Source organism: Devosia sp. Root685 (assembly GCF_001427875.1).
In the GTDB taxonomy this organism is placed as follows: Bacteria; Pseudomonadota; Alphaproteobacteria; order Rhizobiales; family Devosiaceae; genus Devosia.
The window spans coordinates 743,035-800,705 of sequence record NZ_LMHK01000002.1; the positions used below are offsets into that span (position 1 = coordinate 743,035).

Consider the following 57,671-nt stretch of genomic DNA (forward strand, 5'->3'; position numbering starts at 1 on the left):
ACACGCAAGGCGCCATCCTGATTGACCGTACCGGCAAAGACCTGATCGTCCGGCCCCTTATGCCGCGGCACGGATTCACCCGTCACCGGCGCCTCGTCCACCGCCCCCTCGCCCGACAGCACCACGCCATCGGCGGGCATGCGATCGCCGGGGCGAACCAGCACAATATCGCCCACAACGAGCGCTGCCGCGTCGATCTCGCTAACCCGCCCCGCAACCTCACGCTGCGCCCGGCGCGGCACGAGATTGGCCAAAGCCTTGATGCTGGCGCGGGCGCGGCCAGTCGCGATGCCCTCCAACAATTCGCCGACAAGGAACAGCAGCACGACAATGGCGGCTTCCTCCGCCGCATCGATGAACACCGCGCCGACGGCGGCGACGGTCATCAATGTTTCGATGGAAAACGGGCTGCCATTCATCATCCCCATCCGCGCCCGGCGGAAAATGGGAAGAAGACCGACCAGCATGGCCAGAATGAACAGCTCATTGTGCCACTGCGGCAGGAACCGCTCGAGCCCAAAGGCAGCCGCAACGGCAATGCCACAAAAGATCGTCAGCTGCGCCTTGGCCGTCTTCCACCACGGCCCGTCCTCGGCCGCATGATCGTGCCCATGCATGCCGTCGAGCGCGTCGGGCTTCTTGTCGGCGTGATCATGGTCATGATCGCCATGGTCGCCGTGATCATGCGCCGTCTCCGCCGCCTTCGGCGCAGCACCTGTCAGCGGCGCCACACGATAGCCAAGCTCGGTCACCTTCTTCTGCACCTGAGTGAGATCGGCGCCCTTGTGTCCAACAGTCATCGTGCCAGCGACGACAGAAACCGAAACGTCCTCGACACCGGGCAGCCGCCGCACGGCAGTGTCGATCTTGCTGGCACAGCTGGCGCAGTCCATGCCTTCGACACGGAAGCGTGTGCTCGTCTCCTCTGCGCTCATCTTTCGGCTCCTTGATTTTATCTCGAACCGGCGTACATCCTCTAGTGACTAGAGGAGCAAGCGGAAAAATGCAGCAGGGCATCACCATCGGCAATGTGTCGCAGGCAAGCGGGGTGAAAGTGCCCACCATTCGCTATTACGAACAGATCGGCCTCCTCCCCTCCCCACCGCGGACCGAAGGCAATCGGCGCAGCTATGACCACGAAGACCTGGAGCGGCTGACCTTCATCCGCCACTCGCGCGAGCTGGGCTTTGAAATCAACGAGATCAGAACCCTGCTCTCGCTGCAGGATCAGCCCACGGTGTCCTGCGAAGACGCCGACGCCATCGCCAGCAAGCATCTTGCCGACGTAAAACTCAAGATCGCGAGCCTGACGGCTCTGCAACAGGAACTGGAACGGATGGTGGAAGGCTGCTCGCATGGGCATGTCGAAACCTGCAAGGTCATCGACATTCTGGCTGATCATGGGAAGTGCCGGTTCCACGGCGAATAGCCGCCATTATGCGCCCCCGCACTCCTTAGATATGGCGCACAAGGGACTTGCTTCAAGCCCCGTGCCCTGCACTATAACCGCACTCCCACTCAGCCAAGGGAGTTTTAGATGATCTATTGCCACGGCACCCGCGCCGATCTCAAAACCGGCGACCTGCTGTCGCCCGGTTACAATTCCAATTTCGGACGGCGCCAGCCCGCCTCCTGGATTTACTTTGCCGCTACCCTCGACGCCGCCATCTGGGGCGCCGAGCTGGCTGAGGGCACAGGCCGGCAGCGCATCTACATCGTCGAGCCGACCGGGGAGTTCGTCGATGACCCCAATCTCACCGACAAGAAATTTCCGGGCAATCCCACAAAATCCTATCGCAGCCAGCAACCGCTCCGGATTGTCGGCGAGGTGACCGGCTGGCAGGGCCACCCGGCAGAACAACTGCAGGCGATGAAAGATAGCGTGGAGCGAATGCGGCAGGCCGGAGTGGAGGCTATAGATTAAGCACCGACCTCCCTTCCCCCCTTGAGGGAGAAGGTGCCCCAACGGGGCGGATGAGGGTATTCTTTCTATGCGCCTAACCACCTCCTCTGCGGAGGATAGATACCCCTCACCCTGACCAATTTGCTGAACGCAAAGTTGGTCTGTCCCTCTCCCTCAAGGGGCGAGGGAAGATCGGTGGCTACCCAGCCATCTCCTGGCTTTCCACCCGCGCGGCCTTCCCGGTCGAATAGATAAACGCGCAGATGAAAACAATCGTCAGCAGCAACACGATCGTCGGGGCCGGCGCACTATCCATGAAGAACGACAGATAAACCCCAAGCAGCGACCCGACGAGCGCGATCCCCGTCGCCAGCATCAGCATGGTCGAAAACCGCCGTGTCAGCAGAAAAGCGATGGCCCCGGGCGCGATCAGCATGGCAATGGACAAAATAATCCCCACCGCCTGCAAGGCGCCGACAATGGTCAGCGAGATCATCGCCAAAAGCCCATAATGCAGCAGATTGACCCGCAGGCCCACCGCCCGCGCCTGCCCGGGGTCGAAGGCATGGAGCAAAAAGTCCTTCCACTTGACCCCGATGATCGCAGCGATCACCACGGCAATCACCAGCGCCTGAAGGATATCGCCCATACCGACGCCGAGCATGTCGCCAAACAGAATATGGTCGAGATGCACGTCGGACTGGATTTTCACATAAAGCACCAGCCCCAGCCCGAACATGCCGGAGAAAACGACGCCCATCACCGTATCCTGCTTGATGCGGCTATTGTCCTTCAAGAACCCCGTGGCGATGGCCGAGAACATGCCGGCAACGAACGCACCGACGGCCAGCGGAATGCCGATCATGTAGGCAATGACCACGCCCGGAAACACGGCATGGGAAATAGCGTCGCCCATCAGCGACCAGCCCTTGAGCACCAGAAAGCACGACAGCAGCGCCATCGGCACGGCAACGAGGCCCGCGATGACGAGCGCATTGTTCATGAATTCGAACTGGAAGGGGAGAACCAGAAAATCCCAGAGGTTCATTGACCGGCCTCCAGCGCTTCTGCCGCGCGGCGGCGAGCCGCGAGCAGCCCATGCTTGGGCGCAAAGAAGAAGGCGAGAAGGAAGATCGTCGTCTGCATCACGACAATGATGCCGCCCGTGGCCCCATCGAGGAAATAGCTGACATAAGCGCCGACGAAACTGGTGATCGTGCCGATGGCGACAGCAATAATCAGCAGCCGCGGAAAGCGGTCCGTAAGCAGATAGGCCGTCGCGCCGGGCGTGACGACGAGGCAGATCACGAGGAATGCCCCAACCGTCTGCATGGCCGCAACCGTCGAAGCCGAAAGTAGCACGAAGAACACAGCGCGCAGCACTGTCGGCTTCAAACCGATCGAACGCGCATGGTTCTCGTCAAAGAAAGTGACCATCAGGTCCTTCCACTTGGCCAGCAGAATGGCCAGCGAGACAAAACCGATGATGGCGAGTTGCAGCGTGTCCTCGGGCGTAATGGCGAGAATATTGCCCAGGACGATGGTCTGGATATTCACCGAGACCGGCGAGACCGACACCATGAACAGCCCGAGACCAAAAAAGGCCGAGAAGATCAGCCCGATAATGGCGTCTTCCTTGAGTTTGGTGCGCTGATTGAGAAACAGCATGGCCGCCGCGGCAAGGCCACCCGAGAAGAACGCGCCGAGCGCAAAAGGCAGGCCCAGCATATAGGCGCCGGCAACGCCGGGCACGATGGAATGGCTGAGCGCGTCGCCGATCAGCGACCAGCCCTTGAGCATCAGGTAGCAGGAGAGAAAGGCGCAGACCCCGCCGACAAGGGCCGAAACCCACATGGCATTGGTCATATAGCCATAGGAAAATGGCTCGAGCAGTAGCTCCATTTACTTCTGCTCCTCCGGATTTTCATCCGGCGAATGCCGCCGCGCCTTGCCGCCTTCGAACAGCAGCGGCCGCTCGTCATCGGTGAAAACCCGCACGCCGGAATTCTCCCCGCCATTGGGCGCGTGGTTGATCACGAAGTGCCTGAGCACCCCGCCAAAGGCCTTTTCGAGATTGTCCTGCGTAAACGTCTCCTCGGTCGGGCCATAGGCCAGCACCGTACCCTTGATCAGAATAGTGCGATCGCAAAATTCGGGAACTGAGCCGAGATTATGCGTCGAAACCAGCATCACCCGGCCCTCATCGCGCAGTTCGCGCAGCAAGGCGATGATCTGGTCCTCGGTCTTGACGTCGACACCGGTAAACGGCTCATCGAGCAGAATGACCCGCCCGTCCTGCGCCAGGGCCCGCGCCAGAAACACGCGTTTCTTCTGCCCGCCCGACAGTTCGCCGATCTGGCGCTTGCGGAACTCGGTCATGTTGACGCGACGAAGGGCGGCTTCCACCGCATCGTGGTCGGCTTTTTTGGGAATGCGCAGCATGCCCATATGGCCATAGCGCCCCATCATCACGACGTCTTCGACCAGCACCGGAAAATTCCAGTCGACCTCCTCGGATTGCGGCACATAGGCGACGAGGTTTTTCTTTAGCGCCTGTGCCACCGGCATGCCAAGCACGGTGATTTCACCGCGGGCGAGGCGCACAAAGCCCATAATGGCCTTGAACAGCGTCGATTTGCCCGAGCCATTGACCCCCACCAGCGCCGCAATGGTGCCGGTGGGGATAGCAAAACTGGCGTCGCGAATGGCCGTTAGGCCATTGCGATAGGTGACGGTAGCGCCGTTTACGGCAATGCCAGAGCCGGTTTCAACCTCGGCATGGCGCAGTGGGGCATTCATTCCGTAAGGCCTTTGGCGATGGTTTCAGAGGTAACGCGGAGAAGATCGATATAGGTGGGGACGGGGCCATCGGCCTCGGTGAGGGAGTCGACATAAAGTACCCCGCCATATTTGGCGCCGGTCTCGCGGGCGACCTGTTCGGCCGGCGCCGGAGAAATGGTGCTTTCCGAAAAGATGACGCCGATCTGATGCTCGCGCATGGCGTCGATCACCTTGCGCACCTGCTGCGGGGTGCCCTGCTGATCCGCATTGATCGGCCAGAGATAGAGCTCCTTCAGCCCGAAATCGCGGGCAAGATAGGAAAAGGCGCCTTCCGAGGTCACGAGCCAGCGCTTGTCTTCCGGCACGGCAGCGAGTTCGGCCTGGATCGGCGCAATCATGGCCGAAATCTTGGCCTTATACGCCTCGGCATTGGCTTTGTAGGTCTCGGCATTGGCCGGATCGTGCTCGACAAAGGCGTCGCGGATATTGTCGACATAGATCATGGCGATGCTGGGCGACATCCAGGCATGGGGATTGGGTTTGCCCTGATACGGCCCCTCGGCAATGCCCATCGGGTCGATGCCGTCGGAAACCACCACACTCGGCACATCGTGCAGATTGGCAAAGAAGCGCTCGAACCAGAGTTCGAGATTGAGCCCATTATAAAGCACGAGATCGGCGCCCTGGGCGCGCTGAATATCGCCAGGGGTCGGCTGGTAATTGTGAATCTCGGCGCCGGCCTTGGTGATGGATTCCACCACCGCAGCATCGCCCGCCACGTTCTGCGCGATATCGGCGATGACGGTAAAACTGGTGACGGCCTTGAACTTGTCCTGGGCGAAAGCCGGAACAGCAGGCAGCGCGACCGAGAGACCCAGAGCAAGCAGCGTTCCGAGGGCCTGGCGTCGTGTACCGAAAAGCATTGAGTGATCCTTGTTGCGAATGATTTGCATTTTCACTCAATGTAGCGGGACGCCGAAAAGTTGCAAGTGGGAATGGTTTGCAAAAAGATCGGAAACAGGCCTGGCAGCCCAGACACTACATCTAGTAGGCAGCCCGAAGTGCGCCGCTTCTGCTGCGCGGCCGAAAAAACGCGGTGGAGTTCTCTGTGTTTGACGGGGAAAAGGCGCCCCATCCCTCTATCCCCATATAGTTCAAGGGGGATTCCCGATGCCCTTGATGTGCCGATCCCCATGATTCCAGGAACGGCAAAAAGTGATCGCCTTTCCCAACACCGACGACGCACGACACAGGCCGAATCTGATGGGATCGCAAAGGGCCGGAAATCGGGACATTTTTCGAACAAAATTCGACCGCGCACGCATCACAAATCGCCTGTCAAGCATTGATGACAGAGCTGACACAAACCATATACGTTGCAGTAAGGATTGCAGGAGCATACTACATATAGCGTTCAGGGCCTCTTACGATTCGTGAGAACCGGCAAGGCCTGAAGCCCCTCAGAAGCTGGTGTTTTTCAGCCGACGATTGGTACGCGTTTGTAGTGATTTTGCAGCGTTGAACTCTCTCATCTCTAGACCACTTCCGTGAGGATCCGATGACTATCACCGTCTACTCCAAGCCTGCCTGCGTCCAGTGCACCGCGACCACGCGCGCGCTCGACCGAAAGGGTATTGATTACACGGTCGTGGACATCTCCGAAGACGCGGCCGCTTATGCGCGCGTTGAGGAAATGGGCTACCGCCAGGTACCAGTGGTAGTAGCCGGCGATCAGCACTGGGCCGGCTTCCGTCCCGACATGATCGGCGGCCTTGCCTGATTTTAGGATGCGCGCGGGTATCGCCCGCGCCGAACGGAGCCGGATTGCAGGACCATGGGCAGTATCGTCTATTATTCCAGCACTTCGGAAAACACCCATCGCTTCGTCGAGAAGCTCGGGGTGCAAAGCGTAAGGCTGCCGGTCGATGCCGGCAGCGAGCCGCCGCAGGTGGATGAACCCTTTGTTCTGGTGCTTCCCACCTATGGCGGCGGTGGCGGCAAGGGCTCAGTGCCCAAGCCGGTAATAAAATTTCTCAATAACCCGGCCAATCGCAGCCTCATCCGCGGCGTGATCGCGGCCGGGAACACAAATTTTGGCGCAGCCTATGGCGAAGCGGGCGATATCGTCAGCCAGAAATGCGCCGTGCCCCTCCTCTATCGGTTCGAGCTTCTCGGCACGAAAGAGGACGTAGAAAACGTCAAACAAGGACTCGAACGGTTTTGGACACGCTCACACTAGACCGCACGGAAGATCGCCCGGCCTCCAAAGGGCAGGTCCAGGACCAGAGCCTGGATTATCACGCGCTCAACGCGATGCTGAACCTCTATGACGAGGCCGGCAACATCCAGTTCGACAAGGACAAGCAGGCTGCACACCAGTACTTCCTGCAGCACGTCAACCAGAACACGGTCTTCTTCCATAACCTGCGCGAGAAGCTCGAATATCTCTCCGTCGAGGGCTATTACGAACGCAGCGTGCTCGATCAGTATTCGTTCAATTTCATCCGCGATCTCTACGATCACGCCTATGACAAGAAGTTCCGCTTCCCGACCTTCCTCGGCGCGTTCAAATATTACACCAGCTACACGCTGAAAACCTTCGACGGTAAGCGCTATCTCGAGCGCTACGAAGACCGCGTCTGCATGGTGGCTCTGGCCCTGGCCCGCGGCAATGAGACCCTCGCCCGCGATCTCGTCGACGAGATCATGGCCGGCCGTTTCCAGCCCGCGACCCCGACCTTCCTCAATGCCGGCAAGGCCCAGCGCGGCGAGCTCGTCTCGTGCTTCCTGCTGCGCATCGAAGACAATATGGAATCGATCGGCCGCTCCATTAACTCGGCGCTACAGCTCTCCAAGCGCGGCGGCGGCGTGGCCCTCAGCCTCACCAATCTTCGCGAAATGGGCGCGCCCATCAAGCATATCGAGAACCAGTCCTCGGGCGTCATCCCGGTGATGAAGCTTCTCGAAGACTCTTTCTCCTATGCCAACCAGCTCGGCGCGCGTCAGGGCGCGGGTGCGGTCTATCTCAACGCCCACCATCCCGACATCATGCGCTTCCTTGATACCAAGCGCGAAAATGCCGACGAAAAGGTGCGCATCAAGACCCTCTCGCTCGGCGTCGTGATCCCCGATATCACCTTCGAATTGGCCAAAAACAACGAGGACATGTACCTGTTCTCGCCCTATGACGTGCAGAACGTCTATGGCGTGCCGTTCAGCGAAATCTCGGTCACCGAAAAGTACCGCGAAATGGTCGAAGACGGCCGCATTCGCAAGCGCAAGATCAAGGCGCGCGAGTTCTTCCAGGTGATCGCGGAAATCCAGTTTGAATCCGGCTATCCCTACATCATGTTCGAAGACACGGTGAACAAGGCCAACCCGATCGACGGCCGCATCACCATGTCCAACCTCTGCTCGGAAATCCTGCAGGTCAGCGAAGCCAGCGAATTCTCCGAGGACCTCTCCTATACCAAGATGGGCAAGGATATTTCCTGCAATCTCGGTTCGCTCAACATCGCCAATGCGATGGACTCCAGCGATTTCGGCAAGACCATCGAAACGTCCATTCGCGCCCTGACCGCCGTGTCGGACATGAGCAATATCTCGTCCGTGCCCTCGATCGCCAAGGGCAATGACGACAGCCACGCCATCGGCCTCGGCGCGATGAACCTTCATGGCTATCTCGCCCGCGAACGCATCTTCTACGGCTCGGAAGAAGGCGTCGATTTCACCAACATGTATTTCTACACGGTGACCTATCACGCCATCCGCGCCTCGAACCTGATCGCCACCGAGCGCGGCGAAAGCTTCAAGGGCTTTGAAAAGTCGAAATACGCCAGCGGCGAATATTTCGACAAATACATCCAGGCCGAATGGAAGCCGGCGACCGAGAAGGTTCTTGGCCTCTTCGAAACGGCCGGCATCCACATCCCGACCCGCGAAGACTGGCTGGAACTGAAAGATCTGGTCATGGCTCACGGCATGTATAACCAGAACCTCCAGGCCGTGCCGCCCACCGGCTCGATCTCCTATATCAATCACTCGACCTCCTCGATCCATCCGATCGTCTCGAAAATCGAGATCCGCAAGGAAGGCAAGATCGGCCGCGTCTATTATCCGGCCGCCTTCATGACCAATGACAACCTGGAATATTACCAGGATGCCTATGAGATCGGTCCTGAAAAGATCATCGACACCTATGCGGCGGCCACCCAGCACGTCGATCAGGGCCTGTCGCTGACCCTGTTCTTCCGCGATACCGCAACCACGCGCGATATCAACAAGGCGCAGATCTACGCCTGGAAGAAGGGCATCAAGACCATCTATTACATTCGTCTTCGCCAGATGGCGCTCGAAGGTACGGAGGTACAAGGCTGTGTCTCCTGCGCACTCTGACAAGAAAGCTGCCAAACCGATGAATATGCAATTCCGGCCGCTCAACCGCGTGCGCGCCATCAACTGGAACCGCATTCAGGACGACAAGGACCTTGAGGTCTGGAACCGCCTGACCAGCAATTTCTGGCTGCCCGAAAAGGTGCCACTCAGCAATGACATCCCGTCCTGGGCGACCCTGACCCCGGTCGAGCAGAAGCTGACCATCCGCGTCTTCACCGGCCTGACGCTCCTCGACACCATCCAGAATGGCGTCGGTTCCATCCGCCTGATGGCCGATGTCGCAACGCCCCACGAAGAAGCGGTTCTCTCGAACATCTCCTTCATGGAAGCGGTGCATGCCCGCTCCTATTCCTCGATCTTTTCGACCCTGTGCTCGACGCCCGACGTCGACGACGCCTATCGCTGGAGCGAGGAAAACACCTTCCTCCAGCAGAAGGCGACGCTGATCATGCAGCAGTATGACAGCGGAGACTCGCTCAAGAAGAAGATCGCTTCGGTCTTCCTTGAAAGCTTCCTGTTCTATTCCGGCTTCTATCTGCCCATGTACTGGTCGAGTAGAGCAAAGCTCACCAATACGGCCGACCTCATCCGCCTCATCATCCGCGACGAGGCCGTGCACGGCTACTATATCGGCTACAAATTCCAGCGCGAAATCGAGCGCCTGCCCGAAGCCCGCAAGCAGGAAATCAAGGACTTTGCCTTCGATTTCCTCCTCGAACTCTACGACAACGAGTCGCGTTACACCGAGGACCTCTATGACGGCGTCGGCCTCGCCGAAGACGTCAAGAAATTCCTCCACTACAACGCCAACAAGGCGCTGATGAACCTCGGCTACGAAGCCCTCTTCCCCCCCGAAGCCTGCAAGGTCAACGCGGCCATTCTTTCCGCCTTGTCCCCCAACGCCGACGAAAACCACGACTTCTTCTCCGGCTCAGGCTCGAGCTATGTCATCGGCAAGGCAATTGCCACCGAAGACGAAGACTGGAATTTTTGATTTTTTTCGCTGAACTGCAAAGGGCGCCACAAGGCGCCCTTTTTGTTTGCACCACGTCCCAGTAAACGCCCGCGGCCCAGCAGCCCCAGTAACCCCACCCCCAGTAACCCGATCCCCCAGTAGTCCTCATGGTGAGGTGCGGAGCGAAGCGCAGCCTCGAACCACGAGGGCGTGGCACAATCCCCTTTCAGCCAACTCCCCCCACCCCCAGTAACCCTCATGGTGAGGTGCTTTGCAGAGCAAAGCCTCGAACCACGAGGGTGTGGCACAATCCCCTTCCGGCCAATTGCCCCCAGTAGCCCCTCATGTGGCACCACCGCCCACCCCCAGCAAATTTTCCTCCCACGCCCCTACACAAAGCAAAATTCATATAAAGACATCTTTATATCCTTATTGACTTATGTCTTGCTCTCCGCCATCCTGCACTCGTCCAAGGTCCCCGCAAGGGGGTAACAGGGAATCCGGTGCGGCCCTGGCTTAGTCCGGAGCTGCCCCCGCAACTGTCGGCGGAGACGGGTGTTCAAAAGTCCACTGACCTCAAGGGGTTGGGAAGGAGAACGCCCGGTTCGATCCGCAAGCCAGGAGACCTACCATGGACGTGAACATCCCGCTCACAACCGATCGGGCGGATCGGTCAGAGGACACGTTTATGAGCTTTTCGAACCCGTTCCGAATGCGACGCTGACCTAAGGTCAGCTCCCCCAAAACACATCCGCCCGCGCCAAGTCTGCCGGGCGCATTTCCTTTTCTCAGCGCCCAAACCGCGCCGTGCTTTCGCACGCGCCGGCCCGCGCCCCTGTCGCATTGGACAAAGACCATGACCCGTTCAGCCAATCTCGGTTTCCCCCGCGTCGGCCTCCACCGTGAATTGAAGAAGGCCCAGGAAAGCTACTGGAAGGGCGATATCGACGCCTCGGCGCTCCACGCCACCGCCAAAGACCTGCGCGCCCGTCACTGGAAGCTGCAGCAGGACGCCGGCATCGACGTCATCCCCTCGAACGATTTCGCCTATTACGACCATGTGCTCGACACCTCGGTGCTGGTCGGCGCCATCCCGCCGCGCTTTGTCGAAATCACCGACCCCGACCAGCTCTATTTCGCCATGGCGCGCGGTACCGCCGCAGCGCCGGCCATGGAGATGACCAAGTGGTTCGACACCAATTACCACTTCATCGTGCCCGAACTGCACACCGGCCAGACCTTTGCCCTCAACGCGGCAAAACCCCTCGCCCATTACCATGAAGCCAAGGCCCTCGGCGTCGAAACACGCCCGGTGATCGTCGGGCCCGTCACCTTCCTCAGCCTTGCCAAGGCCAAGGACGAAGGCCTCGACACGCTCGATCTCATCGACAAGCTGATCCCGGTCTATGCCGATCTCCTCACCCAGCTCAAAGCTGCTGGTGCAGAATGGGTGCAGATCGACGAGCCCGTTCTGGTGCTTGACCTCAATGACAAGCAGAAAGCCGCGCTCAAGACAGCCTATGAGGTCCTCGGCAAAGCCGGTCCAAAGGTTCTGCTCACCACCTATTTCGGCGCCCTGCTCGACAATACCGAACTCGCTGCCACCCTGCCGGTCGCCGGCCTTCATATCGATCTCGTCCGCGCCCCCGAACAGCTCGATGATGTCCTTGCGGTGCTGCCGGAGGACAAGCTGCTCTCCGTCGGCGTCGTCGATGGCCGCAATATCTGGCGCACCAATCTCGACCGCGCGCTGAGCTTTGTTGCCCGCGCCTGGGACAAGATCGGCCCGGATCGTCTCGAAATCGCGCCGTCCTGCTCGCTTCTCCATAGCCCGGTCGATCTCGATGGCGAAACCAATCTCGACGCCGAGCTGAAATCCTGGATGGCCTTTGCCAAGCAAAAGCTCGCCGAAGTCGCCGCCCTGACCCAGGCACAGAAGCATGGTCGCGCCGCCGCCAAGACGGCATTCGACGCCTCCGCCGCGGCCGCAGCCGCCCACCGCGCCTCCCCACGCATCCATAAGGACGTCGTCAAGGCCCGCTCGGCCGAAACCATCAATCTCGACCGCGCCTCGGGCTTCCCCGCCCGCCGCGACAAACAGCGCGCCAAGTACAAACTGCCCGCCTACCCCACCACCACCATCGGCTCCTTCCCCCAGACCAGGGAAGTGCGCGAAGCCCGCGCCGCCTATAAAAAGGGTCTCCTCGACGCCGCCGGCTATGACGCCTTCCTCGAAAAGGAAACGGAAAATACCATCCGTATCCAGGAAGAGATCGGTCTCGACGTGCTCGTCCACGGCGAGTTCGAGCGCAATGATATGGTCGAATACTTTGGCGAACAGCTCGACGGTTTTGCCTTCACCAAAAACGGCTGGGTCCAGTCCTATGGCTCGCGCTGCGTAAAGCCGCCGGTGATCTTTGGCGACGTCTCGCGTCCCTCCGCCATGACCGTGCGCTGGACCGCCTATGCTGCCTCGCTCACCGACAAGCCGATGAAGGGCATGCTCACCGGTCCGGTGACCATCCTCCAATGGAGCTTTGTGCGCGTTGACCAGCCGCGCTCGGAAACGTGCCGCCAGATCGGTCTCGCCATTCGCGATGAAGTGGTCGATCTCGAAAAATCAGGCATCGGCATCATCCAGATCGACGAGCCGGCGCTGCGCGAAGGCCTGCCGCTGCGCCAGCGCGATTGGGATGCCTATCTGCGCTGGGCCGTCGATTGCTTCCGCCTCTCCGCCTCGGGCGTCGAGGACGACACGCAGATCCACACCCACATGTGCTACGCCGAATTCAACGACATCATGCCCGCCATCGCCGAAATGGATGCCGACGTGATCTCCATCGAAACCTCGCGCTCGGCCATGGAACTGCTCGAAGCTTTTCGCGATTTCAAATACCCCAACGAGATCGGGCCTGGCGTCTGGGACATCCACTCGCCGCGCGTGCCTGATCAGGCCGACATGCTCGCCCTGATGCACAAGGCCGCCGAAGGCATTCCGGCCGACCAGCTCTGGGTCAACCCCGACTGCGGCCTCAAAACCCGCAACTGGCCCGAGGTGAAAGCCTCCCTCACCAACCTCGTCAACGCCGCCAAGGCCCTCCGCGCCTAAGCGTCGAACGATCCCAAACGAAGAGGCGGCCCCCGGCCGCCTCTTTTGCTTTAGATCACCCCGTAGGCCTCATGGTGAGGGTTTCGCGAAGTAACCCAAACAATCCAGCAAGCCGCCATCTCCACTTTTCTGTCGACACATTGGCACCACTTAAGGCAATGTCGGCCGCATAACGACGACAAGACAAGCAATCTGTTGACAAAAAAGCGCCGGGAGAGCTGTGCATGGCCGAATTCAAGCCCAAGAAATCCGTAGCCCTGTCGGGCGTCGTCGCAGGCAATACGGCGCTTTGCACCGTCGGACGCAGCGGCAATGACCTCCACTATCGCGGCTACGATATCCTGGACCTGGCCCGGAACTGCGAATTCGAAGAAGTCGCCCATCTCCTCGTTCACGGCACGCTGCCCACCCGCCCCGAACTCACCGCTTACAAGACCAAGCTCAAATCCCTCCGCGGCCTGCCGTCCATCGTGCGCCAGTCGCTCGAACTCCTCCCCGCCGCAACCCATCCCATGGACGTGCTGCGCACTGGCGTTTCCGCCCTCGGCTGCGTCCTTCCCGAAAGCCACGACCACAGCCATTCCGGCGCCCGCGACATTGCCGACCGGCTGATCGCCAGCCAGGGTTCCATGCTGCTCTACTGGTATCATTTCACCCAGAATGGCCGCCGCATCGAGGTCGAAACTTCTGACGATTCCGTCGGCGGCCACTTCCTCCACCTGCTCCATGGCAAGGCCCCGAGCCCGAGCCATGTCAAAGCCATGCACGTCTCGCTGATCCTTTACGCCGAGCACGAATTCAACGCCTCGACCTTCACCGCCCGCACCATTGCCGGCACCGGCTCTGACATGTTCTCGTGCCTTGCCGGCGCCATCGGCGCGCTGCGCGGTCCAAAACATGGCGGCGCCAATGAAGTCGCCTTCGATATCCAGAAGCGCTATGCGACGGCAGACGAAGCCGAGGCCGATATCCGCCAGCGCGTCGAAAACAAGGAAGTCATCATCGGCTTCGGCCACCCAGTCTATACGGTTTCCGACCCGCGCAACGAGGTGATAAGAACCGTCTCCGAAGAGCTGTCCAGGGAAGCCGGCTCGACCAAAATGTACGACATCGCCGCGCGCATCGAAAAGACGATGATGGACGCGAAAAAGATGTTCCCCAATCTCGATTGGTTCAGCGCCGTCTCCTACCACATCATGGGCATACCGACCGCGATGTTCACCCCCCTCTTCGTCATTGCGCGCACCTCGGGGTGGTCAGCCCATGTCATCGAACAGCGCCAGGACAACAAGATCATCCGCCCTTCGGCCAATTACACCGGCCCCGACGATCTGGCCTTCGTGCCGATCGACCAGCGCTAAATCAAGGAACCCGCCATGCCCTATCTTCTCTCCTCGGACCTCCCGACCGAACCCGCTGGCCTGCGCTTCCGCGCGCTGATCGAACGCGGCGGCATTTTGCGCCTGCCCGGCAGCCACAATGGCATGGCCGCGCTCCAGGCCAAGGCCGCCGGCTTTGAAGCGCTCTATCTCTCGGGCGCCGCCATGACTGCCTCGATGGGCCTGCCCGATCTTGGCATCATCACCGTCGATGAAGTCTCCTTCTTCATCAAGCAGGTTGCCCGCGCCTCGGGCTTGCCTGTCCTCGTCGATGGCGATACCGGCTATGGCGAAGCGCTCAATGTCATGCACATGGTCCGCGCCTTTGAGGAAGCCGGCGCCGGTGCCGTGCACCTCGAAGACCAGCTCCTCCCCAAGAAGTGCGGTCACCTTAACGACAAAAAACTCGCCAGCGCCCACGACATGGCGGCCAAGGTCAACGCCGCCGCCAAAGCCCGCAGAAACCTCTATATCGTCGCCCGCACCGATGCCGCCGCCAGCGAAGGCATGGACGGTGCCGTCGCCCGCGCCAAAATGTATATGGAAGCCGGCGCCGATGCGATTTTCCCCGAGGCGCTGAACACCGCCGAAATGTTCCGCGAATTCGCTTCCCGCATGCCCGGCGTGCCCCTCCTCGCCAATATGACCGAATTCGGCAAAACCCCCTTCTTCACCGCCGCCGAATTCGAAGCCATGGGCTACCGCATGGTCATCTGGCCGGTTTCTTCGCTGCGCGTCGCCAACAAGGCCCAGGAAAAGCTCTACGCCACCATCGCCGCCGACGGCTCGACCAAAGCCATGGTCCCCGAAATGCAAACCCGCGCCGAACTCTACGCCACCATCGGCCTCGCCGACTACGAAGCGCTGGATGCCTCCATCGTCGCCACGATCGTTCCCGAGCCGGTCTGAGCGACGCACCGCCCCAGTAGCCTTCAGGTCCAATAGCCTCCAGGCCCAGTAGCCCTCAGCCCCAGTAGCCCTCATGGTGAGGTGCTTTGCGCAAGCAAAGCCTCGAACCACGAGGGCGTGGCACCCAGGCATAAGGGCACGCTCTCGAAAAACTGGAAATCCCACCCAGCTTTTGCTATGCACCCGCTCATGAGCGAAGAATTCCAACGTCCCGTCCTGACGCCCCCCACTGGCGAGAAGAAAGTGCTGCTCCATTCGTGCTGCGCCCCCTGTTCGGGCGAAGTGATGGAGGCCATGCTCGCCTCGGGCGTCGAATATACGATCTTCTTTTACAATCCGAACATTCACCCCAAGCGCGAATACCTGCTGCGCAAGGACGAGAATGTCCGTTTTGCCGAGAAGCACAACGTGCCGTTCATCGACGCGGACTATGACCGCGACAACTGGTTCGCCCGCGCCAAAGGCATGGAGCACGAGCCCGAACGCGGCATCCGCTGCACCATGTGCTTCGACATGCGTTTCGAGCGCACCGCGCTTTATGCCCACGAGCATGGCTTTCCGGTGATGACGAGTTCGCTCGGCATTTCGCGCTGGAAAAACATGGCCCAGATCAACGAGAGCGGCAAACGCGCCGTCGCGCCCTATGATGGCCTCTCCTACTGGGATTACAATTGGCGCAAGGGCGGCGGCTCGGCCCGCATGATCGAAATTTCCAAGCGCGAAGAATTTTATCAGCAGGAATATTGCGGCTGCGTCTATTCCCTGCGCGACACCAACGACCACCGCGTCGAAATGGGCCGCGAACGCATCGTCCTGGGCGAAAAATACTACGGCAAGGACACGACCTCGGAATAAGCCTCGCCGCCGCGACCGCCTGCGGTCAAGCCCGAGGGAAGCCCTGCGTTTCGGAAAGCGTCAACGCCACCAGAACACTCGATGCGACACCTCCCCCTTGATGGGCTCCGATCCGTCCCAAAGGGCAAATCGCTCCAGTGGAGCGATTTGAGGCGAGGAGGTTGGGAGGGGGTGAGTGAGCCACGAAAGCCCGAAGTAAACACTCCCCACCCAACGTCATTGCCGGGCCTGTCCCGGCAATCCATCTCGCCTCCCCACCGCACCACCCGCGGCGAATGAAGGACACAACCTACCCCGCCGCCAGCAACTTCCGCAGTTTGGCGATCGCCGTGGCGCTATCCTCGCGATAGGCGATGGTCCCCTCAAAATTCCCCTCCTTGTTGAGAAGGAAAACCGAGGCCGTGTGGTCCATCGTATAATCCCCGTCCTCGAGCGGTACCTTCTGGTAGTAGATCGCCCAGGCTTTAGCCGCCTTTTCAATCTCCTCAGGCGTCCCGGTGATCCCGGTGACATGCCCGGTCCAGGAAACATAGTCGCCGATGATCTCGGCCGTATCGCGCTCCGGATCGACCGTCACGAAATAGGCCTTCAGGTCCTTGGCCTCATCCCCCAGCGCCTCGTACCACGAGGTCATTTCCGCCAGCGATGTCGGGCACACTTCCGGGCAATGGGTAAAGCCGAAGAACAGCATCGAGGGCGCGCCATCAAAGCTCTGCCGGTTGAACGCCTCCCCGCTCGCCGTCGTCAACTGATAGTCGCCATCGCCAAGGTTCTGCGCCACGCTCGGGCGCGTGGCCGAATAGGTGTAGAGCCCGGCAGCGCCGAGCCCCGCCACCGCCACCAAAACCCAGAGAACGGCACGCAAACGTCCAAGATTACTCATGGCTCTTGCCGCCGTGCGCCGGTGCATCGGCCGCCGTCGCGCCGGCGACGAGATCGACGGTCACCGTCCCCGCCTTTTCAAAGGTCAGCGTCACCGGAACCGCGTCGCCTTCCTTGATCGCGCCGTTAAGGCCCATGAACATCAGATGGAGGCCACCGGGCTCGAGTTTGATGGTTTCCCCGGCCGGCAGGTCTATCCCATCCTTGAGCTGCCGCATCTTCATGACATCGCCTTCCATGGCCATTTCATGAATCTGCGCTTCCTTGGCAATATCGGTTTTAACCGACACCAGCCGGTCAGCCTCGGCGCCCTTATTGGTGATGGTCATGAAACCGCCGCCCACCGGCGCATTGGGCAATGTCGCGCGGCTGAAGGCGCCGGTGATTTCGATCGAGCCCAAGACGACCATTTCGGCCTGATGGCTGGCATGGGCATCCTGCGCGAAACTCGGCAGGACGGGGGCAAAAAGCGCCGTAAAGGCAAGAGCGATGGCGGAAAGACGAAGCGTCATTTCGTGTCCTCGAAAAGCAAATGGAAATGGGCGCCGCAAGGCGGCAAAAAAAGCAGCGAAAGCCGTGGGTCAGGCGGCGCGAGGCGGCCCGCGCGGCTGTCCCGGATGCTCCATCGGCCTCACGGGACCGGAATAAGCATGCGCTTCAAAATGGATCGTGTCGGCGTTCCGCACTAGCGGCGGCTGAGGCACAGGCGGCAGCACCGCCACAAATTGGGATTTTGCAACGCCCGTCAGCGGGCACTTTGCCGCCGTCGGCGTCTGATTGTCGCCCCGCCCGGGATCAACCACGGACGTACAGACCGACCAGGAAACATCGGATTCAAAACCGAGCCGCGCCAATTCGCGCTGCAGCCCCGCCCCCTGATGCAGCGGCGCCAGCAGCACGAGCATATAGAGCGCCAGAACCGCAATGGCGGCGCCCATTTCCCGTCCGATATGGCGCATGCTTTTGGGCATGACGTCTCCTCGATATGGGATGTCAGCTACCCCTTGCGCAGGCGAGAAGCAAGGCGCGCAGTGTCGCAGCGGAGAAAAGCTAGGCCGTGCGGGCCAGCTCAGCCTGATTGACATGGAACAGCGCCGCCACCACGTCCGACTGCGTCACCATGCCGGCAAGTACCCCGGCCATATCGACCACCGGCACATGATGGTGCCCGGTCTCGGCCATCACCTGCACCACCCGCGCAATCGGCGTCGTCACCGGCACCGAGCGCACATCGCTCGTCATCACGTCCCGCACCTTGCCCCGCAGCGGCCGGTCCGAATTGCCGATGGCGCGCAATCGCCAGCCCAGCCCCGATCCCGTGGCCGATGGCCCCCAGTCAGCCTTGTCGAGTAAATCGGTCTGCGTGACGATGCCCACCACGCGCCGCTCTGCATCCACCACCGGCAGCGCCTTGACGCCATTGGCGCGCAGCAATTTGAGCGCAATGCGCAGCGACGTCCCCGGCATCACGCTCGCCACGTTCTGCGACATCACCGCCGAGGCGATCACCCCGCCCGAACGGCGATTGAACGCCAGCACCTCGGCCCGCTGCAAAACTTCCTCGAGGTCCTCGGGATCGACCGGCACCACTTCATCACGCTCGCGAATGGCCGTCGTCAGATCGTCGACCGTCACCCCGAGCCCACCCGTCTTCCCCGCTGAAACGACCGGCGCATGCATCTGCACCCGATGCGGATAGACCTTGCCGGTCAGCCGATTATAGCCAATCGCCGCCACCAGCAGCGCCAATGATCCTGCCAGCACCGGCCAGAGCACATAGAAAAATCCCAGATCGTGAATGGCCGGACCACCGAGAACCGCCGTCAGCGCCACCGCCCCGCTCGGCGGATGCAGGCACTTGAACGTCAGCAGCAACCCGATGCTCACCCCCAGCGCCAGCGCCGCCGCGACGCTTTGGTCCGGCACCAGCATGGCGAACGCCACGCCCACCACCGCCGCAATCCCATTGCCCCCGATGATCGACCACGGTTGCGCCAGGGGACTGGCCGGCACCGCAAACAGCAGCACCGCCGAAGCGCCCAATGGCGCAATCAGTAGCGGCGCGGCCGAAGCCGGCAAAGCCAGCCGCCCGATGATCCCAACCACTAAAATGCCGAGACATGCCCCCGCCGCCGCCCGCAGGCGCTCGACCGGACTGACGGCAACAAGATGGGGCACGAGGCGGGAGAGGAAGGCTGGAATTTTCATGGCTCCGCTTCCTAGGACGAGAGCCCGCCCCCGCCAAGGCATGCTCAACCAAATGCGTCCACAAAACTAAAACGGCCTTCCCAAATCCGCGCGTCTGCGCCGCTTTCACCAATTGCGCCCCAAAGCGACGCTCAGTGCTAACAGTCTGCTAACCAATAACCGACCGAAGTACCCGTTAAACTGGCACTTGCATCAGCCGGGAATGACTCGATCGGATAAACCAATTCGTCACTTCGCTGGCGCATATCTCAATCAATCAGAGGCAGCACCATGACGCTTTCGCCTTCTACCGGGGGCCATTCCGTTTCTGCACAAATCGTCTGGGCCGCTGCGGTTCTGGCGGTCTGCCTCGCTGTCGTCGTCGTGGTTTCCGTCTCCTGGGCCATGGAGCGCATTGATGATCGCGCCCTTGCCGAGCAAAGACAAACCATCACGGCCTCGCTCTTTGAGGCAAGAGCCCGCATGGCCGCCGACCAGGCCGCCACCATGGTTTCCATCGGCGAAATAACCTCAGAAACGGACGAACTCGACCGCCGGCTGACGACGGCGCTTGGTCATGATCGCGCCTATATTCTGACGCCCGAAGGCAAGGTGCTGCGTGCCTCGGTCGAGGGCCGTTTTGCCGGTAAGGTCTTCACCCTGGCGGATTCTTTCGTCTTGCAGCCGATCATCGACCGCTTGCGCCTGCGGATTGCCCGTGCGGCCTTCGATGACCCGAGCCTGCGGTTCAACGATGCCGCAGGTCTTCTGGCACTCAGAACAGTAGGCTTCGCCGATAGCGGCCAGGGCTTTGTCAGCATACGCCCAATCGGCGGCACCGCCAGCAAGCTATCCGATGAGCACCTGCTCATCTCGATCAAATTGATCGACCAGACAATGCTGCACGACATCGGCAAGCAATTCGGCATAGCCAACTTACGCCGCGTCTCCCATCCCACCTCCGCCGGCTGGGTCCCGGTCACGAACCATGACGGCGATATACTGACCTATCTGGTTTGGACTCCATCCAAACCGGCACAGGCATTGCTGGGCGAGGTCGCTCCGGCGCTCGCAGTCATGCTCTTGATGGTGGGCCTCGCCATGGCCGCGCTGCTGCTGTGGTTGCGCCGAACGTCGCTGACCATGGAAGCCAGCCGCGCCCACGCGACTTACTTTGCCCTCCACGATCCCCTGACCGGATTGGCCAACCGGGCGCTTTTTGAGACGCGCCTCAAGCAGGCAAAGGACTACGAATTCCTAGCCGAAACCAAGGTGCTACTGATTTCGGTAGATATCGACCGCTTCAAGGAAATCAACGACTCCTGGGGGCACGCCGCAGGCGACCAGTTACTGCGCGAAATCGCCAAGCGGCTGATGATCGAAATGCCGGAAGAAGCCACCGTCGCCCGCCTCGGCGGCGATGAATTCGCCATTATTCATCCCGGCATTCTGAGCGAGGGCCAGGCGCGCTGGATCTGCCAGCGGCTCATTCAATATGTCAGACCGCCCCTGACCATCGGCAGCGAGCGGATCGATGTGACGCTGAGCCTCGGCGCCGCACTCGTAAAGGGAAACGAGGTGACGCCCGAGGAAATCCTGCGGCGCGCCGACGTTGCTCTCTATTGCGCCAAGCTGGCCGGGCGCGATGGATTTGCGCTCTATGATCCGGAAATGGACCGCGAAAAGCGCGAGCGGCGGACGCTCGAAATCGAACTCCGCAATGCCCTCCTGACCGGGGAAGGCCTGCACCTCGTTTACCAGCCCATCTATGGCAGCCTGAGCGGCAAGATTGCTGGAGCCGAAGCGCTCATCCGCTGGATGCACCCCGCCCGCGGTCTGCTCTCCCCCGACTATTTCATCGCCCTAGCCGAAGAATGCGACATCATCGATCCCCTCGGCGAATGGGTTTTGCGCGAGGCATGCCAGTTCGCCGTCTCGTCAAACCTGCCTCGGATCGCGGTGAACGTTTCGCCGGTCCAGTTTCAAAATGCCCGCCTCGCCGAGCGTATCCTGACGATCCTCACCGAAACGGGGCTGGCGCCGGATCGGCTCGAAGTGGAAATTACCGAAGGCGTACTGCTCCAGAACTCGCCGCAGATGCAGGAAACGCTCCGCACCCTCCGGCAGGCGGGCGTCAGCATAGCGCTCGATGACTTTGGCACAGGTTACGCATCGATCAGCTATCTGCGCAGTTACGCCGTCGACAAGCTCAAGATCGACAAGTCCTATTCCCAACTGGTCGGCGCCGATCCTGCGGTCGGCCACATCGTGCGCCTGATGATCGAAACGGCCCGCGCTCTGGGTATGCGCGTGACCGCCGAAGGCGTCGAGAACGAGGACCAGCGCCGCAAATTGACGGATATGGGCTGCACCTATCTTCAGGGCTATCTCTTCGCCCGCCCACTTGCGCCCGAGGACCTGCGCGACGCTCTCTCCCGGGATTTAAGCCAGAAACTCGCCTAACCCGCTGCAGGCTTCACGCAGAGGTCACGCGCAGCGCATAAGCACTTTCGTCTGGAACACCGGAGCGCTGAGCTTGGGTTTCCTTCGCATGTGTATGGCGTATAAAACGCAGGCAGGGGTCGGGGAGCATTCCTATGCGCATCACCATGATAGGCAGCGGCTATGTTGGCCTCGTCAGCGGCGCCTGCTTTGCCGATTTCGGCCACGATGTCATTTGTGTTGACCTCAACGAGCAGAAAATCGCGGCGCTCAAGACGGGAAAAATCCCGATCTTCGAACCTGGCCTCGAAGTGCTGGTCGCTGACAATGCTGGGGCGGGGCGACTGACCTTCACCACCGACCTCGCTCCGGCTGTTGCCAATTCGGACGTGGTGTTCATTGCCGTTGGCACCCCATCGCGTCGCGGCGATGGACATGCCGATCTCTCCTACGTCTATGCCGCCGCCGCCGACATTGCCCGGGCCGTCACGGGCTTCACCGTCGTCGTGACCAAATCCACGGCGCCGGTGGGGACTGGCGACGAGGTCGAGCGCATCATCCGGCAAACCAATCCCGCGGCCGATGTTGTCGTCGTGACCAATCCCGAATTCTTGCGCGAAGGATCGGCCATCGAGGATTTCAAGCGGCCGGACCGCATCGTCATCGGCCTTGAGGACGAACGTGCCCGCGAGGTGATGACGGACGTCTATCGCCCGCTCTATCTCAATCAAGCGCCGCTGATGTTCACCGGGCGCCGCACTGCCGAACTGATCAAATATGCCGGCAATGCCTTTCTCGCCATGAAGATCACCTTCATCAACGAGATCGCCGATCTCTGCGAACGCACGGGCGCCAATGTGCAGGACGTTGCCCGCGGCATCGGCATGGACAACCGCATCGGCGGCAAATTCCTCAATGCAGGGCCGGGTTACGGGGGCTCCTGCTTCCCCAAGGACACGCTGGCGCTGGTCAAGACGGGCCAGGACTATGAAACGCCTTTGCGCCTCGTCGAAACCACGATCGAGGTCAACGATCGCCGGAAGCGCGCCATGGGTAGCAAGGTGATCGCGGCCATGGGTGGCAATGTCAGGGGAAAGACGATCGGCATATTGGGCCTGACCTTCAAGCCCAATACAGACGATATGCGCGACGCGCCATCGATCGCTATTATCGAGGCGCTGCAGGACGCCGGTGCACACATTCGCGCCTATGACCCCGAAGGCATGGATGCTGCCAAGGCGTTCCTAAACGGCGTCGAATACGCTGCGGACACCTACGACGCTGCCTCGAATGCCGATGCGCTGGTCCTGATCACCGAATGGAACTCCTTCCGCTCGCTCGACCTCGTGCGCATCGAGCAGGCCATGACCGGCAAGGTGTTCATCGACCTCCGCAACGTCTACCGTCGCAAGGAAGTCGAGACAGCCGGCCTCACCTATGTCAGCATCGGCCGCCCAGAAGGCGCCGCAGACACGGCAGCGCAGGCGGGAGAGTAGGCTACAAATTACCGCATTTCATAAACTGTGGGGGCAGTATGAATTCGGGCAAGGTTGCTCTGATCACCGGCATTACCGGACAGGACGGATCCTATCTCGCAGAATTTTTGCTCGAGAAGGGATATCAGGTACACGGCGTGAGGCGCCGATCTTCGCTCGCCAACGGCCAACGTATTGACCATCTGACCGGCGGTGGTGACGCCTCTGCATCCGGAGTTACGCTCCACTACGGCGACCTCTCCGACGGCTCGGGATTGACGCGACTGGTGCAAAACATCGCACCTGATGAAATCTACAATCTCGGAGCCCAGTCCGACGTCAGAGTATCGTTTGACGCACCCGAATATACCGCGGAGGTGGACGGCCTCGGCACTTTGCGGCTTCTCGAAGCCATTCGCCTGCTTGGGCTCGAAAATAAGACCCGCTTCTACCAGGCTTCGACGTCGGAACTCTATGGTCTCGCACAGGAGACACCGCAGCGGGAGACGACACCCTTTTATCCCCGCTCGCCCTATGCGGTCGCAAAGCTCTTCGCCCATTGCACGACGATCAACTATCGCGAGGCTTATGGCATCTACGCGTGCAACGGCATTCTCTTCAATCATGAGAGCCCGCGCCGCGGCGAGACCTTCGCGACGCGCAAGATCACCCAAGGCCTGTGCAATATCGCGCTGGGGCTAGAGCACTGCCTTTACATGGGAAACATCGACGCCCTGCGAGACTGGGGCCACGCCAGGGACTATGTCCGCATGCAGTGGCTGATGCTGCAACAGGAGATACCCGAGGATTTTGTGATTGCCACAGGCACCCAGTATTCGGTGCGTGATTTCATCCGCTGGGCGGCCGCTGATCTGGGCATCACGCTGGAATTTTCCGGATCGGGAATAAACGAAATCGGGACCGTCGTCCGCCTCGAAGGCGACGGCGCCCCCCATCTGGCAGTGGGCGATGTCATTCTCCGCATCGATCCAAAATACTTCCGCCCCACCGAGGCGGACGCCCTTCTCGGCGACCCAACCAAAGCAAGAGAGAAACTTGGTTGGGTCCCGGAGATCAGCGCCCGCGACATGTGCCGAGAGATGGTCGAGGCCGATTACAAAGCCGCGCGACGACAGGTCTTCTTTAGGCAAGGCGAACCGACGTTTTAGGCCTTCAGCCTGTCGCCTGCGGCACCAGCAGTTCGAACAAGGCCGAATGGTCTTTGTCGCCGAGGCCCTCGGCAAGCGCATTCTGCATTATTCCGTGCAGGCTCGAAGCATGCGGCAGGGCGAGGTCGAGCGTTTTGGCCGCGTCCGTCGCCAGACCTATGTCCTTGAGATGAAGGCGAATGCGGAAGCCGGGGTCGAAGGTGCCCTTGATCATGCGTTCGCCGTGGACTTCGAGGATGCGCGAGGAGGCAAAGCCGCCCATCAGGGCACTGCGGACCTTGGCGGGATCGGCACCGGCCGCCTGAGCAAAGGCGAGGCCTTCGGCAACGGCTTCGATGGTCAGGCCGACGATGATCTGATTGGCGACCTTGGCGGTCTGCCCATCACCCACTTCGCCGATGCGGTTGATATTCTTGCCCATCAGTTCAAAGAGCGGCTTGGCGCGGGCGAAGTCGGCTTCCGAACCGCCGACCATGATGGTGAGAGTTGCAGCCTTGGCCCCGACCTCGCCGCCAGAGACAGGAGCGTCGAGATAACAGGCGCTTTTTTCGGCGATGCGCCTGGCGAAGTCCCGCGTTGCGACGGGGGAGATCGAACTCATGTCGATGATGAGTTTGCCGGCGGAGATGCCGTCTGCCACGCCATCCGCGCCAAAGAGCACCTTTTCGACGTCAGGCGTGTCCGGCACCATCAGAATGGTGATGTCGGCCGCTTCGGCCACGGCCTTGGCGCTATCCAGCGCCTTACCGCCGGCTTCGACCAGATGCTGCGACGCCTCCTTGACCCGGTGCAGAAAGACCTCGTGACCGGCGGCAATGAGATGGCCCGCCATGGGGCGACCCATGACGCCCAATCCGATAAAACCGATCTTCATGCCTTGGCCCTCCAGGGTTCAAACCAGCCGAGCCCGGCGGTGGTACCGGCCTTCGGCTTATACTCGGCGCCGACCCAGCCGGTGTAGCCCGCTTCGTCCAGAGCCTTGAAAATATTGGGATAGTTGACCTCGCCACTGCCCGGTTCATTGCGGCCGGGATTGTCGGCGATCTGCACATGGGCAATGCGGGACTGCAGGCGCAGGAAGGTCGGGATCAGGTCACCCTGCACCACCTGCATGTGGTAGAAATCGTATTGCAGATAGAGGTTGTCGTGCTTCACGGCCGACGCGATGCGCTCGTAGTGATCGGTGGAATTGATCAGGAAGCCGGGAATGTCTCTGACATTGATCGGCTCGAGCAATAGCTTGATACCAGCCTCGGCAAAGCGCGGCGCGGCGTAGCGCAGATTGTCGATCAGCACCAATTCGAGGGCCGAACGGTCATAGCCTTCGGGCGCAATGCCCGCGAGGCAATTGACCTGATTGCAGCCGGTCGCCTTTGCATATTCTATCGCTTTTCCAACGCCTTGCCGGAATTCCGCGATACGGTCCGGATGGCAGGTGATGCCGCGCTCGCCCGCCGCCCAATTGCCGGCGGGGAGGTTGAACAAAGCCTGGACGAGGCCATGTTGGTCGAGCAGCGCTTTGAGCGCGGCGGGGTCCTGATCATAAGCGCCGACATATTCGACGGCTTTGAAACCATCAGCGGCAGCAGCCCCGAACCGCTCCATGAAGGCCAGTTCGGGGTAGAGCATTGAAATGTTTGCGGAAAAGCGCGGCATTTTATGCTCCCTTGAGCGGGCCGGGATAGACGATGTGATCGCCGCCGCGGGCCGCTTTGAGGTAATTGAGGGCGTGGACCTGGCCAACCATTTCCAGCTCTTCGCGATAGACTGGATCGTGCCAGCCTTCGATATCGATAGAACCGGACCAGCCGGCGAGGCGGAGTTCGGAGATGACGTCGTTCCAGTTGGTATCGCCGAAACCGGGGGTGCGCATCCAGACGGCTTTCTCCTTGCCGCCATAACCCTGGGACTTGATGACATCCCAGCGGATGGTCGCGTCCTTGCCGTGGACGTGGAAGAACTTGTGCGCCCATTTGCGAATTTGGGGAATGGGATCAATGAGATAGACCATCTGGTGGCAGGGTTCCCATTCGAGCCCGAGATTGTCTTCCGGCACCTCGTTGAACATCATTTCCCAGGCGTCGGGATTGTGCGCGATGTTCCAGTCGCCGGTTTCCCAATTGCCGCGCATAGAGCAGTTTTCGAAGGCGATCTTTACGCCCTTGTCGGCGGCGCGCTTTGAAAGCTCGCTCCAGACCTTCTTGAACTGCGGCAGGCTTTCGGGCAGCGGGCGATTGCGGATGCGGCCGGTGAAACCGGCAACGCAGGTGGCGCCAAAATGGTGGGCATTGTCGATCAGCGCTTCCCAGCCGCGCAGGGTCTCGATGTCTTTTGGTTGTTCTTCCAATGGGTTACCGAACATGCCGAGCGTGGACATGGTGACATCGCGGTCGCCGATAACGTCCTTGAGGCGCTTGGCGAGTTCGGGGAGGTCCTTGTTCACCGTCTGCCAGAAATAGGGCTCGATGCTCTCAAAGCCGTGGGGCAGGATTTTTTCGAGATAACCGACCGGATCGGGCTCGTGGCCGCGGATCATGGTGCCGATGCGAATGGCTTTTGGGTCTAATGCCATGAAATATCTCCTAAATTACAATTTCGACGCGACGGCCGGCTTTGGAGCTGTCGATCGCTCCGAGGACCATGGCGAGGCTTTTGATGTTTTCGCGCCCGACTGTTTCAGGCATCGGCCCACCGCGGGTGGCGGCGATGAAATCGCTGATGACGCCGAGATGGCCGCCAATGCGGTCGGTGGGATCGAGTGCTGGAATTTCAATGACTTGGGTATCGGGAAGGAGTTTCCCGGTGACATGGGGGAGCGTGCGTTCGGCGCGGATATCGTCGGCGCCATCCCAGAGAATGGAGCCTTTTGTGCCGGTGATGCGCCAGGTGCTTTCCCAGGAGGTGCGGAAGCCGGGCGCAGCCCAGGAGCCGCGGTAAGTCATTACGGCGCCTTGCGAAAATCGAAAGCTGGCAAAGGCCGAGGCGTCGCGTTCGTACCAGGAGCCGGCGGGGTTCCACTCTTCGGCATAGACCGAGGTGGCCGCGTCATCGATGACGAAGCGGGCGGCGTCGAAAGTGTGGACGGCCATGTCCAAAAGGAGGACGTGCGGCATCTGTTCGCGAAAACCGCCGAAGTGCGGATCGAGGAAGAAATCGCAGTGAACGCCGGTGATTTCGCCGATGGCGCCGGAGGCGACGAGGCGGCGGATGCGGCGGAGTTGGGCGAGGTAACGGCGGTTCTGGATGACCACATGCAGACGGCCGGCCGCCTCGGCGCGGGCGATCAAATCCCTAGCTTGATCAAGGGTTTCGGCCATGGGCTTTTCGGACAGCACATGGGCGCCGGCGGCCAAAGCGGTCGAGACGATGCCGTGGCGGACGGCGGGGATGGCGACGTCGAAGACGATCTCCGGCGTCAGTTTGTCGAGCATGGATTTGAGATCGGTGCCGATCTCGGGATTGATACCTTGCTCGGCGGCGCGGGCTTCGGCATTGGCGGGATTGATGTCGACAATGCCGACAATTTCGACGCCGCCGACGGTTTTTACGGCTTCGAGCCATTTGCGGCTCATTGCGCCGGCGCCGGTTAACACGGCACGCTGATTGGTGGTCATTGGTTAGCAGACTGTTGACGTTGAGAGGGACGCAAGGCGGGTTCGGTGCAACATGCGTTTATTTCGGGGATCGGGATTGGGAACGGCCGAAATCAGGGCGCGGGTATAGTCCTCGTCCGGGGTGGTGCAGATCTTTTCGGCGGGGCCGATTTCGACCAGTTTGCCGCGATGCATGACGGCGACGCGATCGCAGAAATAGCGGACGACGGAGATGTCGTGGGAGATGAAGATGAAGGAGAGATCGAGGTGGCTCTGAATCTCCAAAAGCAGGTCGAGGATCTGGCTGCGGATGGAAACGTCGAGCGCTGAGGTCGCTTCATCGGCGATGATGATGCGCGGATCCAGCGCCAGGGCGCGGGCGATGCCGATGCGCTGGCGCTGACCGCCGGAAAAGGCGTGGGGATAGCGCTCCATCACATCGGGCGAGAGACCGACGAGCCGGAGGAGTTCGGCGGTCTTTTCTTCGATCTGCCTTGCCGAGAGTTTGCCTTCGACCACCAGCGGGTCGCCGATGATCTGACGGATGGTCATGCGCGGATTGAGCGAGGCGAAGGGGTCCTGGAAAATCAGGCGGACATCGGCGTGGAATTTGCGCAGTTCGGATTTTGAGAGCGCGGTGACGTCGATCTCCTTGCCGTCTTTTTGCCGGTAGAGCACCTGCCCCTCGGTTGGCTCGACGATGCGGAGGATGAGGCGGCCAAGGGTGGTCTTGCCAGAGCCGCTCTCGCCCACGACGCCGAGATTTTCGCCGGCATGGAGGACGAGGCTAACATCGTCGACGGCTTTCAAGGCGAACTTCTTGGTGCCCAGAAAGCCCTTGGCGCCGCCATAGACTTTGGTGAGGCCTTTTACCGTGAGGAGGGGTTGGGGCGTGATGACGGCTTCGGCGCGGGCGTCGGCGGGTTGTTCGAGTTTGAGCGTCGATGCCAGGAGGCGCTGGGTGTAGGCGTGCTTGGGGGCATGGAAGATTTCGTCGACCGTACCGGTTTCGACGATGCGGCCAAAGCGCATCACTGCGACATCGTCGGCGACTTCGGCGACGACGCCCATGTCGTGGGTGATGAGCAGCATGGCCATGCCGCGTTCAGTTTGCAGGCGCTTGATGAGGTCGAGGATTTCGGCCTGTGTCGTTACGTCGAGCGCCGTAGTCGGTTCGTCGGCAATCAGGATGTCAGGATTGACCGCGAGCGCCATGGCAATCATGGCGCGCTGGCGCATGCCGCCGGAGAATTCGAAGGTGTAGCGGTCGGCCATTTCGGCGGGGTCGGGAATTTCGACCTGACCGAGCAGCTCGACCGTGCGGGCGCGGGCGGCGCGTTTGTCAATCTTTGAGTGGAGGCGCACGACTTCGTCGATCTGGCTGCCGATGGTGTGGACAGGCGAGAGCGAGGACATCGGCTCCTGGAAGATCAGGCCGATGCGGGCGCCACGGACGGCGCGGACTTCGGGGCTGTTGGAGGCGAGTTGAGCGAGATCGACCTCGCGACCTTGGGTGCGGAGGATGATCCGACCACCGACCATGACCCCGGGCTTGTCGACGATGCGCATGAGCGAGCGGGCGGTGACGGATTTACCGGAGCCGCTTTCGCCGACGAGTGCGAGGGTGCGGCCGCGATGAAGATCGAAACTGACATCGCGGACGGCGTGGAGAATGTGGGTGCGGAGGTGAAAATCGAGATTGAGATTTTCGACGCTGAGGACGGGTTTTTCCATTGTTATCGGCTCCTCAGGTTTCGTAGGGGTCGGCGGCATCGCGGAGGCCATCGCCGAAGAAGTTGAAGGAGAGGACGGCGATCACCACCGCGAGGCTGGGCCAGATGAGGAGCCAGGGCGCGGTCGAGATCGAACGAATGTTCTGCGCGTCCTGCAGCAGCACGCCCCAGGAGACGACGGGCGCCTTGAGGCCGACGCCGAGGAAGGAGAGCGAGGTTTCGGCGATGATCATCGAAGGTACGGCGAGGGTGGTCACCGCGAGGATATGGCTCGTGAGCGAGGGCAGGATGTGGCGGAAGATGACACGACGTTCTGAAGAGCCGTCGAGCTTGGCGGCGGTCACAAAATCCTCGTTGCGGAGGGAGAAGAAGCGGCCGCGTACTTCGCGGGCGAGGCCGGTCCAGCCGAGCAGCGAGACGATGATGGTGATAACGAAATAAACGTGGATGGGTGACCAGGTCAGCGGAATGGCGGCGGCAAGGCCGAGCCAGAGCGGAATGGTCGGCATGGCGCTGACGACTTCGATGACACGCTGGATGACGGTATCGATCCAACCACCGAAATAGCCGGAGATGGAGCCGAGGACGACACCAAGGAACAGCGACATGCAGACGCCGATGAGGCCGATCGACATGGAAATACGGGTGCCATAGATCAGCCGGCTGAGGAGATCACGGCCGAGACGATCGGCGCCGAGGAGGTACATGGTTTGTGTGGGATCGAGCGGCCCGATCAGGTGGCGATTGGCTTCGAACATGCCCCAGAATTTGTAGGTGGGGCCTTCGACGAAAAGGCCGACTGGGACGATGATGTTTTCATCGACGACGAAGGTGCGGCGGAGCGCAGCCTTGTCGATGGCAACGGTGTAGCCTTTGACGTGCAGCTGAAACTGGCCATCGGGCGTGAAGAGGCCAATGCTTTGCGGCGGCGCGTAAGTGTATTGCGCGCGGCTCGTATCCGGCAGGCCCGGGGCGAGGAATTCTGCAAAGGCGCCGATGAGATAAAGAACCAAAATCACGCCGCCGCAGAAGAGGGCGACTTTCTGGTTGAGGAACTTGCGCCAGATGAGGGTCCATTGGCCGGCGGCGGCATCGGAAATCGGGTCCATGCCGGGTTTAAGGCCGGAAATGGCGGGGCCGTCTTCGGCGAGCTTGGCATCGAGAGCGGGCGTAAGGGTCATCGCATCACCTCAATTATAGCGGATGCGCGGATCGAGCAGCGCGAGCAGGATGTCGGAAACGAGCATCCCGATAAGGGTCAGCACGCTCAAAAGCAGGATGAAACTGCCGGCGAGATACATGTCCTGCGCGACAAGGGCCCGCAGAAGCAGCGGGCCGGCCGTGGGCAGGTTGAGGACGATGGCGGTGATGGTGACGCCGGAGACCAGTTCGGGCAGCACCCAGCCAATGGCCGAGACGAAGGGATTGAGCGCAATCCGCACCGGGTATTTCACGATGACCTTATATTCCGGCAGGCCTTTTGCACGCGCGGTCGTCACATAGGGCTTTGACAGCTCGTCGGTGAGATTGGCGCGCAGAATGCGGATCATCGAGGCGGTGCCCGACATGCCGATGACGAGGATGGGAATCCAGAGGTGGAGAATGAGGTCCCAGAGCTTTGCGGGGCTCCAAGGCGCGTCGACATATTCGGGCGAGAAGAGGCCGCCGACCGACTGGCCGAAGACGCGGAAGGAAACGTACATCAGCGTCAAGGCCAGGATGAAGTTTGGCACGGCGAGGCCGATGAAGCCGAAGAAGGTGAAGACGTGGTCGCCGATGGAATTGCGGCGCACGGCGGAATAGATGCCGATGGGGAGCGACACGGCCCAGACGAGGAGCAGGGCGGCAAACGAGATCGCCAGCGTGGACCCCATGCGCGACCAGATGACTTCGGAAACCGGCTGGTTCCACTCGAAGGAAAAACCGAAATCGCCGCGCGTAAGGATGCCCAGCATCCACTTGCCATATTGAATCCAGACGGGCTGATCGAGCCCATATTGGGAGCGCAGGCGCTCGACCGTCGCCGGATCGATCGGCGACCCGCCGTCGGCGAGCGTCGAGAGCAGCGAGGTCAGATAATCGCCCGGCGGCAGCTGGATGATGGCGAACGAAATGATCGACATGCCGATCAGGGTCGGGATCATGTAGACCAGTCGCTTCAAGATATAGTTCAGCATTGCCGCTCCTCTTTCGGCTTTGCGGGGTGGTCCGGCGGGTGAGCGTCGGGCCGGTGGTTTGGGGGGAGCTTTGGGGCTCCCGTCACCCCCCTCCCGTCCTCCCCCATCAAGGGGGAGGTGAAGGGACGGTGGTTTTGGCTAGATCGAGCAACAAACTCGATCGGCACCTCCCCCTTGATGGGGGAGGATGGGAGGGGGTGTCTCCTCCCTCACGCCCAGCTCAGATGGACCACCTCCATGGTCTCGATCTCCTGGATGTCAACCGTTGCACGGCCATCCGAGATTCGGAATGGCACGTCTTTACCCGCCACCAAGAGACTGGCCGATTTCACCTTTTTGTCCCTGGGGATTTCCAGCGAGACGGTGAGCGGGCCGACCGGCCAGGTGTCGCGCAGGGGGCCCTTCATCATCATCGGATTGGTGAGATTGAGGAGGCAGAGCGCCCTGCCCTTTTCGTCTTCATGAAGGCCCACGTCGAAGACGCCGCGGCCGGTAACTTCAATTTCGGGCTCCTTGCCGAGCGCCCATTTGACGGCGTTGGCGATGAGGCGCCCCTGGTCTTCGGCCATATAGGTCCAGAAAACCTCGCCGATATTCCACGGGATGTAGACGACGCGACCGCCTGCCGACGTGGTGCGGGCCGAGACGCCGACGCCCTGGGGCGGCAGGCGGGGATAGACTTCTTCCATCGGCAGGTCGGGGAAATCCGGGACCTTCAGGAAGGGGGTTTCGAGCGTCGTCGTTGACTCGACGCCCACGTCTTCGGTGCCGCCGATGATGCGCTCGGCGCTGCCGAAACCGGTGCTTATGGGGTGGCTGCCATTGATCGAGACGTAGGAATTGCGGACGCCGGTCCGCGGCGGCGATGTCATCTTCACCCCAAACACATCGGCGAGACCGAAGTCGGTGCGGGCAGCGCCCTTTTCGTCGTAGAGCGAGGTCTGGTGCGCGGCGACGACAGAACCGCCTTCGGCGACGAAATCGCGCAGCGCCTGGCACTGGGCGTCGGAGAGATAGGTGGCGTTGGCGAGGATGACGAGCTTGTAGCGGCACAGTTCTTCGACCGTCATGATCTGGTCGGAGAGGAATTCGAAGGGGAGCCGGGCTTCGACAAGGGCATGGTAGAAACCCATATCGTTGAGTTCGGCGAGGTGGCGCTTGTCGGGGTCCCAATGGCGAAGAGTCGTCGCCGGATCGATGATGGCGATTTCGGCCTTGGGCAGCATGGAGCCGATGATGGGCTCGACCTTGGCGTGGAGATTGAACGCATTGGCCGTGGGCTGGACCCAGCGGTCATCGGGGATGCAGGCGTTGAACTTGGTGAACCAGGGGAAGAGTCCCTGGGTGATGCCGGCGTGGATCCACTGTTCGATCTCGGGGCCGGTCTGCACGGAGTCCTTCCAGCGCGGGATTTCCTCGGGGCCGATGGAGGTGATGAGCCCAACCGGGCGATCGCGGAACGTGGCGCGGATGCGCTTGCCATTGCGGCCGGCGGACCAGGCGGGCTCGACATTGCGGCGGCCCTGATGGTCGACGAAGAGAATGGGGCAGTGCTTCTTGATGACCGAGAGGTCGAATTCCATGAGCGAGGAGCCGCTCATATTGGGAATGAAAGAGGCGTGCGGTTTGACCTTTTTGACCTCGGTGTCCCAATGGGCGACGAGTTTGGTCAGGGTGGTGCGGCGCCAGGCGGCCCAGGCCTGCCAGACGGGATCGGAGGCGCTGCTGGTTTCGGGGAGTTCGAAGCCGCTAGCGGTGCGGAAATTGTCTTCGCAGGCTTTGCAGTAGCAGACGCCATGGCCCTGCCAGCGATTACCGAAGAGCGCGTCGATGTCGTATTTTTCGGCGATCTCGACGATGACCTTGGTCATGAAGTCGAAATTGTAGCTTGAATAGGCGCAGGTGACGAAAATGCCGGGCATGGCCCAGTGTTCGCGCGGCTGGCGATCGACGGTGAGCGAGACCCATTCGGGGTGCGCTTCGGCGGCATCGGCGTGGATGGCGTGGGGATCGACGCGGGCCATGACATGCATGTCGAGTTTGCGCGCTTCAGCGACGAGCGTGCCGAAGGGGTCGGTGTCGCCGATGAATTTCGAGACATAGTGAAGCGGGATTTCGCTCGGATAGTAGGCTATGTAGCCGCCGGCCGAGAGGCAGATGGCGTTGGATTTGGTGCGCTTGAACACGTCCACCCAGAAGGCGGGGTCATAGCGCTGCGGGTCGTCCTCGACGAAAGTGAGCTGGGTCCAGCGCGTAGCGGTTTTGTACCAGTCGGGCGTGCGGAGGGTGGACGCAGCTGGGCTGTCTTCGATTTTAAGCATCGGACGATCCGGTCTTTTGGGCTTTAGGAGGAGTGCACCGGCGGCGGGACAACCGCCGGCGCCAAGCTGACGTTGGGAGGTGTCAGCTGATGTAATATTGCTCGGGATTGGTCGGCGCAGGGGTCGGATAGCCCCAGGAATTGGGCATGCTCGGCTGCACGTTCTTGAGGCGATTGGCGATGATGCCATAGCCATCGAGCGGCAGGGTGATGCCGAAGACGTAGAACTCGTCGGCGGCGATCTGGAGGATTTCCGCCATCAGCTCGTTCTGCTTGGCCGGGTCGCTCGACTGGCGCAGCTCGTTATAGGCCTCGAACTGGCGCTTGGTGGCTTCCGGCGGCTCGACCGCATCGACGGAATTCTTGTCGTTGTACCAGATCTGCCAACCCTTGGCGTACATGGCCTCGGTGGTGTTGGGGAAGAAGTAGCGCGGATCGAGAATGGCGACGATGCCGCCATTGCCGCCGAATTTGTGCACCGTGGCGTCATATTCGCCGCCCTGGCGCACGCGAACTTCCCAGAGTGAGCGGTCCATGGTGCGCATCTGGGCGTCGATGCCGACGGCGCGGAGCATGGGGAGGACGAGCTGGAACGAATCCACGAAGGTTTGGCGGACCTGATCGATCTCAAAAATGATGGTGACACGATTGCCGTTTTCGTCGAGCCGCATGCCTTCGCCGTCCTTGTTGGGGACGATGGTGTCGAGCAGTTCATTGGCCTTGGCGGTGTCGTAGGCGGTGAACTGGGTGGCGAGCTGCTCATTGTAGAGCGGGTCTTCGGGACGGACCGAGGGCTGCGCCGGGGCGCCCTGGCCGATGAAGATGGTGTCGATGACGGCCTGGCGGTCGATCGAGTGGCTGAGCGCGGCGCGGAAGTCCTTGTTCTGGTAAAGGGCGCGCTTGGCCGGGTCGGGATGGGTCAGATTGAGCTGGAACACCATCTCGTTCGGCTCGGTCGAGGTGGTGGTGTAGAACCCGTACTGGCCGGTTTCCTGTCCATCATAGAGCACGGCGCGATTGGCCGGGGTGCAGATCCACTGGTCGAGGAGATCGATCTCGCCTTGGAGGGCCTTCAAAAGCAGCACTTCATTGTCGGCGGCAACGGCATAGGTGATGCGATCGATATAGGGCAGTTGGTTGCCCTCGGTATCGACCTTGAAATAGTAGGGATTGCGCTGGGAGATCGAGAACTCGGCGGATTCGCCGATGGGCTGGGTGACGGTCCAGCCGAACAGCGTCGGCATGTCCTTGTTCTTGAAGATTTCGCCATCGACGGCGATGCCGCTCTTGATCTGGAAGAGCTGCACCCAGCCGGTCAGGCCCTGATCGGTCGCGAGCTTGTCCGCATCGGGATTGTACTTGATGTGGAACTGCTCGAGATAGTGACGCGGGGTGCGGGTCGTGCGGTCGTCATTGGCCCAGGCGAGGCGCAGCGGCAGGAGGCCATTGGGCTGGGCAAAAACGATGCGGAAGGTCAGCGCGTCGATCTTCTCGAACTTGGCGGTGCTGCCATCGGTCGAGCGCAGCGGGGTCGGCGGGGACTGGGCCAGTTCTTCGTTGAGGAGAATGTCTTCGTAGAAGAACATTACGTCGTCGCTGGTGAAGGGCGTGCCGTCGGACCACTTGTGGCCTTCGCGCAGCTTGAACGTATAGGCCGTGGTGTCTTCGTTGGCTTCAAAGCTTTCGGCGACATTGGGGATGACGCCGCCAAAATCGGGGGTGTAGCGCACAAGCGGCTCATAGCCCTGATAGCGATGCATCATGTTGAGCGAGCCGCCACCGACAAGCGCGGCGCGGAGATCGCCGCCATATTTGCCGACGCTTTCGAAGGGCTGCACCACCATGGGGTTGAGCGGCAGGCGCTCGGCCAGCGGCGGAATGGTACCGGCGGCAACGGCTTCGGCGAGCGCCGGCGCTTCCTTGAGCGGGGCCTGCGCGAATGCCGGGATGGCCGGCAGCACGAGAGCGGCGCCGGTCGCAGCCAGGAATGTTCTCCGAGAAATATTGGTCATCGATTCCTCCTCAGCCCGGGGAACCTAAAATGTCCCTCTTCGAGCTAACACAAGCCAATCAATACCTAATTGTTAGGTCAATAGACATAGTGAAATCGTTACAGAGAAAATTAAAATTGGCGCATGCCTTTGGTTTTTATGCACTAAATCGACCATAACAGACAAAACTTGCGCATAAAAACAGACGTGATAGAACCTAACAAAACGCAAAGGTGAGCGATTGAAGAAAGTCACGCTGCAAGAGATTGCCGACCAGTTGGGGGTTTCCAAGTTCGCCGTATCGCGCGCACTCGCCGGTAAGGATGGCGTCAGCGAAGAGACGCGCGAGCGGGTGACGGCCAAGGCACTCGAACTGGGCTATCTGCGCGCGGCCGATGGGGCGGCGATCAGGCCGGCAATTCACATCATCTTCAACGATCATGACCCCGTGAACAGCGAACTGTGGATGCAGATGCAAAACGGCATTCAGCGCGAGGCGGATAGTTCTGGATACCAGGTGCAAATCCACTGGACGGCCGAGCCGGAGCGGGTCGAGACCATCGCGCGGGCGAGTGCGGGCGTGGTGTTGGTGGGCCAGCATGATGTGAAGACGCTTGGGATATTGAAGGCCGTGGGCCGGCCGGTGGTGCGGCTCGGCTGGGTGCTGCCGCTCGAACAAGTGGATCAGGTGACCGGTGCCGACCACGAGGCGGGCAATGCCATCGGGCAGTACCTGATCGCGCGCGGGCACAGGCGGATCGGCTTCGTGCATGGCAGCCGGGTGTTACGCGGGCGCATGGAGCGTCTGTTTGGCCTGCGCGAAGCGCTGCTGACCTCGGATCAGGCCAGCGTCGTCGAGGTGCAATTTGGCGAGGAGGGGTTTGCCAATGCGTTCCTCTCGCTCAAGACCGAGGGGGAGCTGCCGACGGCGCTATTTTGCGCGCATGACAGCCTTGGCGTGCATGTCGTTTCTGAATTGCACCGCATGGGACTGCGCGTGCCCGACGACATTTCGGTGGTCGGCTATGGCGATTTTGCCGCCGCAACGCAAATCTCGCCGCCGCTGACGACGGTACGCCTGCCCGGCGCCGATATGGGCATTGCCGCTTTTCGGCTGCTGCTGGAGCGGATGAACAGCAACCGCCATCCCCTGCCGCCGCAGCGGTTGATGCTGGTACCGAACCTGGTGGAACGGGGATCGGTCCGATCGCTGGATTAGGGCGCTTCACCAAGGACGTGGCACAGGGCCTCCACTCTCTCGCCCTCGTGGTTCGAGGCTCCACTGCGTTCCGCACCTCACCATGAGGACTATGGGGTCGTGGCGCTTGGCTATCCAAAGAAAAGGCCGGCGGGACATTTCTGTCGCGCCGGCCCTTTGGCGCCTGGAAATGCCTATTCTTCCGTTTGGCCGGTGAGGCTGAGGAGGAGCTGGAAGATGTTGACAAAACTCAGATAGAGCGACAGGGCGCCCATGACGGCGAGCTTCTGGTTGGCTTCGGCGCCATTGTTTTCGGCAAACTGCTCTTTGATGGTCTGGGTGTCCCAGGCGGTGAGGCCGAGGAAGACGAGGATGCCGATCACCGAAACGGCGAATTGCAGCATGCTCGAACCGAGGAAGATGTTGACGATCGAGGCGATGACGACGCCGACGAGACCCATGATCAGGAACGAGCCGAATTTGGTCAGGTCGGTCTTGGTCGTATAGCCATAAAGGCTCATGGCGCCGAACATGGCGGCCGAGATGAAGAAGGTGCGGGCAATGCTGGCACCGGTAAAGACCAGGAAGATCGAGGCCATGGAAAGACCCATGACGGCGCAGAAGGCCCAGAACATGGTCTGTGCGGCGCCGGCCGAGATCGAATTGACCTTGAACGAGAAGAACATCACGAAGGCGAGCGGGGCGAACATCACCACCCATTTGAGCGGTGACGAGAAGATCGGCACATAAAGCGCCGGGGTCGAGCCGACGAAGAAGGCCACGAGGCCGGTGATGACCAGTCCAAGGCCCATATAATTATAGACCCGCAGCATGTGTTGCCGGAGGCCCTCGTCAAAGGCGGCACCGGCCATGGTGGATGCCGGATTGCTCCAGCGCGATTGTGGCTGCAAGGCCATGGTAGTCTCCGTCAGTAGAGGGAATCGAAAAGGGAGCCGGCGGCGCGGGACACCTCGCCGGGCGGAGCGCTCGCAACGAGCGCATAGGCGATGTCGCCGAACTGCCAATAGGCCGTCGTCGTATCATCGACATGGCGCGTCGAGGGACGCTCGACGATGAACTGGCCGGGGCGCGCGGCAAAGAGCGAGACGGCCCCGAGAGCGCCGGCATTGACGGCAAGCTCGACGCTGGGGCCGAAATGGGAGGGATAGACCTGCACGTCGGTCACCGCCCAGCCTTGCGGCAGTTTCGGCATGCGAATGGCGGTCTCGGTGAGCAGTTCGGCCGGATCGTAATCGGTGACGCGCGGCTGTGAATCCATGCCGGCGCGGAGGGCCGTGATGTGGTGGGCCTCGACGGCGGCGGTAACATATTCGGGGACGCTGCTGGAGGCCTGGGCGGGAAGTGTACCGAGCTGGCTATGGGCAATCCAGCCGGCGCTGAGAAGGAAGGACGCGGCCGCAAGCGGACGCAGGCGGCGGAAGAACTGACCGCGATGGAGGCGCCCTTCGAGGCGCCGCGCCATGTCGCTCGTTGCCGGCATGGGGGGCACTTCGTCGCCGGCAAGGGCCAGGCGCAATTCGTCGCGCATGCGAAGGTCGGTCATGACCTGGGCCGCAATATCGGGGTGCTGGGAGAGCCAATGCTCGATCTCGATACGGCGCGAGACGTCGAGCTGATCGTCGACATAGGCCGCCAGTTCCAGGGGGTCGACTGTTTCAATGTTCCGCATCATTCGCCTCCTTTGATCAGTCTCAGGGCCGGGCCGCTTTCCCAGCGCCGCAGGGCTTCACGCCCGCGCGAGATGCGCGACATGACGGTGCCTGCAGGGACACCCAGCACGGTGGCCGCCTCCTCGTAGCTGAGGCCTTCGATGGTCACCAGATGCATGGCCTCGCGCTGCTCGTCGGGCAGCGTATCGAAGGCGCGGCGCACCTGATTGAGGCGGACGCTATCGAGCTGGTTGGGCGCCAGCGTATCGGCGGTTTGCGCGGCAAAATCCCGATCGCGGGCCGCCGCGCTTTTGCCGGAACGGACGCGGTCGATGTGCAGGTTATGCACAATCGACATCAACCAACCGCGGAGGTTCCCCGCGGGATTGTAGGTGACGCTGCGCTCCATGGCGCGCACCAGAGCATCGTGCACGAGATCTTCGGCATCGCTCGGACGTCGCGTCAGGCTCAGCGCATAGCGGCGCAGAGCCGGAAGCTCGCTCATGACCTCGGATTTGTGGGGCTTGCGCGGGACCATTGCCTATATACGGACAAAAGGGTGCGGCTCTTCCATAGCGGGGAAGAAAAACTTAGGCCGAGGCCAGTTGGGCTTCGGGTGCGGGTTCGCAGACGCCGGGTTCGAAGAGATCGAGGAGTTGGCCGGCATAGAGATCGAGATCGATGGTCGCGTCATGCGCCCATTGGAGGAGCCCGCTTTCGAGCGCGCCTGATATGGCGGTGGCAACGACGCCGGCATCGAAGGATTTGAAGGCGCCACGATCTTGTCCGGCAGTCAGCGTGCCGACGAGCCAATCTTTCTGCTCGCGCCAGACGGCGAGGTGGTCGGAAACTTCCGAGCCCCCTGCCCTTGTGGATGCGAGGTGGCGGAGGGCCAAAACTTCGGCGCGGTGCTTTTTGACGTAGCTCAGATGGCCGGTGACGAAGGCGGAGACGCGTTGCCATTCATCGTCGAGCGCTTCGGCGTCCTCGACGACAGCTTCTGCCATCCGCTCGTGGACGCCGGCAAGGACGGCATCGAAAAGACCGTCCTTGCTGCCGAAATAGTAGCAGATGATGCCCTTGGCGACTTTCGCTTCGGACGCCACGCGGGAGAGCGAAGTTCCGGCGACGCCATCGCGCACGAGGACGGCGATCGTGCAATCGATGATGTGCCTGCGTCGCTTTGCTTCGAGGGACTTCATCTCATGCACGCCCCGCTCAGGCGACTTTGGAGATGTCGGGAACGGCGTCCAGAAGCATTCTCGTATAGTCGGCCTGCGGACTATCGAAGATCGCGTCGGTCGGTCCGCGTTCGACCAGCACGCCATTGTGAAGCACGCCGACGGAGGTCGACATCTGCCGCACGACGGCGAGATTGTGGCTGATGAGGAGATAGGTGAGCCCGAATTCGGACTGCAACTCGCTCATCAGGTCCAGCACCTGCGCCTGCACCGAAACGTCGAGGGCCGAGGTCGGCTCGTCGCAGACGATGAACTCGGGTTGGCTCGACAGGGCCCTTGCAATGGCGATGCGCTGGCGCTGGCCGCCGGAAAATTCATGCGGGAACTTTCGCATGACGGAGGGATCGAGGCGCACCTTGTCGAGGAGCGCGGCAACGCGGTGCTCGACTTCGGTTTTGTTGCGGGCAAGGCCCAGGGTCCGCATGGGTTCGGCGATGATATCCCTAACCCGCCAGCGCGGATTGAGGCTGGCATAGGGGTCCTGGAAAATCATCTGCACGCGCTTGCGGCGTTCCTGATGTCCGGCGCCACCGGCCCAGATATCGTGGCCATCGACGGTGATGTGACCCGCGGACGGACGCACGAGGCCGACGATCATCTTGGCGCAGGTGGATTTGCCCGAGCCGCTTTCGCCCACGAGACCAAAAGTTCTGCCCTTGGGGATCGAGAAGCTCACATCATCGACCGCCCGGAACATTTCGACCTTGCCGGGGAGGAGTTTGGTAAAGCTGCCGCGGCCGAGTTCGAAATCGCGGACGAGGTTTTTGACCTGTACATAGGCGCTGTCGTCATTGGCGGGTGCTGCCGAAGCGATATGGCCTTCCCTACGCTCGATCGTCGGGATCGAGTCGATCAGCTTGACCGTATAGGGCTCGCGCGGGCGGCGGATGATGTCGCCCACTGTGCCGGTTTCGACCACCTTGCCATGGTGCATGACCACTAGCCGGTCGGCGGTCTGGGCGATGACGCCCATATCGTGGGTGATGAGCATCACCGCGGCGCCGTGATTGGTGCAGAGCTTTTTCAGCACCTTGATGATCTGGGCCTGCACCGAAACATCGAGGGCAGAGGTCGGTTCGTCGGCAATGATCAGTTCGGGCTCTGCGGCGATGGCAAGGGCGATGACGACGCGCTGGCGCATGCCGCCCGAGAACTGGTGCGGATAGCTATCGATACGTTCGGCGGCCTTGGGAATGCCGGCTTCGGTCAGAAGATCGATGGCCTTTTGCCGGGCTTCACTTTCGTTGAGCGGCAGGTGGGCGCGGATGGTTTCGGTCAACTGCCGGCCTACCGTATAGAGCGGGTTGAGGCTCGTCAGCGGGTCCTGAAATACCATGCCGATGCGCTTGCCGCGCAGCTTGGCTTTTTCGGGCTCGCCGAGATTGTCGATGCGCTCGCCCTTGAGGCGGATTTCGCCGCTCGAAATGCGACCGGGGCGCTCGATAAGGCCGATAACGGCGGAGCCGGTCATCGACTTGCCGGCGCCGGATTCACCGACAACGCCGACGACTTCGCCGGGCATGATGTCGAAGGAGACACCGTCCACCGCGCGGAAAACCTCGTCATGGAAAGGGAAGTCGACGACGAGATTTTTTATGGAAAGAACAGGTGTGGTCATCAGCGCAACTTCGGATTGAGGGCGTCGCGCAGCCAGTCACCCAGAAGGTTGACCGAGAGCGCCAAGAGCACCAGCGTGATGGCGGGGAAGAGCAGGATCCACCACTCTCCGGAGAACAGGAACTGCTGGCCGATACGGATCAGCGTTCCCAATGAAGGCTGGGTCGGGGGCACGCCGACGCCGAGATAGGAGAGAGTCGCTTCCTCGATGATGGCGAGCGCGAGGCCAATGGTGCCGATGACGAGGACGGGGCCGACGACATTGGGCAGCACATGGCGGAGAAGGATGATGAACGGATTGACGCCGAGAATGCGGGCGGCCGCCACATAATCCTTCTGCCGCTCGACCATGGTGGCGCCGCGCACGGCGCGGGCGAACTGCGCCCAATTGGCGAGACCAATGGCAAGAATAAGCACCCAGATGGCGGCGCCTTCCTGCTGGTTGGGCGGAATGATGCCGCGCGCCACGCCGAAAATGAGAAGGGCGATGAGAATGGCGGGGAAGGAGAGCTGCACGTCGGCGACGCGCATGATCACGGCATCCCAGATGCCGCCGACATAGCCGGCGACGAGGCCGAGGCCGACGCCCATGACCATGGCAAAGAGCGTCGCCATGGCGCCGACGAAAAGCGAGACGCGCGAGCCGTACATGATGGTCGAGAGCACGTCGCGACCCTGACTATCGGTACCGAGAGCGAAGTAGCGGCCGCCCATCGAATTGGAATTGGGCGGGGTAAAACCGTCCATGAGATTGAGGGTCGCGGGATTGAACGGGTTGTAGGGGGCCAAGAGGGGCGCGAACACCGCCATGGAAACCAGGAGGAACGCCACGATGGAGGCGACCACCGTCACCGGGGAACGGCGATAGGACCAGACGATGTCCGAGCGCCAAAAGGTTTTCCAGCGCGAGGTTTTGGCAGCAGGAACCGGCTGCTCGGGGGAATGGGGCAGATCGGTCAAGATGCTACCTCCCGGATTTGGCGCCGTCGCGCAGACGCGGATCGACGATGAAATAGAGGATGTCGACGATGAGGTTGATGATCACAAAAATCAGCGCGACGAAGACGAGGTAGGCGGCCATCACGGGCACATCGACCGCGGCCACCGAATTGACGAACAGGGAGCCGACGCCGGGCCACTGGAACACCGTTTCGGTGATGATGGCGAAGGCGATGACCGAGCCCAATTGCAGGCCGGTAATGGTGATCACCGGCACCATGGTGTTTTTGAGCGCATGGCCGAAATTGATCGCCCGCTGGGAGAGACCGCGCGCTCTTGCGAAGCGGATATAGTCGGTGCGCAGCACTTCCATCATTTCCGCACGCACGAGGCGCATGATGAGGGTCAACTGGAACAGCGACAGGGTGATGGCGGGGAGGATGAGTGAGCGCAGGCCCGATTGGGTAAGCAGACCTGTGCGCCACCAGCCGATCTGGATGACTTCGCCGCGCCCGAAGGACGGCAGCCACTTCAATTCGACGGCGAAGATGTAGATGAGCCCAATGCCGATAAGAAAGGTCGGCAGGGAAACGCCGACCAGCGACAGTGTCATGATAACACCGGTCGAAAAAGCGCGCTGCTTGAGAGCGGTGTAGACCCCGAGAAAGACGCCGAAGACCAGCGCAATGATCGAGGAGGCGACGGCCAACTCGATGGTGGCCGGCAGGCGCTCGAAGATCAACTGGCTAACCGGCTGTTGCAGCCGATAGGACACGCCGAACTGGCCCTGGAGCGCGTTGACCACGAAGTGGAAGAACTGGATGTAGAAGGGCTGGTTGAGCCCGAGGCGTTCGCGCGCCTCCTCATAGTCGGCCATGGTCGCATCCTGGCTAAGCAGGTTTGCCAAGGGATCACCGACATATCGGAAGACGAGGAAGGCGATAAACGCCACGACAAGCATGACGATGACGGACTGCAGCAGCCGCCGGGCGATGAAGGCGAGCATGGGCGCCCCTTACAGCGTGTCTCCTGAAAGTGGTTCCGGTTTCAGGACAAAGACACGCGCCAGAAAAAGGCTAAAGCGCAACCGGCCGATCCCTTGGGATCGGAACGCGCTTTAGGCGGCGGACCGCCGCGAGAGGAAAACTCTACGCGGCGGCCCGGGATTTCAGCGCTTTACTCGAAAGTGACCGTGGTCATGTTCGGCTGGTTTTCCGGCTGAACCGGCAGCGTCACACCCGAACGCATGGCATAGGCCAGCACCTGATTGTGCACCGGCAGCAGCACGCGGTCAGCCTTCACGGTGGCCCAGATGTCGGCGACGGTCGCGTCGCGCTTGGCCTGGTCGCTCTCGGTGCCGAGCGAGATGATCTTCGCGTCGAGTTCGGGATTGACGTAGAGGCCGACATTATAGGTGCCGTGCGTGTCGGTCTTGGTGTGCACCAGATCGTTGAACACATAGGCGCTATCGAAGGTCGGGACACCCCAGCCGAGGAGATAGAAATCGGACTCGTTGGCAAGGATGATCGGGGAATGTTCGGCGACCGGGCGCGAGGCCAGGGTCACCTGGATGCCGATCTGGCCGAGCATGCCGACATAGGCGGTCGAGATCGCCTCGTCGTTGACATAGCGGTTGTTCGGCGTGTCGAGGGTGACGGAGAAGCCATCGGCATAGCCGGCTTCAGCCATCAGTTCCTTGGCACGTTCCACGTTCGGCGCCGGATAGGCGTCAAGTTCTTCGGTCCAGCCAGCAACGAAGGGCGGGTTGGGGATGCCGGTCGGGATGGACTGGCCGCGCATCACCACCTTCTGGATGGCGTCGCGATCGAGCGCCAGTTCCATGGCTTCGCGCACCAGCGGATTGTTGAAGGGGTTGCTATCGGTGATGTTGGACGACTTCAGCGGTTCTTCGCCGAACTTGTAGCCGAAATAGATGAAGCGATTTTCCGGACCCGTTTCGACCTTGAAGCCTTCGGTCGAGGATAGACGCTCGATATCCTGCGGCGGCACGTCCTGGACGATGTCGACTTCGCCCGAAAGCAGCGCCGAGATGCGGGTCTGCGCGTCGGCAATGACCAGGTATTCGACGCCGGTCACCGCCGGAGCCTCGCCCCACCATTCCGGGTTCGACGCGAGGACAGTTTTCACATCGACTTCACGCGACACCAGCGTATAGGGGCCGGTGCCATTGGTGTTGAGAACGGAGTGGTTGGAGGCGCCGCTGGCAAAATCCTGAACCGTGGCGAGATCGTTCTCGTCGGCCCAGGTCTTGTCCATGATGAAGGTGTTGGTGAGGTTGTTGGGGTAGATGAGCGAAGGGCCGGCCATCTGGAATTCGACGGTATAATCGTCGACCGCAGTCACACCTTCCACGACGGAATGGAGCTGCTTCATGTTCGAGAATTCGCTCTTGGCGCGGGTGATCGAATAGACCACGTCCTCGGCGGTGAAGTCGGCGCCATTATGGAATTTGACGCCTTCGCGCAGCTTGAACACCCAGACGGTGTCGTCGCCTTCCTTCAGTGCCCATTCGGTAGCGAGGCGCGGCGTCAGCGTGCCATCGTTGTCGCGGCCAACCAGCGTCTCATAGATGTGATGGGCCAGGGTGTGCGTATTGCCCTGGTTTTGCGAATGCGGGTCCAAGGTGAGTGCGTCCGATGAGCGGGCCCAGCGGATGGTCTCGGCATTGGCCACACCGGCGAGCATGGTCGTAGCGGCAAGCGCTGCGGCAATGCGAGTCAGTGAAGTGTGCATTAGCGTTCTCTCCGTTCCTGAATAAGCGCCTTCTCGAAATAGATGAGCGGAAGGCTTGGGCCACACGAAAGCCCAATTTTATCTGGAGTGCAATTGAACAAACCGGAGCGCAATAGTCACAACCCCACCACAAAGCTGTTACAAACACCGAACCGAACGGATTTTATCAAATCAGTACGGCGATCAATTTGCAGAATTACTGATCAATACATGACGTGCGGTTTCGCACGTCATGTATACGGAGGGAAGTTGGGATTTCTTCCATGGTCCCACAAAAATTCCCGCAAAGCCTACGGCTCTCGCTGGCAGAGAGCGCCCAAAACCACGACGCATCGCGCTGTTGGGTCTGGCTTTTCTCCCGGTCTTCCCGCTACCTTCGCGGGGCCGAAGCAACGACTTTGGCGAGACCGCCCGGAAAGCCTTGAACAAGGTCCGGCGGCCGAGGAGAGAATGGAATGAATCAGATCGACCTCAACGGCCAGGTTGCCGTCATCACCGGCGGCGCGCAGGGCCTGGGATTTGCGATGGCCAAACGCATGCTCGATTCCGGTGCCAAGGTCAGCCTTTGGGACCGCGACGAGGAGACGCTGGCCAAGGCGGTCGGCGCGCTGGGCGCAGGTGCTTCGAGCCAGGTGGTGGATATCACCGACCTCGATGGGCTCGTTGAGGCGCATGCGCGGGTCGAGGCGAAGGTTGGCGGGGTATCGATCCTTGTCAATTCAGCCGGCGTTGCGGGCAGCAATGCGAGCCTTGACCAGTATGATCCGGACGAGTGGCGGCGCGTTGTGGAAATCAATCTCAACGGCACGTTCTACGTCAACAAAGTCGTCGTGCCGGCGATGAAGGCGCGCAATTACGGACGCATCGTCAATATTTCCTCGGTGGCCGGCAAGGAGGGAAACCCCAACCTTTCGGCCTATTCGGCGGCCAAGGCGGGCGTGATCGGCCTGACCAAATCGCTTGGCAAGGAGCTGGCGGGCTTTGATATCGCGGTCAATGCCATCACCCCGGCCACGGCCAAGACGCGCATTCTCGACACGCTGACCGACGAATTCATCCAATACATGCTGACCCGGATTCCGCGGGGAAGATTTCTGGAGGTCGATGAAGCGGCGGCAATGGTGGCTTGGCTCGTCTCCAAGGAGAACAGTTTTACCACTGCCTCGGTGTTCGACCTTTCGGGCGGACGCTGCACCTATTGATCTGACACCGGCGGGAATCGGAACAGCTCGGCACATCGGGCGTTGAGTCGGCGCAACACCGAACATCAGGGTTCCGCCATGCCTGCTTCGCGCCCGATCTGGAAAGGCCAGCTCCGTCTCTCGCTGGTTGCCATTCCCGTCGAATTGTTCAGCGCCGCCCGCCCCAGCGCCAAGCCGAGTTTTCGGCAAATCCACGAACCGACGGGCAAGCCCATTCACTACGAAAAGGTGGTGACCGGCGTGGGTCCGGTGGACAAGGACGAGATCATCAAGGGGTTCGAATACGAAAAGGGCGACTATGTCCTGATGACGGATGACGAAATCGATGCGGTGAGGCTCGAAACGCGCAAGACGCTGGAACTGACCCAGTTTGTCGGCGCTTGCGAGATCGACCCGATCTTTTACGACAAATCCTATTTCGTCGTGCCCACCGATGAACTGGCCGAAGACGCCTTCCGGGTCATCCGCGATGCCCTGCGCAAAACCGAGAAGGTCGGGCTGGGGCAGCTTTCCATGCGCGGCAAGGAATATCTGGCAGCGATCAAACCGAGCGGCACCGGACTGATGCTCGAAACCCTGCATTACGAGGAAGAGCTGCGAAAGGCCGATCCGTTCTTTTCGCAGATTTCGGCCAAGAAAGCCGAACCGGACCTGTTGGAAGTCGCGACGGCGCTGATCGAGAAAAAGACCGCGCCATTCGATGCCGGGGCCTTCAAGGACCACTATCAGGCAGCCCTGCACGACCTGATCAAGCGCAAGATGAAGGCCAAGGGCCGCAAGATTACGGCGACGGAAGAAGCAACGCCCGAACGGCCGAGCGGCAAGAATGTCGTCGATCTGATGTCGGCGCTCAAGGAAAGCCTCGAAGGCGGCGGGCGGAAAAAACCGGCATCGACCGGCAAAGCCGCGCCGCGCAAGAAGGCAAGCTGACCATGGCCAGCAAGGCGCAGGATCTGCTGAAGGACTACAAGGCCAAGCGCAACTTCGCGAGGACGCAGGAACCAGCGGGCGCTGAGCCGGGCAAGGGCAAGGTCGAGCGCGGCTCGTTCGTCGTGCAAAAGCACGATGCGACCCGGCTGCACTATGATTTCCGCATCGAACTCGACGGCGTGCTGAAAAGCTGGGCCGTCACGAAAGGGCCCTCGAACAATCCCGGCGACAAGCGCCTCGCGGTGCGCGTGGAGGACCATCCGCTCGAATATGGCGGTTTTGAAGGCACCATTCCGGCGGAGGAATATGGCGGCGGCACGGTCATGCTTTGGGACCGGGGGACGTGGGAGCCGATCGGGGATCCGCATGAGGGCCTTGAGAGTGGCGACCTGAAAATTCGTCTCTTCGGGGAGCGCATGAAGGGCGAATATGTGCTGGTGCACATGAAGGGGCGCGACAACAAGCTGCGCTCCGGCGCGGTGCGGGAGAACTGGCTGCTGATAAAGCACCGGGATTCCTATGCGCGCGACAAGGACACGCTGACGACGCGCTTTACGCGCTCGGTCGCGACGGGGCGCGATTTCAAGGAAATCATCGGCGGCGCCGAGCCCAAGAAGGCGACGAATGTCGAGGCCGATGCTGTCTGGCACTCCGACCCCGAAGAGGCGGAAAAGGCCGACCAGAAAACCCGGAGCATCGGCAAGGCCAAAACCGGTAAGACGCCTGCCTTTCGGCCCGTACAATTGGCAATACTCGTAGACAGCGTGCCTGAGGGCGAGGATTGGCTCTTCGAGATGAAATATGACGGCTATCGCTGTCTGGCCGCTGTGGCCGGGGACAGCGTGCGGCTCTATACGCGCAGTGGGCTCGACTGGACCGAACAATTTGGCGCGCTGGTCGAACCCCTCCAAAAGCTGAAAATCGGATCGGCTGTGATCGATGGCGAAGTCTGCGCTTTCGATGGCAAGGGCAAGACGGATTTTACGACGCTCAAGAATGTGCTGTCCGACGGGGGGCGGCTCGAATACTTTGCTTTCGACCTGCTCGAAGCCGATGGCAAGGATTTGACCAGGCGCCCGCTGATCGAGCGCAAGGCGGCGCTCGAAAAACTGCTCGCCAAATCGGCGAAAACGGGACCCATCCAGTATTCATCGCATGTGGCGGGGCACGGCCAGAAAGTGCTCGATGCGCTTTGCCGGGACGGGTACGAGGGCGTTATCGCCAAGCTGGCGGACGCGCCCTATCGTGGCGAGCGCAGCCGCAACTGGCTCAAGATCAAGTGCCTCAAACGGCAGGAATTCGTCATTGGCGGCTGGTCGCCATCGACCAAGCGGCACGGCTTCGCCTCGCTGCTGCTGGGCACGATCGAGAAGGGAAAACTTCTCTATCGCGGCCGCGTCGGCACTGGGTTTACCGAGGATAGTCTGGCTGAACTCGGCGGGCGGCTGAAACAACTGGAGCGCAAGACCAGCCCCTTTGTCGCGGTGCCCAAGGAACGGGCGCGGGGCGTGCATTGGGTGACGCCCGAACTCGTGGCCGAGATCGCCTATACCGAATTGACCGGAGACGACATTCTGCGTCACCCGAGCTTTATTGGTCTGAGGGGTGACAAGCCCGCTGAGGAGGTTGGCATGGAAAAAGCCGAAACGCTCGATGATGGTGAGGAGGTCGCCGAACGCCTCGGGGTGCGCCTGACTTCACCCGATCGCGTCGTCTATCCGGGCCAGGGGATCACCAAGGCGCAACTGGTCGCCTATTATGACGATGTCGCCGCGGCGATGATGCCGCATATCGAGAACCGGCCATTGAGCCTTGTTCGTTGCCCGCAGGGGCGCACCAAGCACTGCTTTTTTCAGAAGCACGACACGGGCGGCTTTCCCCCGCAACTGCTCTCGAAACCGATCATCGAGAAGGACGGCAGCAAGGAAAGCTATTTTTATATCAAGGATGTAGCGGGGCTGATCGCGGGCACGCAGATGAACGTGCTCGAATGGCATATCTGGGGCTCACGCTTTCCGAAGGTGGAAAAGCCCGACAGGCTGGTGTTTGACATCGATCCCGATGAAGGTCTCGATTTTTCCGCCATCACCAGCGCCGCGACCGATATTCGGGATCGGCTGGAAGCGCTTGGTCTTAAGAGTTATCCGCTGGTTTCGGGGGGCAAGGGTATCCATGTCGTCGTGCCGCTGAAGCCGGGCAAGGACTGGACCGAGGTCAAGGAATTCTGCCGCTCCTTTGTGGGGGCAATGGCGGAGGAGGAGCCGGATCGCTTTACCGCCAATCTCTCCAAGGCAAAGCGGAAGGGTCGGCTTTTTCTCGACTATTTGCGCAATGAGCGCGGCTCGACCGCTATCTGTCCGTGGTCCGTTCGCTCGCGTGAAGGCGCCCCGGTCGCGGTGCCCGTAACCTGGGATGAAGTGCCAAAACTCAAGGGCGCCAATCTCTTTTCGCTCGAAACAGCCGCCCAGCGCGCCCGCGATGGGGACGCCTGGGCGGGGTATTTTGATGAAAAGCAGTCGCTGACCGCCAAAATGCTGAAGGCGGCCATCCGCGATGGCGCTTAAAGCGTTGCCAGTTCGCGATTGCTGATCCGCTTGTTGTAGCCGTCGCGGATGGTCATCTTTTCCTCGAGGGCGGTGATGACGCTCTCGGAGAAATTGGTGTCGTACATGGTCGAAAGATTATTGAGACCACCGGGCGTGAAGACGTTGATCTCCAGCACCTTGTCGCCGACGATATCGAGGCCGACGAGGAACATGCCGTCCTGAATGAGCTTGGGACGCACCGTTTCGGCAATCTTGAGCATGGTGTCGGTGACCTCGACGGGCGCTGGCCCGCCACCGACATGGACGTTGGAGCGGATTTCGCCCTTGGCGGGGACCCGGCGGAAGGCGGCATATTTGCCTTCGCGCATCAGCGGGCGGCCGTTCATCATGAAAAAGCGCACGTCGCCCTCGGTCGCCTCGGGCATATAGGCCTGGGCGATCAGATAGCCTTCCCCGCTCACCGCCTCGAAAATCTGGTTGAGGTTCTGATCCTTGGGCGAGGCGATCTTGAAGACGTTCTTGCCGCCCGAGCCCTGCAGTGGCTTGACGATGGCGCCGCCCTTCTGGCCATCGATAAACGCGCGGATTTCGACGATGTTCTTGGAAATCAGCGTTGTCGGACGGACGACGGACGGAAAGTCCTGGAAGTAGAGCTTGTTCTGCGCCTGCGCCAAGCCGTCGGGGTCGTTGACGACAAGCGTGCCGCGTTGCGCCGCCATACGGCCGAAGATAACCCCGATATTGGCGGCCCATGGCCTGTTGGTGGCGTCGAGCGAAGGATCGTTGCGCAGGAACAGCACATCGATCTCGCCGATATCGAAGCGCTTGGCTTCGCTCTTGTCGCTCTGAAGATCACGATGCAGCGTTTCGGGCTTCTTGTAACTCGACGAGGGCAGTACCCTGCCCCAGACAGAGAGGCTGTCATCGTCGCGGAGAACGAAATCCTCGGGGGTCACATAGCAGATGTCGTGGCCCATATTGAGCGCGGCCAGGGCCAGCGTGGTGGTGGAAAAATTGGGGGTCTCGTCCTCGATGGAATTGACGAAGAATGCAATGCGCAAGCCGGCCTCCTAAGCAGCGATAAGGTCGATGGGGGAAAGACCGGCACGCAGCCGGTCGAGGCGCGCGGTGGCGCCATTTGCGGAGAGAAATTGTGGTTCGAGCCGGGGCGCCCGAAGGAGGCCACGAGTGCTCAATTCCTGCATGGTGCTCATATGGCGCGCCGCGATCTTGCCCAGCCAGAACGGATCTAGGGCGCCACCGCCGCGCAGGTGTGCGAGAATTTCGAGGAGGCCGCGGAGATAGATCGCGTCCTTGGCCAGCCCCCCGCCCCGATGGACACGCAGGGTGGCGTTGAAGGCACTGGCTTCGGCAAAGCCATGCTCCTTGGTCAGGAGCCGAAAAGTGTCGACAAAGCCGGCGCCGTCGAGCATGCCGGCAACAGCCAGCACACGCCCGGCAAGAAGCCGCAGGCGCGTCGCGGTCATGCCGCCGGCGAGATATTCTGCGAGCACTGCCAGCCCTTCCTGCGCGCCTTCATAGCCGGCAAGGCCGGACCTGAAGAGCCGGAGGCCGTGACCGGAGCCGTTATAGTAGGTCAGCATGTGCACACCGACTTCGTGGCTTAAAAGCGCCTCGACCCGGCCGCGCGGCATGGTGGTGCTGCGCGCAATCAGCAGCCGCCCGTTTGACACCATCAGGCCGGCAGGCAAGTCATCGCGCACGTCGATCTCGACGCCAAATCCGTCGGACTGTTTGGAATAGCGCTCGATCATGGCGCGGGCCCGGCGCTCGACGAAGCGATAGTCGACCGCGTCAGCTTCGCCGGCATCGGGCTTTGGTTTCGTCGCGGCGAGGATGGTCTTTGCGGCATCTTCCAGCCGGGGCTCCACCGAGCGGTAGAGTGCCCGGCTGAGTTCCTTGAACGACCTGGTATTACGCTGGGAGAGCATCGAGAGTTGCAGGTCGAGCTCGGCCTGTTTTTCCCGATAGAGCGAGGTCAGCACCGGGTCCTCGAAATGATCGAGATTGATGCTGAAAAGGGCTTTCTTGGCCTGGGCCACGTCGATGGCGAGGGGCCGATAGAGCAGCGTCGGAGGACGCTCGAACTGTGATTTGGCAAAGTCGGCCCAGGCCGCGTCGGCATTGATGGGCGTGACGGCGAGGAGAAAGTCGAACTGGCTGGCGATGTCATCGACGGCCCGGTCGGCGCGGGAAACGGCATCGACGAAAACGCGTCGCCCCAGAGCCCGATGGGTCGCGGGCGAGAGCCCGGTTTCGGCCCGGCCGAATTCGGCCGCACCACGCAGGGCGGCGTCGAAGACGTTTTCCACCAGCCGCTCGCGCAGCTCGGGATAGACTGCCTTGGACTGCGGCACTTTGTAGATCGGGGCAAAGCGTATGGTCAGCGCCGGAATGCCGGGGGTCGAGCGGGCAAGGCCGGCATGCGGGTCTTCGGTAAGCTCGAACCGCTCGATGCGGGGGGCGCGATAGCGTGCGTCCACCTTTTCAAAGGCGCTGACAAAGGCGGAGAGGGCCGCCTGCGCGCCCTTTTCTGCTCCGGCCGAGACGCTGACCGCAAAGGGCGCCAGATAGGGTGCGTCGGCGGCGAGCTTGTCTTCGGCCAGTTCGGCCACATCGATCAGCAGGAAGGCGCCGAAGCGGGCCTCCATGGCCTTGCTGACAAGGCCGATGACCTGCGCCGCATCCTTGCGGTTCTGCGCCAGAAGGTAGGATGCATTGGCCATGACGGCAGCGCGGGCGGCAGCCTGTCCGCCTCGGCCGATATGAACGACGAGGAAGTGCATGGGCCGATCGATATAGAGGCGCCCGCGCCCGGCGAGATCGAAGCGTATGGGGCCATCCGCTTCGAGGCAGGTCTTCAATGCGTCGAGATCGATTTTTGCGGCCGTGCCGCTCATGGCCGTGCACCAAGGGTCTGTTCAAGACCCGGCAGCGCAGCGCGTACGGCGGCACGCAGTTCGGCTATTGCTGCCTCATCCGGCTGGCCGGTCCATTCGTCCATGAAGATTTTCTTGAACTCGACGGCGATGGCGCAGCCGGTTTTTGGGAAATGCTCATGCACGAACCGCGTCTGTTCGCCCTTGCCTTGAAAGGCGACATTCTCTCGCACATCGAGCGGCCTTCCGCCGACGCTATGCTGACGAAGGGTATCGATGAAGGGATCGAGCACATGGGTCCAGCGGGCGCGGTCCATCGAAGACGTGCCGATATTGATGTCGGGGGCGTCTTCCTGTTGCGTCGCCAGGGCTTCGGGACCGGCGCGGCGATGATTATAGCTGTGCATGTCGAGCAGCACGAAACCGCCGTGCTCGGCTTCGATGCCGGTCAGGACGTGGCACAGGGCGGAATAGTAGCTAGCGTGCTGGCGCATCAAGATGGCGATGTCTTGCTCGCCTGGCGGCTCGCGCCAGACTTCGAGGCCCCAGGATTGCTCCGGGGTGAGATAGATCGCGCCTTCGGGAGCGCGATTAAGGTCGAGTTCGAACCGCGAGCGATAGACGGTGATGCGGTTGGGAATATCGGCCATGAACCGGGCGGTGAAGGGATCTTCCTCACGAAGGCGGCCTGTTTCATCGAGCGCCATGCTGGCCAAGAGGTGCGGCTGGACCAGATGTCCATCGTGAATGGCGGTGCCGATAAGGGGAGATCGGGCCCGTTCGATTGACCACAGGCGGTTAGACTGGCTATCGGAGAGAGAACTGACGCTTGGTTCCATGGGCAGGGAACGTGCCTGTGTGGCGGGAAGTTCCTTTGGAGGGGTATGGGGATGAGTTGGGACGCGCTTGCACTTTGGGGGCACGAGGTAACGCGCATTGAGCCGCTCGCCGGTGGAAGTTCCAATGACGTCTGGAGCGTGCGCGTCGATGGGCGCCTCGCCGTTGCGCGTCTTGGCAAAAGGAGCGATGCCGATCTCGCCTGGGAGGCCGAACTGCTCCAATATCTCGACCGGAACGGGCTAGCCGTGCCGGTGCCGATCCCGGCACTGGATGGAAGGCTGTTCGTGAACGGCCTTGTGGTGATGGACTATATGGAGGGCGGGCCACCGGAGACAGCGAGCGACTGGCGCCGTGTGGCAGACACGCTGCGCGAGCTTCACCGGTTGACCAAGGGGTGGGCGCAGCGGCCGGGGTGGAAATCCTCCACCGATCTCCTCAGCCTCGAGAAAGGAACGCGGATAGACCTTGCCGCAATGCCGGCGGAGGCTGTCCTTCGGTGTCGCGCGGCGTGGAAACGGCTTGAGGGGCGTGAAACCTGTGTGGTGCACGGCAACCCCAACAATCCCGGCAATGTCCGCATGACGGCAGGCCGGGTGGCGCTGATCGATTGGGATGAGGCGCATGTCGATGTTCCCGTCCTCGATCTGGTCCTGCCCCACAATGGCGCGGGGCTCGAAGGCGCCGAGCACGACATTGCCGCCCAGGCATCGGCCGCCTGGGAGGCCGCGGTTTGCTGGAAGGACGACTATGCGGTCGAGCGGCTGGCCGAGGTCCGGGCGGTCTGACGGCTATCGATTGGAGAGGGTGAGCTTGAACGTGGCGCCCTTTGGCGCTTGCACGAGTTCGATTTCGGCATCATGCGCCTGGAGCATGGCGCGGACGATATCCAGGCCCATGCCCGTGCCACCGCTTTCGCGGCGGGTGGTGAAGAAGGGCTGGAAAATCCGGTCCCGGTTGCCCTCCGATATGCCGCCGCCATCGTCGGCGACGATCACGACGGCGCGGCCTTCCTCCTCGCGAACCGCAATCGTCAAATGACTGGCGCCGTGCTCCAGCGAATTTTCGGCCAGATGCGCGAGAACGATATCAAGAGCTTCCCTGGGCACGCCTAGCGCCACCTCCTCGCCGGAGCCGGTGATCTGCAAGGTCGAAAATTGCGATCGCAGATCGGGCAGGACGGCACCAAGGGTGGTTTCGCCACGGGCCAGGGGCATTTCAGCCTGTGCCAGTTCGCGAAGACGGGCCACGAGGCGCGTCAACCGGTCCGCATCGGCAACGATGTGGTCGAGGAAGCGCTGCCGCTCCGCCTCGGTCATGCCGGCGCCCTCGTCGCGCATGAGTTCGGCCGAACCCTTGATGGCGGTCAGCGGCGATTTCAGCTCGTGCGATACATGGGCCGCGAAAGACCGCATATATTCCGTCCGGTCCATCAGGCGCGATGCGAGATCGAGAAAGCCTTGCGAGAGCGTCGCCAGCTCGGCGGTACCATAGGCATCGAGCGGGCGGATGGCATCGCGGCCGCCCTGGGCGATTTCGCGCGTGCGGCCGACGAGCGCGGCAATCGGCCTGGTCACGGCGCGGGTAAGGACATAGGCAATGAAGAGGGTAACAAGCAGCGAGGCGACGAGCACGCCGGTTTCGAGCGTCGAGAGACCCCGCCCGCCAAGTGCACGAACAAGAATGATGAGCCCGGATGGCAGGCCGAGAACGACCAGCAGGACGGAATAGACGACCAAGGCCATCGAGGGTCGCCATTTGCCGGGAATTCTAGGCGCCTCGGTCACTGCTTGAGCTCCAGGGTTCCCAATTTGAACCCCACACCGTGGACGGTGGTGACCACCGCTTCGCATCCCGCGGCGGCGAATTTGGCGCGGAGATTGCGGATATGACTATCGATGGTGCGTTCGGACACGTGGATATCTCCGCCATAGGCGGCGGTCATCAACTGCTCGCGCGAAAAAACCATTTCGGGGCGGCCAAGCAGGGCTGAGAGCACAGCGAATTCGAGGGCTGTCAGGGCAATCGGCGCCTCATTCCAGGTGACGCTATGCGCGGAACGATTGAGTTGCAGCGGACCGCGGATCATTTGGTTCGTCGCGGGCGTCGTTTGGCCGGAGGTACGCTTGAGGATCGCCTTGACCCGCGCAACAAGCTCCCTTGGGCTGAAGGGCTTGCTGACATAGTCGTCGCCGCCGATTTCGAGCCCGATGATCCGATCGACCTCTTCGTCGCGCGCCGAGAGAAAGAGGATCGGCACTTCGGAGGTCTTGCGGATTTGCCGGCAGACGTCGAGCCCATCGAGCTCGGGCATGCCGATATCGAGTACGATCAGATCGGGCGTGGTCCGCCGCCAGGCAATGAGCGCCTCGGAGCCGTCGCGCGCGGTGGAGACGGTCATGCCGGCCCGTTCCAGCGCGAAGGTGATGACGTCGCGAATGTGCGGCTCGTCGTCGACGACGAGAATTCTGTTGCTCATCAAACCGCTACCTTGAACCCGAAGGAGTGTTTTGCAGCGTCTGGGGCCCAGAGGCAACTGGGCCAAGCCTGAGATAATCGGCCAGCCGCTGTTGGCGCCAGGACCAGCTTCGCCAGCCGGTCTCCCGGCGGGTGAACTGATAGCCAAGGTTTGCGCGGAGGACGCTGGCGGCCTGCCACGCGGGCTGGTTCGGCTTTAGCGAGGCGATGAAACTGTCGAGCGCAGGAATGACGGAGGTTCCCTGTAGGGAGATATAGCGCAGATCAAGCGGCATGCCTTCGCCACTGACTTCCAGACTATGCGCGACATTGAAGCGCGCGATCAGTGCGGAAAAATCCATCAGCGCGCTGCCGTATAGGACGACCAGCAGCGCGACGAGATTGCAGGCGACGAGCCAGGCATTGGACCGCTTCCACCAGATGCGCAGCAGAATGAGCACAAGACCGACGGCGACGAGAGCCATCCAGATGCCGGCAGCAAGCCGCAATCCGGTCAGTGAATAGACTTCGACATAGAGTTCGAGCCGCAGCATGGCCGAAAGGCAGAGCAGAACGTTTTGGGCGATAAAGCCATAGACGAGCACCCGGATGAGTACGCTGCGCTGGCCCGGCCCATCCCTACGCATGGCGACAAGCACGAAGGCTGCGGCGAGTAAGGCCGTAACGATGAGCGGATAGGCGCCGCGATGGGCATATTCGGCATGGCTCATGCCATTGGGCAGCGCCATGCCGCCCCAGAGGAAGGTGAGGTCGAGCGCGGTTTCGAGGGCAAAGAGCGCGTTAAAAATCACGAGGGACCGGAGGATCGCCGCATGGCCGAGCCATGTCGTTTCGCGGGGCGCAAAGAGCGGCGTTCCCAAGCGCGACTTTTTCCGCCGCAGCAGTTTGGGCCTGAGGAGAGCCCATATACCGGCGGCCATGACCAGCCAGAAGATCACGCGGACCGGATTGAGCAGGTCGAACGCCCGCTCGGCACGCAGGCCTGCGAACAAGGCTTCGACCAATGGATTGGCGGCGGCGAAAAGGAACACGAAAACCAGCCCGAGCCCCAGAGGCACGATCCAGGCGAGAAGCCCGAGCAAGGCGCGCTGCCAAAGCTGGGGT

General features: G+C 61.3%; 50 protein-coding genes and 1 riboswitch (2 of these 51 only partly in view). Of the genes, 18 read left to right on the forward strand and 32 right to left on the reverse strand.

Annotated features, from left to right (window positions below; all coding sequences use genetic code 11):
- Window positions 1–935, reverse strand: the start of a protein-coding gene (locus ASD83_RS11980) for a heavy metal translocating P-type ATPase (protein WP_056311141.1). 1,282 nt of this gene lie to the left of the window's left edge; only the first 935 of its 2,217 coding nucleotides appear in the window; the start codon lies at window positions 933–935; its stop codon lies beyond the left edge, outside the window.
- Window positions 936–1,003: 68 nt separating this feature from the next.
- On the opposite strand from ASD83_RS11980, the gene ASD83_RS11985 reads away from it, so the two are divergent.
- Both ASD83_RS11985 and arr read left to right on the forward strand, forming a co-directional pair.
- Entirely contained in the window at window positions 1,004–1,429 is a 426-nt protein-coding gene (locus ASD83_RS11985; RefSeq protein ID WP_056311143.1) for a MerR family transcriptional regulator, read from the forward strand.
- Window positions 1,430–1,537: 108 nt separating this feature from the next.
- The gene (gene arr, locus ASD83_RS11990) at window positions 1,538–1,924 is read left to right on the forward strand and encodes an NAD(+)--rifampin ADP-ribosyltransferase (protein ID WP_056311146.1); all 387 of its coding nucleotides are present in this window, start codon (window positions 1,538–1,540) and stop codon (window positions 1,922–1,924) included.
- Window positions 1,925–2,102: 178 nt separating this feature from the next.
- On the opposite strand, the gene ASD83_RS11995 is transcribed toward arr, so the two are convergent.
- Genes ASD83_RS11995 through ASD83_RS12010 form a run of 4 tightly spaced genes read right to left on the reverse strand, consistent with a single transcriptional unit; the run spans window position 2,103 to window position 5,607 of the window.
- Complete coding sequence (locus ASD83_RS11995; protein WP_056311149.1) at window positions 2,103–2,951, reverse strand: metal ABC transporter permease; 849 nt, start codon at window positions 2,949–2,951, stop codon at window positions 2,103–2,105.
- On the reverse strand, window positions 2,948–3,805 hold the full coding sequence (locus ASD83_RS12000) for a metal ABC transporter permease (protein ID WP_056311150.1): 858 nt from the start codon (window positions 3,803–3,805) through the stop codon (window positions 2,948–2,950). The genes ASD83_RS11995 and ASD83_RS12000 overlap by 4 nt, the downstream gene beginning before the upstream one ends.
- Window positions 3,806–4,702, reverse strand: a complete 897-nt coding sequence (locus ASD83_RS12005) for a manganese/iron ABC transporter ATP-binding protein (RefSeq protein WP_056311152.1) — start codon at window positions 4,700–4,702, stop codon at window positions 3,806–3,808.
- Window positions 4,699–5,607, reverse strand: a complete 909-nt coding sequence (locus ASD83_RS12010; RefSeq protein ID WP_056312371.1) for a metal ABC transporter substrate-binding protein — start codon at window positions 5,605–5,607, stop codon at window positions 4,699–4,701. Before ASD83_RS12010 ends, ASD83_RS12005 begins: the two co-directional genes overlap by 4 nt.
- Window positions 5,608–6,242: 635 nt before the next feature.
- Here ASD83_RS12010 and nrdH point away from each other — a divergent pair.
- The 8 genes from nrdH (at window position 6,243) to ASD83_RS12050 (ending at window position 16,286) form a co-directional block, all read left to right on the forward strand.
- The gene (gene nrdH, locus ASD83_RS12015; protein WP_056311154.1) at window positions 6,243–6,464 is read left to right on the forward strand and encodes a glutaredoxin-like protein NrdH; all 222 of its coding nucleotides are present in this window, start codon (window positions 6,243–6,245) and stop codon (window positions 6,462–6,464) included.
- A 54-nt stretch (window positions 6,465–6,518) separates the two neighbouring features.
- Window positions 6,519–6,923, forward strand: coding sequence for a class Ib ribonucleoside-diphosphate reductase assembly flavoprotein NrdI (gene nrdI, locus ASD83_RS12020; protein ID WP_056311156.1), 405 nt, complete (start codon window positions 6,519–6,521; stop codon window positions 6,921–6,923).
- Window positions 6,905–9,079 (forward strand): class 1b ribonucleoside-diphosphate reductase subunit alpha, encoded by a 2,175-nt coding sequence (gene nrdE, locus ASD83_RS12025; RefSeq protein ID WP_056311158.1) that lies wholly within the window; start codon window positions 6,905–6,907, stop codon window positions 9,077–9,079. The genes nrdI and nrdE overlap by 19 nt, the downstream gene beginning before the upstream one ends.
- Window positions 9,080–9,098: 19 nt before the next feature.
- The gene (nrdF, locus tag ASD83_RS12030) at window positions 9,099–10,073 is read left to right on the forward strand and encodes a class 1b ribonucleoside-diphosphate reductase subunit beta (protein ID WP_056311160.1); all 975 of its coding nucleotides are present in this window, start codon (window positions 9,099–9,101) and stop codon (window positions 10,071–10,073) included.
- 416 nt (window positions 10,074–10,489) lie between these two features.
- Window positions 10,490–10,683, forward strand: a riboswitch (cobalamin riboswitch).
- A gap of 207 nt (window positions 10,684–10,890) precedes the next feature.
- Window positions 10,891–13,143: a 5-methyltetrahydropteroyltriglutamate--homocysteine S-methyltransferase gene (metE, locus tag ASD83_RS12035; protein ID WP_056311162.1), complete on the forward strand. Its 2,253-nt coding sequence runs from the start codon at window positions 10,891–10,893 to the stop codon at window positions 13,141–13,143.
- 224 nt (window positions 13,144–13,367) lie between these two features.
- A complete protein-coding gene (gene prpC / locus ASD83_RS12040; RefSeq protein WP_056311163.1) occupies window positions 13,368–14,504 on the forward strand; it encodes a 2-methylcitrate synthase in 1,137 nt (378 codons plus the stop codon).
- Window positions 14,505–14,519: 15 nt separating this feature from the next.
- Window positions 14,520–15,431 (forward strand): methylisocitrate lyase, encoded by a 912-nt coding sequence (gene prpB, locus ASD83_RS12045; protein WP_056311165.1) that lies wholly within the window; start codon window positions 14,520–14,522, stop codon window positions 15,429–15,431.
- A gap of 189 nt (window positions 15,432–15,620) precedes the next feature.
- A complete protein-coding gene (locus ASD83_RS12050) occupies window positions 15,621–16,286 on the forward strand; it encodes an epoxyqueuosine reductase QueH (RefSeq protein ID WP_056312373.1) in 666 nt (221 codons plus the stop codon).
- A 289-nt stretch (window positions 16,287–16,575) separates the two neighbouring features.
- On the opposite strand, the gene ASD83_RS12055 is transcribed toward ASD83_RS12050, so the two are convergent.
- The 4 genes from ASD83_RS12055 to ASD83_RS12070 all read right to left on the reverse strand — a co-directional run bounded on the left by ASD83_RS12055 (window position 16,576) and on the right by ASD83_RS12070 (window position 19,376).
- On the reverse strand, window positions 16,576–17,169 hold the full coding sequence (locus ASD83_RS12055; protein WP_082561142.1) for an SCO family protein: 594 nt from the start codon (window positions 17,167–17,169) through the stop codon (window positions 16,576–16,578).
- Window positions 17,162–17,680 (reverse strand): copper chaperone PCu(A)C, encoded by a 519-nt coding sequence (locus tag ASD83_RS12060; RefSeq protein WP_056311166.1) that lies wholly within the window; start codon window positions 17,678–17,680, stop codon window positions 17,162–17,164. Before ASD83_RS12060 ends, ASD83_RS12055 begins: the two co-directional genes overlap by 8 nt.
- Window positions 17,681–17,749: 69 nt before the next feature.
- Window positions 17,750–18,139, reverse strand: coding sequence for a hypothetical protein (locus ASD83_RS12065; protein ID WP_056311168.1), 390 nt, complete (start codon window positions 18,137–18,139; stop codon window positions 17,750–17,752).
- Window positions 18,140–18,218: 79 nt separating this feature from the next.
- Entirely contained in the window at window positions 18,219–19,376 is a 1,158-nt protein-coding gene (locus tag ASD83_RS12070) for an HPP family protein (RefSeq protein ID WP_156385934.1), read from the reverse strand.
- Window positions 19,377–19,646: 270 nt separating this feature from the next.
- Between ASD83_RS12070 and ASD83_RS12075 the strand changes: the two genes are divergently transcribed.
- The 3 genes from ASD83_RS12075 (at window position 19,647) to gmd (ending at window position 24,441) form a co-directional block, all read left to right on the forward strand.
- A complete protein-coding gene (locus ASD83_RS12075) occupies window positions 19,647–21,818 on the forward strand; it encodes a putative bifunctional diguanylate cyclase/phosphodiesterase (RefSeq protein ID WP_056311170.1) in 2,172 nt (723 codons plus the stop codon).
- Window positions 21,819–21,952: 134 nt separating this feature from the next.
- Window positions 21,953–23,293 (forward strand): UDP-glucose dehydrogenase family protein, encoded by a 1,341-nt coding sequence (locus tag ASD83_RS12080; RefSeq protein WP_056311172.1) that lies wholly within the window; start codon window positions 21,953–21,955, stop codon window positions 23,291–23,293.
- 38 nt (window positions 23,294–23,331) lie between these two features.
- Window positions 23,332–24,441 carry a GDP-mannose 4,6-dehydratase gene (gene gmd / locus ASD83_RS12085; RefSeq protein WP_056311174.1) on the forward strand — a complete coding sequence of 370 codons (1,110 nt, stop codon included), beginning with the start codon at window positions 23,332–23,334 and terminating at the stop codon, window positions 24,439–24,441.
- 4 nt (window positions 24,442–24,445) lie between these two features.
- On the opposite strand, the gene ASD83_RS12090 is transcribed toward gmd, so the two are convergent.
- From ASD83_RS12090 to ASD83_RS12130, 9 genes are all read right to left on the reverse strand, one after another.
- Window positions 24,446–25,315, reverse strand: coding sequence for a 2-hydroxy-3-oxopropionate reductase (locus ASD83_RS12090; RefSeq protein ID WP_056311177.1), 870 nt, complete (start codon window positions 25,313–25,315; stop codon window positions 24,446–24,448).
- Window positions 25,312–26,097, reverse strand: a complete 786-nt coding sequence (gene otnI / locus ASD83_RS12095; protein ID WP_056311179.1) for a 2-oxo-tetronate isomerase — start codon at window positions 26,095–26,097, stop codon at window positions 25,312–25,314. The genes ASD83_RS12090 and otnI overlap by 4 nt, the downstream gene beginning before the upstream one ends.
- Before the next feature lies 1 nt (window position 26,098).
- Window positions 26,099–27,013, reverse strand: a complete 915-nt coding sequence (locus ASD83_RS12100) for a sugar phosphate isomerase/epimerase family protein (protein ID WP_056311181.1) — start codon at window positions 27,011–27,013, stop codon at window positions 26,099–26,101.
- A gap of 10 nt (window positions 27,014–27,023) precedes the next feature.
- Window positions 27,024–28,055 (reverse strand): Gfo/Idh/MocA family protein, encoded by a 1,032-nt coding sequence (locus tag ASD83_RS12105; protein ID WP_056311183.1) that lies wholly within the window; start codon window positions 28,053–28,055, stop codon window positions 27,024–27,026.
- Between the two features lie 3 nt (window positions 28,056–28,058).
- Complete coding sequence (locus ASD83_RS12110) at window positions 28,059–29,768, reverse strand: ABC transporter ATP-binding protein (RefSeq protein ID WP_056311185.1); 1,710 nt, start codon at window positions 29,766–29,768, stop codon at window positions 28,059–28,061.
- Between the two features lie 13 nt (window positions 29,769–29,781).
- Window positions 29,782–30,948, reverse strand: a complete 1,167-nt coding sequence (locus ASD83_RS12115; RefSeq protein WP_056311186.1) for an ABC transporter permease — start codon at window positions 30,946–30,948, stop codon at window positions 29,782–29,784.
- A 9-nt stretch (window positions 30,949–30,957) separates the two neighbouring features.
- Entirely contained in the window at window positions 30,958–31,944 is a 987-nt protein-coding gene (locus tag ASD83_RS12120) for an ABC transporter permease (RefSeq protein ID WP_056311188.1), read from the reverse strand.
- Window positions 31,945–32,153: 209 nt separating this feature from the next.
- The gene (locus ASD83_RS12125; protein WP_056311191.1) at window positions 32,154–34,265 is read right to left on the reverse strand and encodes a family 10 glycosylhydrolase; all 2,112 of its coding nucleotides are present in this window, start codon (window positions 34,263–34,265) and stop codon (window positions 32,154–32,156) included.
- An 82-nt stretch (window positions 34,266–34,347) separates the two neighbouring features.
- Window positions 34,348–36,276, reverse strand: coding sequence for an ABC transporter substrate-binding protein (locus tag ASD83_RS12130; protein ID WP_056311193.1), 1,929 nt, complete (start codon window positions 36,274–36,276; stop codon window positions 34,348–34,350).
- Window positions 36,277–36,496: 220 nt separating this feature from the next.
- Here ASD83_RS12130 and ASD83_RS12135 point away from each other — a divergent pair, with 220 nt between their 5' ends.
- Complete coding sequence (locus tag ASD83_RS12135) at window positions 36,497–37,474, forward strand: LacI family DNA-binding transcriptional regulator (RefSeq protein ID WP_244489159.1); 978 nt, start codon at window positions 36,497–36,499, stop codon at window positions 37,472–37,474.
- A gap of 173 nt (window positions 37,475–37,647) precedes the next feature.
- Here ASD83_RS12135 and ASD83_RS12140 read toward each other — a convergent pair whose 3' ends face one another.
- The 8 genes from ASD83_RS12140 to ASD83_RS12175 all read right to left on the reverse strand — a co-directional run bounded on the left by ASD83_RS12140 (window position 37,648) and on the right by ASD83_RS12175 (window position 45,674).
- A complete protein-coding gene (locus tag ASD83_RS12140; protein WP_056311195.1) occupies window positions 37,648–38,370 on the reverse strand; it encodes a Bax inhibitor-1/YccA family protein in 723 nt (240 codons plus the stop codon).
- 11 nt (window positions 38,371–38,381) lie between these two features.
- Entirely contained in the window at window positions 38,382–39,143 is a 762-nt protein-coding gene (locus tag ASD83_RS12145; RefSeq protein WP_320409107.1) for an anti-sigma factor, read from the reverse strand.
- Window positions 39,143–39,628, reverse strand: a complete 486-nt coding sequence (locus tag ASD83_RS12150) for a sigma-70 family RNA polymerase sigma factor (protein WP_244489160.1) — start codon at window positions 39,626–39,628, stop codon at window positions 39,143–39,145. Before ASD83_RS12150 ends, ASD83_RS12145 begins: the two co-directional genes overlap by 1 nt.
- An 85-nt stretch (window positions 39,629–39,713) precedes the next feature.
- Entirely contained in the window at window positions 39,714–40,325 is a 612-nt protein-coding gene (locus ASD83_RS12155; RefSeq protein WP_056311200.1) for a TetR/AcrR family transcriptional regulator, read from the reverse strand.
- Between the two features lie 16 nt (window positions 40,326–40,341).
- The gene (locus ASD83_RS12160; RefSeq protein ID WP_056311202.1) at window positions 40,342–41,982 is read right to left on the reverse strand and encodes an ABC transporter ATP-binding protein; all 1,641 of its coding nucleotides are present in this window, start codon (window positions 41,980–41,982) and stop codon (window positions 40,342–40,344) included.
- Complete coding sequence (locus ASD83_RS12165) at window positions 41,982–42,932, reverse strand: ABC transporter permease (RefSeq protein WP_056312383.1); 951 nt, start codon at window positions 42,930–42,932, stop codon at window positions 41,982–41,984. The genes ASD83_RS12160 and ASD83_RS12165 overlap by 1 nt, the downstream gene beginning before the upstream one ends.
- A 13-nt stretch (window positions 42,933–42,945) precedes the next feature.
- On the reverse strand, window positions 42,946–43,926 hold the full coding sequence (locus ASD83_RS12170; RefSeq protein ID WP_056311204.1) for an ABC transporter permease: 981 nt from the start codon (window positions 43,924–43,926) through the stop codon (window positions 42,946–42,948).
- A gap of 170 nt (window positions 43,927–44,096) precedes the next feature.
- A complete protein-coding gene (locus ASD83_RS12175) occupies window positions 44,097–45,674 on the reverse strand; it encodes an ABC transporter substrate-binding protein (protein WP_056311206.1) in 1,578 nt (525 codons plus the stop codon).
- Window positions 45,675–46,129: 455 nt separating this feature from the next.
- On the opposite strand from ASD83_RS12175, the gene ASD83_RS12180 reads away from it, so the two are divergent.
- The 3 genes from ASD83_RS12180 to ligD all read left to right on the forward strand — a co-directional run bounded on the left by ASD83_RS12180 (window position 46,130) and on the right by ligD (window position 50,370).
- Window positions 46,130–46,876 carry an SDR family NAD(P)-dependent oxidoreductase gene (locus tag ASD83_RS12180; protein WP_056311208.1) on the forward strand — a complete coding sequence of 249 codons (747 nt, stop codon included), beginning with the start codon at window positions 46,130–46,132 and terminating at the stop codon, window positions 46,874–46,876.
- Window positions 46,877–46,954: 78 nt separating this feature from the next.
- Window positions 46,955–47,806 carry a Ku protein gene (locus tag ASD83_RS12185; protein WP_056312385.1) on the forward strand — a complete coding sequence of 284 codons (852 nt, stop codon included), beginning with the start codon at window positions 46,955–46,957 and terminating at the stop codon, window positions 47,804–47,806.
- Between the two features lie 2 nt (window positions 47,807–47,808).
- Window positions 47,809–50,370 carry a DNA ligase D gene (gene ligD / locus ASD83_RS12190; RefSeq protein ID WP_056311210.1) on the forward strand — a complete coding sequence of 854 codons (2,562 nt, stop codon included), beginning with the start codon at window positions 47,809–47,811 and terminating at the stop codon, window positions 50,368–50,370.
- Here ligD and ASD83_RS12195 read toward each other — a convergent pair.
- Genes ASD83_RS12195 through ASD83_RS12205 form a run of 3 tightly spaced genes read right to left on the reverse strand, consistent with a single transcriptional unit; the run spans window position 50,367 to window position 54,091 of the window.
- On the reverse strand, window positions 50,367–51,413 hold the full coding sequence (locus ASD83_RS12195; protein ID WP_056311212.1) for a glutathione synthetase: 1,047 nt from the start codon (window positions 51,411–51,413) through the stop codon (window positions 50,367–50,369). The genes ligD and ASD83_RS12195 overlap by 4 nt on opposite strands.
- Window positions 51,414–51,422: 9 nt before the next feature.
- Window positions 51,423–53,273: a flavohemoglobin expression-modulating QEGLA motif protein gene (locus ASD83_RS12200; RefSeq protein WP_056311215.1), complete on the reverse strand. Its 1,851-nt coding sequence runs from the start codon at window positions 53,271–53,273 to the stop codon at window positions 51,423–51,425.
- A complete protein-coding gene (locus ASD83_RS12205) occupies window positions 53,270–54,091 on the reverse strand; it encodes an N-formylglutamate amidohydrolase (RefSeq protein ID WP_056311217.1) in 822 nt (273 codons plus the stop codon). Before ASD83_RS12205 ends, ASD83_RS12200 begins: the two co-directional genes overlap by 4 nt.
- Before the next feature lie 51 nt (window positions 54,092–54,142).
- On the opposite strand from ASD83_RS12205, the gene ASD83_RS12210 reads away from it, so the two are divergent.
- The gene (locus tag ASD83_RS12210; protein ID WP_056311219.1) at window positions 54,143–54,877 is read left to right on the forward strand and encodes a phosphotransferase enzyme family protein; all 735 of its coding nucleotides are present in this window, start codon (window positions 54,143–54,145) and stop codon (window positions 54,875–54,877) included.
- Between the two features lie 3 nt (window positions 54,878–54,880).
- Here ASD83_RS12210 and ASD83_RS12215 read toward each other — a convergent pair whose 3' ends face one another.
- The 3 genes in view from ASD83_RS12215 to ASD83_RS12225 are tightly spaced (at most 38 nt apart) and all read right to left on the reverse strand, a layout consistent with a single transcriptional unit that may run on beyond the window.
- Window positions 54,881–55,834 carry a sensor histidine kinase gene (locus ASD83_RS12215; RefSeq protein WP_056311221.1) on the reverse strand — a complete coding sequence of 318 codons (954 nt, stop codon included), beginning with the start codon at window positions 55,832–55,834 and terminating at the stop codon, window positions 54,881–54,883.
- 38 nt (window positions 55,835–55,872) lie between these two features.
- Entirely contained in the window at window positions 55,873–56,568 is a 696-nt protein-coding gene (locus ASD83_RS12220; RefSeq protein WP_056311223.1) for a response regulator transcription factor, read from the reverse strand.
- 7 nt (window positions 56,569–56,575) lie between these two features.
- Window positions 56,576–57,671 carry the 3' portion of a DUF4153 domain-containing protein gene (locus tag ASD83_RS12225; RefSeq protein ID WP_056311225.1) on the reverse strand. It continues 428 nt past the right edge of the window, so 1,096 of the gene's 1,524 nt are visible here — the last part of the coding sequence; the start codon falls outside the window, past its right edge; its stop codon occupies window positions 56,576–56,578.

Bases quoted from the DNA above. Each gene is read 5' to 3' on its own strand.
- ASD83_RS11985 (WP_056311143.1), top strand. From the start codon at position 1,004: ATGCAGCAGGGCATCACCATCGGCAATGTGTCGCAGGCAAGCGGGGTG.
- arr (WP_056311146.1), top strand. From the start codon at position 1,538: ATGATCTATTGCCACGGCACCCGCGCCGATCTCAAAACCGGCGACCTG.
- ASD83_RS11995 (WP_056311149.1), bottom strand. From the start codon at position 2,951: ATGAACCTCTGGGATTTTCTGGTTCTCCCCTTCCAGTTCGAATTCATG.
- ASD83_RS12000 (WP_056311150.1), bottom strand. From the start codon at position 3,805: ATGGAGCTACTGCTCGAGCCATTTTCCTATGGCTATATGACCAATGCC.
- ASD83_RS12005 (WP_056311152.1), bottom strand. From the start codon at position 4,702: ATGAATGCCCCACTGCGCCATGCCGAGGTTGAAACCGGCTCTGGCATT.
- ASD83_RS12010 (WP_056312371.1), bottom strand. From the start codon at position 5,607: ATGCTTTTCGGTACACGACGCCAGGCCCTCGGAACGCTGCTTGCTCTG.
- nrdH (WP_056311154.1), top strand. From the start codon at position 6,243: ATGACTATCACCGTCTACTCCAAGCCTGCCTGCGTCCAGTGCACCGCG.
- nrdI (WP_056311156.1), top strand. From the start codon at position 6,519: ATGGGCAGTATCGTCTATTATTCCAGCACTTCGGAAAACACCCATCGC.
- nrdF (WP_056311160.1), top strand. From the start codon at position 9,099: ATGAATATGCAATTCCGGCCGCTCAACCGCGTGCGCGCCATCAACTGG.
- metE (WP_056311162.1), top strand. From the start codon at position 10,891: ATGACCCGTTCAGCCAATCTCGGTTTCCCCCGCGTCGGCCTCCACCGT.
- prpC (WP_056311163.1), top strand. From the start codon at position 13,368: ATGGCCGAATTCAAGCCCAAGAAATCCGTAGCCCTGTCGGGCGTCGTC.
- prpB (WP_056311165.1), top strand. From the start codon at position 14,520: ATGCCCTATCTTCTCTCCTCGGACCTCCCGACCGAACCCGCTGGCCTG.
- ASD83_RS12050 (WP_056312373.1), top strand. From the start codon at position 15,621: ATGAGCGAAGAATTCCAACGTCCCGTCCTGACGCCCCCCACTGGCGAG.
- ASD83_RS12055 (WP_082561142.1), bottom strand. From the start codon at position 17,169: ATGAGTAATCTTGGACGTTTGCGTGCCGTTCTCTGGGTTTTGGTGGCG.
- ASD83_RS12060 (WP_056311166.1), bottom strand. From the start codon at position 17,680: ATGACGCTTCGTCTTTCCGCCATCGCTCTTGCCTTTACGGCGCTTTTT.
- ASD83_RS12065 (WP_056311168.1), bottom strand. From the start codon at position 18,139: ATGCCCAAAAGCATGCGCCATATCGGACGGGAAATGGGCGCCGCCATT.
- ASD83_RS12070 (WP_156385934.1), bottom strand. From the start codon at position 19,376: ATGAAAATTCCAGCCTTCCTCTCCCGCCTCGTGCCCCATCTTGTTGCC.
- ASD83_RS12075 (WP_056311170.1), top strand. From the start codon at position 19,647: ATGACGCTTTCGCCTTCTACCGGGGGCCATTCCGTTTCTGCACAAATC.
- ASD83_RS12080 (WP_056311172.1), top strand. From the start codon at position 21,953: ATGCGCATCACCATGATAGGCAGCGGCTATGTTGGCCTCGTCAGCGGC.
- gmd (WP_056311174.1), top strand. From the start codon at position 23,332: ATGAATTCGGGCAAGGTTGCTCTGATCACCGGCATTACCGGACAGGAC.
- ASD83_RS12090 (WP_056311177.1), bottom strand. From the start codon at position 25,315: ATGAAGATCGGTTTTATCGGATTGGGCGTCATGGGTCGCCCCATGGCG.
- otnI (WP_056311179.1), bottom strand. From the start codon at position 26,097: ATGCCGCGCTTTTCCGCAAACATTTCAATGCTCTACCCCGAACTGGCC.
- ASD83_RS12100 (WP_056311181.1), bottom strand. From the start codon at position 27,013: ATGGCATTAGACCCAAAAGCCATTCGCATCGGCACCATGATCCGCGGC.
- ASD83_RS12105 (WP_056311183.1), bottom strand. From the start codon at position 28,055: ATGACCACCAATCAGCGTGCCGTGTTAACCGGCGCCGGCGCAATGAGC.
- ASD83_RS12110 (WP_056311185.1), bottom strand. From the start codon at position 29,768: ATGGAAAAACCCGTCCTCAGCGTCGAAAATCTCAATCTCGATTTTCAC.
- ASD83_RS12115 (WP_056311186.1), bottom strand. From the start codon at position 30,948: ATGACCCTTACGCCCGCTCTCGATGCCAAGCTCGCCGAAGACGGCCCC.
- ASD83_RS12120 (WP_056311188.1), bottom strand. From the start codon at position 31,944: ATGCTGAACTATATCTTGAAGCGACTGGTCTACATGATCCCGACCCTG.
- ASD83_RS12125 (WP_056311191.1), bottom strand. From the start codon at position 34,265: ATGCTTAAAATCGAAGACAGCCCAGCTGCGTCCACCCTCCGCACGCCC.
- ASD83_RS12130 (WP_056311193.1), bottom strand. From the start codon at position 36,276: ATGACCAATATTTCTCGGAGAACATTCCTGGCTGCGACCGGCGCCGCT.
- ASD83_RS12140 (WP_056311195.1), bottom strand. From the start codon at position 38,370: ATGGCCTTGCAGCCACAATCGCGCTGGAGCAATCCGGCATCCACCATG.
- ASD83_RS12145 (WP_320409107.1), bottom strand. From the start codon at position 39,143: ATGCGGAACATTGAAACAGTCGACCCCCTGGAACTGGCGGCCTATGTC.
- ASD83_RS12150 (WP_244489160.1), bottom strand. From the start codon at position 39,628: ATGAGCGAGCTTCCGGCTCTGCGCCGCTATGCGCTGAGCCTGACGCGA.
- ASD83_RS12155 (WP_056311200.1), bottom strand. From the start codon at position 40,325: ATGAAGTCCCTCGAAGCAAAGCGACGCAGGCACATCATCGATTGCACG.
- ASD83_RS12160 (WP_056311202.1), bottom strand. From the start codon at position 41,982: ATGACCACACCTGTTCTTTCCATAAAAAATCTCGTCGTCGACTTCCCT.
- ASD83_RS12170 (WP_056311204.1), bottom strand. From the start codon at position 43,926: ATGCTCGCCTTCATCGCCCGGCGGCTGCTGCAGTCCGTCATCGTCATG.
- ASD83_RS12175 (WP_056311206.1), bottom strand. From the start codon at position 45,674: ATGCACACTTCACTGACTCGCATTGCCGCAGCGCTTGCCGCTACGACC.
- ASD83_RS12180 (WP_056311208.1), top strand. From the start codon at position 46,130: ATGAATCAGATCGACCTCAACGGCCAGGTTGCCGTCATCACCGGCGGC.
- ASD83_RS12185 (WP_056312385.1), top strand. From the start codon at position 46,955: ATGCCTGCTTCGCGCCCGATCTGGAAAGGCCAGCTCCGTCTCTCGCTG.
- ligD (WP_056311210.1), top strand. From the start codon at position 47,809: ATGGCCAGCAAGGCGCAGGATCTGCTGAAGGACTACAAGGCCAAGCGC.
- ASD83_RS12200 (WP_056311215.1), bottom strand. From the start codon at position 53,273: ATGAGCGGCACGGCCGCAAAAATCGATCTCGACGCATTGAAGACCTGC.
- ASD83_RS12205 (WP_056311217.1), bottom strand. From the start codon at position 54,091: ATGGAACCAAGCGTCAGTTCTCTCTCCGATAGCCAGTCTAACCGCCTG.
- ASD83_RS12210 (WP_056311219.1), top strand. From the start codon at position 54,143: ATGAGTTGGGACGCGCTTGCACTTTGGGGGCACGAGGTAACGCGCATT.
- ASD83_RS12215 (WP_056311221.1), bottom strand. From the start codon at position 55,834: ATGGCCTTGGTCGTCTATTCCGTCCTGCTGGTCGTTCTCGGCCTGCCA.
- ASD83_RS12220 (WP_056311223.1), bottom strand. From the start codon at position 56,568: ATGAGCAACAGAATTCTCGTCGTCGACGACGAGCCGCACATTCGCGAC.